This is a genomic window from Bacillus sp. IS1 (assembly GCF_032461585.1).
Lineage (GTDB): Bacteria > Bacillota > Bacilli > Bacillales > Bacillaceae > Bacillus > Bacillus velezensis.
The window spans coordinates 115,343-173,013 of the sequence record NZ_JAWCWR010000004.1 but is presented as its reverse complement, the minus strand read 5'-3'; the positions used below and the strand labels follow the sequence as shown (position 1 = coordinate 173,013).

At 47.8% G+C, this 57,671-nt stretch carries 42 protein-coding genes and 1 pseudogene (1 of these 43 cut by a window edge); 10 read left to right on the top strand and 33 right to left on the bottom strand.

Annotation, left to right across the window (positions count from 1 at the left end; all coding sequences use genetic code 11):
• Window positions 1–9 precede the first annotated feature (9 nt).
• The 3 genes from RUW00_RS16145 to RUW00_RS16135 form a co-directional block, all read right to left on the bottom strand.
• Window positions 10–663 (bottom strand): class A sortase, encoded by a 654-nt coding sequence (locus RUW00_RS16145; protein WP_029974074.1) that lies wholly within the window; start codon window positions 661–663, stop codon window positions 10–12.
• 107 nt (window positions 664–770) lie between these two features.
• Window positions 771–6,398 (bottom strand): SpaA isopeptide-forming pilin-related protein, encoded by a 5,628-nt coding sequence (locus RUW00_RS16140; protein WP_315956673.1) that lies wholly within the window; start codon window positions 6,396–6,398, stop codon window positions 771–773.
• A gap of 180 nt (window positions 6,399–6,578) precedes the next feature.
• On the bottom strand, window positions 6,579–7,655 hold the full coding sequence (locus RUW00_RS16135; protein ID WP_280144934.1) for a response regulator: 1,077 nt from the start codon (window positions 7,653–7,655) through the stop codon (window positions 6,579–6,581).
• Between the two features lie 232 nt (window positions 7,656–7,887).
• Here RUW00_RS16135 and RUW00_RS16130 point away from each other — a divergent pair.
• A pseudogene (locus RUW00_RS16130) lies at window positions 7,888–9,771 on the top strand (sensor histidine kinase); the annotation flags it as partial.
• A gap of 72 nt (window positions 9,772–9,843) precedes the next feature.
• Entirely contained in the window at window positions 9,844–10,923 is a 1,080-nt protein-coding gene (locus RUW00_RS16125) for a sensor histidine kinase (RefSeq protein ID WP_224443237.1), read from the top strand.
• Between the two features lie 151 nt (window positions 10,924–11,074).
• Here the strand turns inward: RUW00_RS16125 and RUW00_RS16120 are convergent, their stop codons facing one another.
• The 6 genes from RUW00_RS16120 to RUW00_RS16090 all read right to left on the bottom strand — a co-directional run bounded on the left by RUW00_RS16120 (window position 11,075) and on the right by RUW00_RS16090 (window position 22,722).
• On the bottom strand, window positions 11,075–12,967 hold the full coding sequence (locus RUW00_RS16120) for an exosporium glycoprotein BclB-related protein (protein WP_061861952.1): 1,893 nt from the start codon (window positions 12,965–12,967) through the stop codon (window positions 11,075–11,077).
• A 185-nt stretch (window positions 12,968–13,152) separates the two neighbouring features.
• Window positions 13,153–18,465, bottom strand: coding sequence for an NTTRR-F1 domain (locus RUW00_RS23125; RefSeq protein WP_418657772.1), 5,313 nt, complete (start codon window positions 18,463–18,465; stop codon window positions 13,153–13,155).
• A 114-nt stretch (window positions 18,466–18,579) separates the two neighbouring features.
• Window positions 18,580–19,278, bottom strand: coding sequence for a hypothetical protein (locus RUW00_RS16105; protein WP_280144933.1), 699 nt, complete (start codon window positions 19,276–19,278; stop codon window positions 18,580–18,582).
• Between the two features lie 106 nt (window positions 19,279–19,384).
• The gene (locus tag RUW00_RS16100; RefSeq protein WP_280144932.1) at window positions 19,385–20,821 is read right to left on the bottom strand and encodes an anion permease; all 1,437 of its coding nucleotides are present in this window, start codon (window positions 20,819–20,821) and stop codon (window positions 19,385–19,387) included.
• Window positions 20,822–20,945: 124 nt separating this feature from the next.
• A complete protein-coding gene (locus tag RUW00_RS16095; RefSeq protein ID WP_280144931.1) occupies window positions 20,946–22,211 on the bottom strand; it encodes a pectate lyase in 1,266 nt (421 codons plus the stop codon).
• A gap of 163 nt (window positions 22,212–22,374) precedes the next feature.
• Entirely contained in the window at window positions 22,375–22,722 is a 348-nt protein-coding gene (locus RUW00_RS16090; RefSeq protein ID WP_003155650.1) for a YflT domain-containing protein, read from the bottom strand.
• A 192-nt stretch (window positions 22,723–22,914) separates the two neighbouring features.
• On the opposite strand from RUW00_RS16090, the gene RUW00_RS16085 reads away from it, so the two are divergent.
• Together RUW00_RS16085 and RUW00_RS16080 are read left to right on the top strand one after the other, a co-directional pair.
• Complete coding sequence (locus RUW00_RS16085) at window positions 22,915–23,265, top strand: DUF3212 family protein (RefSeq protein WP_007610002.1); 351 nt, start codon at window positions 22,915–22,917, stop codon at window positions 23,263–23,265.
• A gap of 127 nt (window positions 23,266–23,392) precedes the next feature.
• Window positions 23,393–24,412 (top strand): NADP-dependent oxidoreductase, encoded by a 1,020-nt coding sequence (locus RUW00_RS16080; RefSeq protein ID WP_280144930.1) that lies wholly within the window; start codon window positions 23,393–23,395, stop codon window positions 24,410–24,412.
• A gap of 52 nt (window positions 24,413–24,464) precedes the next feature.
• On the opposite strand, the gene RUW00_RS16075 is transcribed toward RUW00_RS16080, so the two are convergent.
• Complete coding sequence (locus RUW00_RS16075; RefSeq protein WP_280144929.1) at window positions 24,465–24,911, bottom strand: GNAT family N-acetyltransferase; 447 nt, start codon at window positions 24,909–24,911, stop codon at window positions 24,465–24,467.
• A gap of 73 nt (window positions 24,912–24,984) precedes the next feature.
• The gene (locus RUW00_RS16070; protein WP_021495144.1) at window positions 24,985–26,115 is read right to left on the bottom strand and encodes a DEAD/DEAH box helicase; all 1,131 of its coding nucleotides are present in this window, start codon (window positions 26,113–26,115) and stop codon (window positions 24,985–24,987) included.
• 171 nt (window positions 26,116–26,286) lie between these two features.
• Between RUW00_RS16070 and RUW00_RS16065 the strand changes: the two genes are divergently transcribed.
• Window positions 26,287–27,843 carry an ABC-F family ATP-binding cassette domain-containing protein gene (locus tag RUW00_RS16065; protein WP_012117051.1) on the top strand — a complete coding sequence of 519 codons (1,557 nt, stop codon included), beginning with the start codon at window positions 26,287–26,289 and terminating at the stop codon, window positions 27,841–27,843.
• A 43-nt stretch (window positions 27,844–27,886) separates the two neighbouring features.
• On the opposite strand, the gene RUW00_RS16060 is transcribed toward RUW00_RS16065, so the two are convergent.
• The 3 genes from RUW00_RS16060 to RUW00_RS16050 all read right to left on the bottom strand — a co-directional run bounded on the left by RUW00_RS16060 (window position 27,887) and on the right by RUW00_RS16050 (window position 31,638).
• The gene (locus RUW00_RS16060) at window positions 27,887–29,071 is read right to left on the bottom strand and encodes an MFS transporter (protein ID WP_007408959.1); all 1,185 of its coding nucleotides are present in this window, start codon (window positions 29,069–29,071) and stop codon (window positions 27,887–27,889) included.
• A 63-nt stretch (window positions 29,072–29,134) separates the two neighbouring features.
• Window positions 29,135–29,557, bottom strand: coding sequence for a MerR family transcriptional regulator (locus RUW00_RS16055; RefSeq protein WP_012117050.1), 423 nt, complete (start codon window positions 29,555–29,557; stop codon window positions 29,135–29,137).
• A 191-nt stretch (window positions 29,558–29,748) separates the two neighbouring features.
• Window positions 29,749–31,638: an ABC-F family ATP-binding cassette domain-containing protein gene (locus tag RUW00_RS16050; RefSeq protein WP_014417160.1), complete on the bottom strand. Its 1,890-nt coding sequence runs from the start codon at window positions 31,636–31,638 to the stop codon at window positions 29,749–29,751.
• 158 nt (window positions 31,639–31,796) lie between these two features.
• Between RUW00_RS16050 and RUW00_RS16045 the strand changes: the two genes are divergently transcribed.
• Window positions 31,797–32,864, top strand: a complete 1,068-nt coding sequence (locus tag RUW00_RS16045; protein ID WP_007609987.1) for a glycosyltransferase — start codon at window positions 31,797–31,799, stop codon at window positions 32,862–32,864.
• A 47-nt stretch (window positions 32,865–32,911) separates the two neighbouring features.
• Here RUW00_RS16045 and RUW00_RS16040 read toward each other — a convergent pair whose 3' ends face one another.
• The 3 genes from RUW00_RS16040 to yfmT form a co-directional block, all read right to left on the bottom strand.
• Window positions 32,912–33,811 carry an SDR family oxidoreductase gene (locus RUW00_RS16040; protein ID WP_280144928.1) on the bottom strand — a complete coding sequence of 300 codons (900 nt, stop codon included), beginning with the start codon at window positions 33,809–33,811 and terminating at the stop codon, window positions 32,912–32,914.
• A 128-nt stretch (window positions 33,812–33,939) separates the two neighbouring features.
• Window positions 33,940–34,344, bottom strand: coding sequence for a methyl-accepting chemotaxis protein (locus tag RUW00_RS23045; protein WP_370530951.1), 405 nt, complete (start codon window positions 34,342–34,344; stop codon window positions 33,940–33,942).
• A gap of 465 nt (window positions 34,345–34,809) precedes the next feature.
• Window positions 34,810–36,267 carry a benzaldehyde dehydrogenase gene (gene yfmT, locus RUW00_RS16030; RefSeq protein ID WP_007408954.1) on the bottom strand — a complete coding sequence of 486 codons (1,458 nt, stop codon included), beginning with the start codon at window positions 36,265–36,267 and terminating at the stop codon, window positions 34,810–34,812.
• 244 nt (window positions 36,268–36,511) lie between these two features.
• On the opposite strand from yfmT, the gene bcaP reads away from it, so the two are divergent.
• Entirely contained in the window at window positions 36,512–37,897 is a 1,386-nt protein-coding gene (gene bcaP, locus RUW00_RS16025) for a branched-chain amino acid transporter BcaP (protein WP_021495147.1), read from the top strand.
• Window positions 37,898–38,014: 117 nt separating this feature from the next.
• On the top strand, window positions 38,015–39,244 hold the full coding sequence (locus tag RUW00_RS16020) for an MFS transporter (RefSeq protein ID WP_014417154.1): 1,230 nt from the start codon (window positions 38,015–38,017) through the stop codon (window positions 39,242–39,244).
• Between the two features lie 29 nt (window positions 39,245–39,273).
• On the opposite strand, the gene RUW00_RS16015 is transcribed toward RUW00_RS16020, so the two are convergent.
• The 11 genes from RUW00_RS16015 to RUW00_RS15965 form a co-directional block, all read right to left on the bottom strand.
• On the bottom strand, window positions 39,274–40,212 hold the full coding sequence (locus RUW00_RS16015) for a putative nucleotide-diphospho-sugar transferase (RefSeq protein ID WP_014417153.1): 939 nt from the start codon (window positions 40,210–40,212) through the stop codon (window positions 39,274–39,276).
• A 15-nt stretch (window positions 40,213–40,227) separates the two neighbouring features.
• Entirely contained in the window at window positions 40,228–41,388 is a 1,161-nt protein-coding gene (locus RUW00_RS16010) for a glycosyltransferase family 2 protein (RefSeq protein WP_014417152.1), read from the bottom strand.
• A 28-nt stretch (window positions 41,389–41,416) separates the two neighbouring features.
• Window positions 41,417–42,328: a putative nucleotide-diphospho-sugar transferase gene (locus RUW00_RS16005; protein ID WP_014417151.1), complete on the bottom strand. Its 912-nt coding sequence runs from the start codon at window positions 42,326–42,328 to the stop codon at window positions 41,417–41,419.
• A 24-nt stretch (window positions 42,329–42,352) separates the two neighbouring features.
• Complete coding sequence (locus tag RUW00_RS16000) at window positions 42,353–43,321, bottom strand: GDP-mannose 4,6-dehydratase (RefSeq protein ID WP_012117042.1); 969 nt, start codon at window positions 43,319–43,321, stop codon at window positions 42,353–42,355.
• 6 nt (window positions 43,322–43,327) lie between these two features.
• Window positions 43,328–44,092, bottom strand: coding sequence for a glucose-1-phosphate cytidylyltransferase (rfbF, locus tag RUW00_RS15995; RefSeq protein WP_014417150.1), 765 nt, complete (start codon window positions 44,090–44,092; stop codon window positions 43,328–43,330).
• A gap of 215 nt (window positions 44,093–44,307) precedes the next feature.
• On the bottom strand, window positions 44,308–46,236 hold the full coding sequence (gene ltaS / locus RUW00_RS15990) for a lipoteichoic acid synthase (protein WP_014417149.1): 1,929 nt from the start codon (window positions 46,234–46,236) through the stop codon (window positions 44,308–44,310).
• A 757-nt stretch (window positions 46,237–46,993) separates the two neighbouring features.
• The gene (locus RUW00_RS15985) at window positions 46,994–47,734 is read right to left on the bottom strand and encodes an ABC transporter permease (RefSeq protein WP_025649922.1); all 741 of its coding nucleotides are present in this window, start codon (window positions 47,732–47,734) and stop codon (window positions 46,994–46,996) included.
• Window positions 47,735–47,748: 14 nt separating this feature from the next.
• Entirely contained in the window at window positions 47,749–48,639 is an 891-nt protein-coding gene (locus tag RUW00_RS15980; protein WP_061581492.1) for an ABC transporter ATP-binding protein, read from the bottom strand.
• A complete protein-coding gene (locus tag RUW00_RS15975) occupies window positions 48,640–48,951 on the bottom strand; it encodes a winged helix-turn-helix domain-containing protein (RefSeq protein ID WP_014417146.1) in 312 nt (103 codons plus the stop codon). It abuts the gene before it with no gap.
• The gene (locus tag RUW00_RS15970) at window positions 48,944–49,537 is read right to left on the bottom strand and encodes a hypothetical protein (RefSeq protein ID WP_014417145.1); all 594 of its coding nucleotides are present in this window, start codon (window positions 49,535–49,537) and stop codon (window positions 48,944–48,946) included. Before RUW00_RS15970 ends, RUW00_RS15975 begins: the two co-directional genes overlap by 8 nt.
• A gap of 477 nt (window positions 49,538–50,014) precedes the next feature.
• A complete protein-coding gene (locus tag RUW00_RS15965) occupies window positions 50,015–53,197 on the bottom strand; it encodes a bifunctional cytochrome P450/NADPH--P450 reductase (RefSeq protein WP_280144927.1) in 3,183 nt (1,060 codons plus the stop codon).
• Between the two features lie 164 nt (window positions 53,198–53,361).
• On the opposite strand from RUW00_RS15965, the gene RUW00_RS15960 reads away from it, so the two are divergent.
• Window positions 53,362–54,432, top strand: a complete 1,071-nt coding sequence (locus RUW00_RS15960; RefSeq protein ID WP_209387983.1) for a DUF3900 domain-containing protein — start codon at window positions 53,362–53,364, stop codon at window positions 54,430–54,432.
• A 36-nt stretch (window positions 54,433–54,468) separates the two neighbouring features.
• Here RUW00_RS15960 and RUW00_RS15955 read toward each other — a convergent pair whose 3' ends face one another.
• Window positions 54,469–55,590, bottom strand: coding sequence for an FAD-dependent oxidoreductase (locus RUW00_RS15955; RefSeq protein WP_280144926.1), 1,122 nt, complete (start codon window positions 55,588–55,590; stop codon window positions 54,469–54,471).
• Window positions 55,591–55,740: 150 nt separating this feature from the next.
• Here RUW00_RS15955 and RUW00_RS15950 point away from each other — a divergent pair, with 150 nt between their 5' ends.
• The gene (locus RUW00_RS15950; RefSeq protein ID WP_280144925.1) at window positions 55,741–56,253 is read left to right on the top strand and encodes a MarR family winged helix-turn-helix transcriptional regulator; all 513 of its coding nucleotides are present in this window, start codon (window positions 55,741–55,743) and stop codon (window positions 56,251–56,253) included.
• A 37-nt stretch (window positions 56,254–56,290) separates the two neighbouring features.
• On the opposite strand, the gene RUW00_RS15945 is transcribed toward RUW00_RS15950, so the two are convergent.
• The 4 genes from RUW00_RS15945 to RUW00_RS15930 form a co-directional block, all read right to left on the bottom strand.
• Complete coding sequence (locus tag RUW00_RS15945) at window positions 56,291–56,935, bottom strand: Bax inhibitor-1/YccA family protein (RefSeq protein WP_012117028.1); 645 nt, start codon at window positions 56,933–56,935, stop codon at window positions 56,291–56,293.
• A gap of 90 nt (window positions 56,936–57,025) precedes the next feature.
• The gene (ribR, locus tag RUW00_RS15940; RefSeq protein ID WP_007408940.1) at window positions 57,026–57,328 is read right to left on the bottom strand and encodes an FMN riboswitch-binding regulator RibR; all 303 of its coding nucleotides are present in this window, start codon (window positions 57,326–57,328) and stop codon (window positions 57,026–57,028) included.
• A gap of 29 nt (window positions 57,329–57,357) precedes the next feature.
• Window positions 57,358–57,531 carry a YezD family protein gene (locus RUW00_RS15935; protein WP_003155693.1) on the bottom strand — a complete coding sequence of 58 codons (174 nt, stop codon included), beginning with the start codon at window positions 57,529–57,531 and terminating at the stop codon, window positions 57,358–57,360.
• A gap of 118 nt (window positions 57,532–57,649) precedes the next feature.
• Window positions 57,650–57,671: the final stretch of a sulfate/molybdate ABC transporter ATP-binding protein gene (locus RUW00_RS15930; protein WP_280144924.1), read on the bottom strand. Its footprint extends 1,049 nt past the window's final position; 22 of the gene's 1,071 nt are visible here — the last part of the coding sequence; its start codon lies off the right edge, out of view — the gene reads right to left on this strand; it ends in the stop codon at window positions 57,650–57,652.

The following is a 57,671-nucleotide window of genomic DNA, read 5'->3' as shown; positions in this document are numbered from 1 at the left end:
AGTGTTTCTCTATGATGGCCGAGATACATTTGAATGACCGGAAATATCAATCAATTTTCCTTTGACGGCCAGGCGCCCTTCGGTTCTTACCGCTTTGTCGCATGTGATTAATGTAATCTCTTTATCTTTTGTCTCCTGAATTGTGTTTGCTTCTATTTCTGAAATCATGGTTTTTGATGTTACAGAATAAATATAGTCTTTTCTAAAGTCGGTCATCACGATTTGCGCGCCTTTTTTTATGTGTAAAAGAGGGCCGAACAATAGGTTCTTCTGCTTCAGATGGTGGCCTGCCAACGGGTAGTTTCCCTCGCCCATTTTCTGATCCGGACGCATAGTTGCCGCGCCGATCAGCAGGTTTTCATTGGTTGTGCCTTTTAAAATCGGAAGGTCTAAATCGATGCTGCTGATGGTTATCCGTCCGATTATCGGTTTCGGTTTGCGATTAAAACTTGACTGAACTGTTTCACTGAAACCGGGCGGATGAATGGATTCAAAATCATAGTCCGCTTTTTTCATGTTATTTTTCCGCGCTTGTTCTGCGGTCAATTCCGTTTCAATTTGGCTTTTACTGAGGTACGCGATCAAACAGCCTTTCATGAGAGGAGAGGAAATGAGAAGCAGCCCGGACAAAATAAGAACGGCAATGATCATTTTTTTAACCATGAAGAAAATTCCTTTCTTGTACGTCATGCGGTGAGTATTTGGTGAGAAATGATTCTCTTTTTAAAAAAGCACCTGATCGATTCTTACATGATCAGGTGCGATAACGTCTATCTATTCCTTGCTTTCTTCTTTCTTGATACGACAGCCGCGGCTCCGCCGGCTAATAGCAGCAGAATACCGGCCGTGACCGGCATCATACCGTCCGTATCACCGGTTTTCGGCAGGTTTTTTCCTGTATCCGAGTGATTGGTTTTACCATTGGTATCAGGGTGATGCCCGCCTTGATTCGTTTGATGATTCGGTGTGTCTTTCCCAGGTGCGGGATTTTTTAATTTCTTATTAGAAACGACGACCTCAACGGCTTTTGACTGTCCTTTTTCAATGGTGAATTCAATTGGTTTTTCGTTCAGCTGATAACCGTCAGGCGCTTTTGTTTCGATAAATTGATACTGCCCGGGCGCTAATCCTTTCACCGTAAACCGGCCCTTTTGATCCGTCTTCCATACCGCCGGCCGTTCTTTGCTGCCGCCAGTGTTTACCGGATGTCCGGAAGAATCCGTGATCTTGAATTCAGCACCTTCCAGCACCTTATTTTTATCGTCATGATCCACTTTTGTCAGTGTGACATCACCAGGCGTCAGTGTATTCTCCGCACTGATTTCGACTGGTTTTATGTCGGTATTTGTGATCTTGAATGATATTGGCGTTTGATCCAAACTGTAAAGTTCAGGCGCTTTTGTTTCGATAAATTGATATTCACCCGCTTTCAGTCCCCGTACAATAATTTGTCCGTGCTCATCTGTCGTCAGACCCTCTGTCAGTACTTTGCCGTTTGCATCTGTCAGATTAAACTTCGCACCTTGCAGGACTTTCCGTTTGTCACCTTGATCCAATTTTGTGAGAACAACGCTGTTCTTGATGTTAACTGCAGTCAGGGCAGCCTGATTCGGTTTTCCGCTGTTCTCAGCCTTAATCGTAAACGGCACAGGGGTTGTTGACAGCAGATAACCATCCGGCGCTATTGTTTCAACAAATTGATAGTTTCCGGGCGCCAAACCGCCGGCGTCAATTTTGCCGCCTTCTTTTGTCATCAGATCGTCTCTTACGGTTTTTCCATCACTGTCAATGATTTTAAATACTGCACCGTCTAAAACGTTTCCGTCTTGATCCTTCTTGATCAGCTGGACAGAGCCTTTATAGTTGACAAAGGTGCCGGCCTCAGACGGCTTCGGCTTTCCTTCCGCTGTTTCTGAGATGGTAAACTCTTTTTTCTCCGTATTTAACACATAACCGTCGGGCGCTTTTGTTTCGATGAAGGCGTAATGACCCGGTGCAAGGCCGGATGTTTCTACTTTTCCGTCTTTATTGGAAACCAGATCTTCTTTAACCGTTTTTCCATCACTGCCGACGATTTTGAAGACTGCACCTTCAAGTTTCTTGCCTTCCGCATCTTCCTTCGTCAGCTGGACAGAGCCTTTATAGTTAACGGCCGTTCCTGCGTCAGTTGACTCCGGCTTTCCTTCCGCTGTTTCTGAGATGGTAAACTCCACTTTCTCCGTATTTACCACATAACCGTCAGGCGCTTTCGTTTCAATGAAGGCGTAATGACCGGGTGCAAGGCCGGATGTTTTTATTTTTCCGTCCTTATCTGAAACCAGATCTTCCTGAACCGTTTTACCATCACGGTCGACGATTTTGAAAACTGCGCCTTCTAGGTTCCGGCCTTCCGCATCTTTCTTCGTTAAAGCGGCTTTTCCTTTATAATTCACCATTGATCCCAATTCAACATCAGGTACTTGATTCTTTTCGTTCTTTGCGATTGAGAAGTGAATGGCTTTTGTGTTTACGATAAACCCTGACGGGGCTTTCGTCTCCATCAGCCGATAGTATCCGGCGGGCAAACCGTTGATCTCAACTTTCCCATTTTTATCGCTTTCAATATTATTTTTTATCAGAGTATAGGTGCCGTCGCTTGATTTTTTCTCAAGCTTAAATACAGCACCGGCCAAAGGATTATTGTTTTCGTCTTTTTTGATAAGCGTCACCTTATTTTTTTGATTTATGACTTTATAGAGTGCTCCTGCTGCGGAGGATTTGCCGTCAATCGTAACGGAGACCCCGTTTACATAAGCGTCGCTGATGGTGTAGCCGTCCGGAGCTTTTATTTCTTTCAGTACATAGGTTCCGTAACGGATATTCCCAAACGCAAGTTTACCGGCATCGTCTGTTGTGCCCGTACGAAGCAGCTGCTTGCCGTCTTTAGACCATAATTGAAAGTCGGCTCCTGAAAGAGATGTTCCGTCTGATCCTGTTTTAGATATCGTCAGGCTTCCCTTCTCTCCTGATCCTGAGCCGCCGCCGCTTGAAATGGCGACAAACACTGAGCTGTTGTTCTCTTGGGTCTGCTCCTCAACATTTGTCCCTGATATCGACACTTTGTTGCTGACCTGACCGCTGCTGCCGGAAATATTAATGAGAGAACGATATTGTATGACATACGCGCGGTCGATTTGTTTATAGCTGCCTGTAAAGGTGAGGACAAATGATTGTTCACCGGTGGCATTGTCAGTTTTTATATCTAGTTTATAGTCCTTATCTTTTTCAAGCTTCACATCACCCGGAATAAGATTTCCGCTGCTGTCTTTCATAACGCCGTTCTCATTATATTTTGCTTGATATACTTTAAAAGAATCTTCATCTATTATTTGATTCTCATCCGGGGTGTCTTTGACTTTTACGTCATCCAGTGTCGATTGGCTGGCATTGACATTAATGTTCCAATCGATATTGTTTCCGTTCTGCTTGCCGCCTTTAGAAATCAGGTTTCCTCCGTTTGCGATGGAAACTGAACCCGTCAGCGTTCGGTCTGCATGGTCATTATTAAAGTACTCTGCTTTGTTTGTGTATTGATTCTGTTTGATGGCCTGGCCTTTTAATGACGTTTTAAATTCAATCAGGTATGGTAAGGCGTCATCAGTTTTGAGACGTACGATTAACGTATTTTTGTTGCCGTCTGACGGCTCTTCTATTTCATATTTTGAAGAATCCAGCGCCTCTCCTTCAGTGATGGAACCGTTTTTGCTGATGGTATACGTTTTAACAGCAACCGACCCATGCAAAAATTGCTGACCATCTGTGATCGTATCTTTTATATAAGGATTTTTTGAAGGTTCGCCATTGTAATTGATGCCGACTTTCCATGTGATTTCTTTTGAAACGGCATTGTATGAGCCGTTTTTGAATCCGTTATGGGACGTCTGATTGTTCGGTGTGAAACCGCTTGATTCCTTATTTGTGCGTTTGCCGCCGTTTTTATCCGTCCATGTCGACTCCGCCGTATTCTTAATGGGTTCGTTTGAAAAGTCAGCGTTGAATTTTGTCGTATACGTGATCTTAAACTGACTGTTTGTTTCTGCGTAGTCCCCGATCAATGCTATTGTAAAGCCTTGATTTCCGGGTTTTTTTGTTAATGTATAGTCTGTTCCTTCTTTCAGCGTTTTGTTATCAGTCGTGTCTTGCATGTGAAATGAATCGTCAATGAGCGCCAGGCCTCCGCTGGTGAATTGATCATCCAGCGTCCAGTCTTTCATTGTGTAACCGTTTTTGTTAACTGTGATTGTCCAATCAACCGTCTTCTTCTCATAGTCTGCATTTGAATAATTTTTGATCAGGTTCTGCTGAATGGCGGTTCCCGGAGTTTCCTTTGATTCCCCTGTATCTGTCACTGCTGTGTTGGTGTATTTGACAGGACTGTCAATAATGACCCCATCGTTGACTTGAGATTGATAAATGATCTTATATGCTCCTGTGACAGTTTGCTTGAATTTTATGCCAAAACCGTTCCCGTTATCAGTCAGCGTATAATCTTCACCCTCTTTTAATGGGGCGCCCTCTTGTTCGCTTCCGTTCTGGCTGAATGTAATCGGAAGGACTTTCAATGAACCGGGAACAAGATGCAGATCGTCTGATCCGAACGTATCCTTGATGCCGGCTTTGGATTGATCAATCTTTTTCTCACCGTAGTTGTACATAACAGCCCAGCTGAACGTTTGGGATTCTCCTTTATAACCTGTCGAAGATTTTTCTATCATTTTTCCGTAACCCGCTGTTACGGAAGCTTCCGCAGAAATCGGCTCCGCATTGTCTCCGCTGAATGCCGCCTTGTTTGTCAGCGTGATCTTTCCGCCTTTACCCGGCTTTGCCTCATCTTTAATTTCCGTGTCATATATGAGCCGGCAGGCTGAATCGATCGTCCCGGCGAAGGTGACATTACCGTTTTCGCCAACGGTATAACCTGAAGTTATCTCATTTCCCTGACTCACCGAGCCGTCAATATTCACATCAAGTTCATACACTTTCACAGAGCGGAAAGTCAATTCGTCCGGAAGGCTTTCAGTCAATTTCGCATGTTTAACTTCTTCTTCTTTTTTATTAAGATCAACCGTCCACGTTACCTTTCCGGGATTAATACCTTTATCCAATGACCCTGATTTCTCAATGGTTTTATTGACATTCGGTTTAAAATAAACCGTTACGTCCGGCGTATCAGAGTTAACCGGAAACTTAATCTTTTGTGTGGTTGATCCTTTTATTTCTTTCTGATTGAATTGGGTGTTTACATACAATGACCCCTTGACGTTAGAATCTTCTTTTACCTCGCCGTTAAACGTCATGATGACATGGCCGCTCGTATTAATGGAAAAAGTTCCGTACGTACTATCGCCGTTGGTCAATGGCTGGTTCGTCATGTCATTATGCATGATAAATTCTTTAGGCAGATCAAATTCATATCGATCACCGTCGTTTATTGTTTTTCCCAGCTCATTCGGAATCGCCCATTGAATGGTGATATTTGCCGGAGAGTTCGTATTCGCACGGTTGTTTTTGTCATATGGTTTTCCTTTTTCATCCGTCAATTTCACATCAGTTAAAATATTTTGCGTAATCCGGCTTCCGCCTGATTGAAGGCTTTTAGCGGCAGATTTGCTTGTAATCACCATTTTTGATTGACTGCGTTTAGCAGAAGGTTTTGATTTCGTTGTCTGTTCTGCTTTCTCCCCGCCGCCTGCAGATGCTGACTTTTTCTCTGTCTTTTCCTGAGGTTCAGCAGGTGTTGAAGAGGTGTTTTTTTCTGTATCGGAATCCGTTGTTCCGTCTTTCTTCACAGGGATTAACACCTGCTGGGTCTTGCCGGCATCCAGTTGAAAAAGAGCTTTTGCCATTTTCGTCTCATCTGTTATGTCGGGAGTAAACTTCGCCGACAGTGTAATGACGCCTTTGGCATTCCCGGCATCCGCTTCAGCATCGTTCACTTTCACTTCCAGCGTGCTGCTTTTTGCTTCAGCTTTATATATACCGATCACCCGATCAGCTGATGTCAGCTCACCTTCGGCATCGTTATCTAATGTAAAACTTTCCGGAATCTTTATGGTGATATTCCGGTCACTTGCATCTTCCTTGTGTTTTAGTGACCATTCGTATGTCAGTGTCACTTTATCTCCCGGTGCTAAAGCGGGCTCACTGGCTTTTGATCCGTCAACGGTCTGCTGTCTGCCGTCTTTGACTGTAACTGAATCAAAGAACCCGCTCTCGCTTTGTTGTGATCCGGAAGCGGCTGCGATCGGAGTAAAGCTGACAACTTGGCTGAAGATGAAAAACAGCGTGAAGCATGAAATCAATGCCGCCCTCAGCCTTTTGCTTTTTTTCTGGCTGAACGAAAAGTTCCTCACTCCCAATGTCTTATTCCTCCCCTTTTATATAGACTTACGTTCGAACAAGCCGGTAAGCATGGGATTCTCCTTATCCGAACCAAACTACATTGTATGAAATCGGCCTATACAAATTCTGTACATGTGATCATTTCAGAAATAGCGCACAAAAAAAGACCGGCATCAGCCGGTCCGGTCATTCAATCGTCAATTGATTTTATCCTTCAATTGTTTATAGCGTTCGTATTCCTTTATCGCCTCTTCTACCTTTCCCAGTTTATTAAATAACTGCAGTTTGTATTGTATAATTTTATCGTCACCGGGCTCTATTTTCTCGACCTGCAGGCAAACGTCCATCGCTTGATGATCGTTCTTCTCTTGGATGAGAAGACCAATCAGTTCGTACGCTTTGCTGAGCCACAGATGGGCCAGACGCGCTTTTTCCGGCTCTGCCCACAGATAGCCATTCTCCATGAGATAATGGTTCTCATATGACATGACAATGTCCATATACCGGGTTAGTGCAGCTGCGCTGAGCGGAGGAGCCTCTTTTAATGTTTTTTCCCATTCCACTGTATCAACCTTTACTCCGGAAAGCCGGAGAATGTATCCTATATCGGTATTTTCTATTGATTGGCTGAAGGGCAGCTGACCGATTAATTTCCGTATCTGATATATTGTCGAGTAGAGCTGGGTGCTTGCTTTTGATACATCATAAGCAGGCCAAAACATTTCCATCAGCATGTCTTTACTGACCGTGCGCCCTTGATTAAGAAGTAAAAATGCATACAGTTCACGGGCTTTGGATGTTCTCCACTTGACTGTTATGTATGTTTTGACACCATTTACCGATTGATAAAAGTCCAGGTTGCCAAAACATTGTATAACATAATCCGTCCCGGTATTCTCGTCTGCCGTCCTGAGTTTTTTATTCATTCGGATTCGCTCAACAGTTGTCAGCAGCCGGGCATGGTCAACCGGTTTTAAAAGATAATCGACAGCATTTAATTCAAACGCTTTGATCGCGAATTCATTATAAGCGGTGATAAAAATAACTTGGATATTTTCATTGAGCTCCTGAATCGATTCAGCAAGCTCAATACCGTTTATCCCGGGCATTTCAATGTCAAGAAACACCGCATCAGCTTCTGAAAGCTCCGAATGCTCCAGAACTTCCGCCGGATCTTGAAACGTTATAATAGATTGAAAGGCGTTTGTCCGCTCAAGCATACGCTTAAAATGAAGCAATGCCAGTTCCTCATCATCCACAATTAACGCTTTCAAACCGCATCCCACCCGTCAATATAGATATCTGAAAATAATTTCAATTATACCATGTCCAACGCCCTATATAGTTGGATTCTTTTTCTTTCTCTTGTTGTATTATAAAGTTTGTGATTACAATATTTGTACATTGAATAGGATAATAGAATGACCCTGAATGGGATAAAGGAGTAATGATGTGAAAGAAAAATTCATTTCGATTTCGATTATTTGCGGCTATGCTGCCTTCTTTATGATTTTTATGGCCATGGATCATTTTTCAGGATCATCCCTCCCTCAAGCGGAACAGGGAGTGATCAATCTGGAAAAGTGGGATTTTCAAAAGGATGGAAATGTCCAGCTGAACGGGAAATGGATTCTATATCCAAATCAGATGCTGTCACCGCAGGCGCTTCATTCAGCAAAAGGGAAAAATCCCGTACTCGTTGATGTCCCTGTCAATGTGAAGCTGTTCGGAAAAACGGCCGATGTGGATTACGGGACGTACAAACTGACAATCCGATCAAATGAAGACAATCAGGTTTTGGGGATCAGCACATCTTTTATCTACAGTTCAAACCGCCTTTACCTTAATGGAAAAGTAATCGGACAGAGCGGCATTCCTTCAGAAAAAGCTGATTTTAAGGCGCAGAACAAACCGTACAGCAGCTTTTTCACGCTTCGCAAGGGTGACAATGAACTTGTCCTGCATTTTTCGAATTTCGGAAAAGTTCCCGGCTGGGGGATCGCAAAACCGATAACGTTTGGGACTCAAGAACAAATTATACGCGAGAATCAAATTTCCTTTTTCAATGATTCCATTATGATTACGGCTTTTTTCATTACCGGTTTATATTTTCTCGGCTTTTTTCTCCAACGGACAAAGGATAAACATTTATTGTTCTTTTCCGTGATGTGTCTGCTTTTTTCAGCCATTATTCTTATGATCGGGAAAGAAAGAATTATCTTTCTCCTCTTTCCGTCTATTTCATTTTCATTGCTGAATTCCTTGCGTATCATCTCAACCGTGCTTGTCAGCATAGCGGTTTTTCTTTATCTCTTTTATGCATACAGAGAAATTGTTTCAAAAACGACGATCACCATTTTAACCGCTTTATCCGGGATCATCTTGATCACTGATTTTATGTCCGGAAGTTTCATTGACCACCTCTCATACATTTTACATTCTGTGCTTGCCGTTACGACTCTGTTTTATATTACATATATTTTTACGATTGCCGCCATAAGAAAAATAAAAGGAAGCACGTACCTTACACTCGCATCCGTCTCGATGAGCGCTTTTGTGATTCTTACAACCATTTCAGCTTACAGCGGCAAAACGGCTTTTTCTTTTAATTCGATCTATTCATTGCCGACAGTCATCGCTTTATTGGCGGTGGTTCTTCTGATGGCGCAGCAATTCGCCGGAGCTTTCCGGGACAATGAAGTCCTCTCACGGAAATTAGTCAAAATCGACCAACTGAAAGATGAATTTATCGCCAAAACTTCACACGAATTCAAGACGCCGCTGAACAGCATTATTAATATATGCCAAACCCTTGTAGCCGGCAGAAAAAAGAAGACGATAGAGGAAGAGAAAGAAAATATGCAGCTGATCATCCGTATGGGCTACAGACTTTCTGATCTCGTAAATGATATTCTTGATTTGGAAAAAATGAAGCAGGGTATGCTGCAGATTCGTCCGGTTCCCGTCGATGTGCATGCCGTCATATGCAGTGAGATGAACTTCTACCGGCTTTTATCCAAACATAAAAAACTTGCCATTCTTAATCATGTGCCGGACGATCTCCCTTTGGTGCTTGCAGATGAAAACCGATTCCGGCAAATCTTAACCAATCTTGTTGAAAACGCAATCAAGTACACATCCGAGGGGAACATTATTCTTTCTGCTGAAAGCCTGAATGACAAAATGATTCAAATCAAGGTGGCCGATACCGGCAGCGGCATTCCTGAGGCTGATCTTGAAACCATTTTTGATTCTTTTCAGCAAGCGGAAGGGACGGAAGAAGATGGAACGGGTTTAGGTTTAAGTATTGTGAAACAGCTCGTCAAGCTCCAAAACGGGGACATCTGGGCGGAGTCAGCGGCGGCGCAAGGATCAGCCTTTCATTTTACGTTACCCGCCGCTAAAATTGATTCTTTACCGGAAGCAAAGACCGAACTTCCTAAATCACAGCCCGGACAGAGAATGCCGGATATTTCGCTGGTCACGCCTTATCACTCAGAAAAAATCGAGGCTCCGACGATTCTGATCGTGGACGATAACATCGAGAGTTTGAAAATTTTAACTGATATGCTGGAAGGTGTTCCTTATAACGTAATCGCAGTAAAAAGCGGAAAAGAGGCGCTTCAAGCTGTCTCTTCCTCGAAGCTTGACTTGGTCATATTAGACTTGATGATGCCCGACATGACGGGTTTTGAAGTCTGCACAATCATCCGCGAAAGATTCAGCATGGTCGATCTGCCGGTTCTTATCGTTACGGCAGCCATTATCAGCCATGACAAATACAAGGCGTTTCATGCCGGAGCAAACGACATTTTACAAAAGCCTTATCATTACTCTGAATTCACCGCGCGTATTAAAAATTTAATTTTGATGAAGCATACGGCTCACCAAGCCACAAATTTGGAAATGGCTTTTCTTCAGTCGCAAATTAAGCCTCATTTTCTTTACAATGTATTAAATACGATCATCGCGCTCAGCCATTTGGATATTGAAAAAGCCCGGGAAACGACTGCTGCATTTACAAACTATTTAAGGATGAGTTTTGATTTTCAAAACACTTCGGACATCAGCTCATTCAGAAACGAACTTTCTATCATTTCGTCATATCTTTCTATAGAAAAAACACGCTTCGGCAAACGGCTTGATATCCTTTTTGATATTGAACAGGACATTGACTTCCCCCTTCCGCCTTTAATGATACAGCCATTGGTGGAAAACGCCGTTCATCACGGGATCAGTAAGAAAAGAGGCGGCGGACGGATAAAGCTGACAGCGAAAAAACAAGGCGAAAACACGTATTTAATCAAAGTGGAGGATAATGGAACCGGCATCATGCCGGACATACAGGAAGATATTTTGTCTTCTGATGTTAATCGCCGTGTCGGCTTGAAAAATATCAATCGGCGGCTGAAGCATTTTTGCGGAAGTGAATTGACGATCACCAGCACCCCGGATGAGGGCACCGCTGTTTCGATGATGATCCACACTCCCGGCACAACGGATGATTCGAACTCACTAAAAACGTCTTCATTAAGATACTGATTAACTTCAGAAGGCTTGTAAATACTTCTGCCGGCTGTCGGGAAATTCCCGTCAGCCTTTATTTACCCAAAAAGTAAAAACAAAAAAGCTTGAAGAAAAAGTGATATCTTCTCCAAGCTTAGATGATCCGCACCAGTCTGGCCGTTTTCACTTAAGAAATCGTAACTCCCGCGCTTGCATATCCCGCCACTGTATTAATAAGCGAAAGGCCGGTCGCAGTGGCGGAGAATACCATTAACAGCCGGGTTTGAGGAGTTACCGCAATGTTCAGCCCTGTCGTGATTCCGTTGCTGATGCTGCCGATTGACAATATGCCGGTGAGGGGAGGAGCTAAAGTGACGGATGCTCCGGGGATCGGCGTGAACGTATTGTTCGGCACTGTGGAACTGTATAATTGTGCGGTTATCGTAACAGTCGAGCCGACAAGCGACAATGCTGCGGTTGTACTGAAATAGGCGGCAATTGATGTAATGGTTCCGCTTCTCGGAGCAGAAAAAGCAAAGTTCAGCAGAGTCCCTCCGGCCCCGGTAAGATCAATTGCACCTCCCCCTCCGACATTGACGCCCGTCACAGAATTGCCGAACCCGACAAGGCTCACCGTTCCGATTAATCCGCCGGCAATGGTCGTCACGGCAGTGGGAAGACCTGAAGCATAAGGAATGATCGCGCCTGCTCCGGTTGCTCCGGTTGCTCCAGTTGATCCCGTTATTCCGGTCGCTCCTGTTACTCCGGTTACTCCCGTTACTCCGGTTACTCCGGTGGCTCCCGTTACCCCGGTTGCTCCGGTTACCCCGGTTGCTCCTGTTATTCCTGTTGCTCCGGTTGCTCCCGTTATTCCGGTCGCTCCAGTATCTCCGGTTATCCCGGTTGCTCCAGTATCTCCGGTGGCGCCTGTTACTCCGGTGGCTCCCGTTACTCCAGTGGCTCCCGTTATTCCGGTCGCTCCAGTAGCTCCGGTTACCCCGGTTGCTCCCGTGGCACCGGTTACTCCAGTGGCTCCCGTTATCCCCGTGGCTCCCGTTACTCCGGTGACACCTGTTACTCCCGTTACTCCCGTTACTCCCGTTACTCCCGTTACTCCGGTTTCTCCAGTGGCTCCGGTGGCCCCTGTCACTCCGGTGGCCCCTGTTACTCCGGTTACCCCGGTTACTCCAGTTGATCCCGTTACTCCGGTTGCGCCTGTTACTCCGGTCGCCCCAGTATCCCCGGTTACTCCCGTTACTCCAGTTGCGCCTGTTACCCCAGTTGCCCCCGTTACCCCGATGGCACCGGTTAATCCAGTTGCTCCGGTTATCCCCGTGGCTCCCGTTACTCCGGTTGCGCCGGTGAGCCCGGTGGCTCCCGTTACTCCAGTATCCCCGGTTACACCGGTAGCACCTGTTACTCCGGTCGCTCCAGTATCCCCGGTTGCTCCGGTTACTCCGGTCGCTCCGGTTACTCCAGTGGCTCCCGTTACTCCCGTGGCTCCCGTTACTCCGGTTGCGCCTGTTACCCCAGTTGCCCCCGTTACCCCGGTGGCGCCTGTTATTCCAGTCGCGCCGGGATCTCCAGTCGCGCCGGGATCTCCAGTGACGCCGGTTGCTCCGGTTAGTCCAGTAGCTCCGGTGGCTCCCGTTACTCCCGTGGCGCCTGTTACCCCAGTTGCCCCCGTTACCCCGGTGGCGCCTGTTACCCCAGTCGCTCCGGTATTCCCGGTCGAGCCCGTTGCTCCGGTGAATCCCGTTGCTCCGGTAAACCCCGTTGCTCCAGTGAACCCCGTTGCTCCAGTCAGCCCTGTTGCTCCGGTCAGCCCCGTTGCTCCGGTGCACCCCGTTGCTCCGGTGAATCCTCTTACATGAAAATGATTTGGATGACAGCATGGACACCATCTTTCATGACAGCAAGAGTTTTCGCAACAGAATCCTTCACAGCAATGTGCTCGATTTTGATAACTGCGCCTTTGATTTCTTCTTTTATGTTGAAAATGACAGCAACAATCATTGCAATTCCGGCAGTCGTAATCCCAAGAGTCGTATCTGTTATACCAAGTATCTCCTTTTCTCATTACACCACCTCTATTTGCATAATATTTCCACGAAGAAAAAAGGTGTGGCAAAACCCCGCTTCTATTGGGCAAATTTTCAAATGGTCTTTAAGGCTGCATCATGCACAGCTTTTTTCACAGAAAAAAAGACCTAACTGTGCATAAGTCAGGTCTTTCATCTTTAAAATATCAGTCTGCTGTTATCATTAGGTTGTCGGGAAACTTATGCTGTTAAAATCGATATTGAGAGCAGTTGCTGCCGTTAAATTATTAGCAGTTGTTAAAATAATCCTTAGCTGGTACGTGTTTGTTCCTGAGGTCGGCGCAGTATCCACTGTTGTGTCCGCAATCGAAAAACTTTCCGTAGCTGCGGTAGTATTAGTTCGCGACAGAGTTCTTGTATGAATTTGTACTGTTCCCCTATATAATCTCACCTCAAAAACAAAGTTTGAATTGGCTGCAGATGTTATCGCGACACTGAGGGCATAATCAAGCTTTACATTCTGCAAAGCATTAACTGGGATTGCCAGCGTAGCAACGGGAACTTCTGTATTTAACGGCGGATAAACAGTGAGCGGCCCGTTGGTTCTTGTGAAGAGCAAGGCCGGTGTACTGCCTGTGGCGCCGGTTACTCCTGTTGCTCCAGTGGCTCCAGTGGCTCCGGTTACTCCTGTTGTGCCGGTTGTGCCGGTTACTCCCGTTGCCCCAGTGGCTCCGGTCGCTCCTGTTACTCCCGTTGCCCCAGTTACTCCTGTTGAACCGGTTTGGCCGGTTGAGCCTGCCGATCCCGTTGCTCCTGTTGACCCTGTTACTCCCGTTGCTCCAGTTACTCCTGTTGACCCTGTTACTCCCGTTGCCCCTGTTACTCCTGTTGACCCTGTTACTCCCGTTGCCCCTGTTACTCCTGTTGACCCTGTTACTCCCGTTACTCCAGTTGCCCCAGTTGGGCCGGTTGTTCCCGTTACTCCAGTTGATCCTGTTATTCCTGTTACGCCGGTTACTCCTGTTGAGCCTGTTACTCCAGTCGAGCCGGTTGTGCCTGTCGAGCCGGTTGTCCCCGTTACACCCGTCAAGCCGGTTGTGCCTGTCGCTCCTGTTGGGCCCGTTATTCCGGTTACTCCGGTCGAGCCGGTTGAGCCGGTTACTCCAGTCAAACCGGTTGAACCCGTGGTTCCGGTTGCTCCTGTTGATCCTGTTAAACCTGTTGGCCCTGTTGAGCCGGTTAGGCCGGTTGGTCCTGTCGCGCCTGTTTCTCCCGTTGGGCCAGTTTCTCCTGTTATTCCTGTTGACCCGCTTACTCCGATTGGACCAGTTACACCAGTCGAGCCGATTGTTCCCGTTACACCGGTTACACCAGTTGGACCCGTTGCTCCGGTTGAGCCCGTGACCCCAGTTGGGCCGGTTGAGCCGGTTACACCCGTTACCCCAGTCGCTCCTGTCGATCCTGTTGGGCCAGTTTCTCCGGTTGAGCCTGTCGATCCTGTAACACCGGTTGGGCCCGTGATTCCGGTTGAGCCTGTTATTCCTGTTGCTCCGGTTTCTCCAGTTATTCCCGTTGCGCCGGTTGTTCCTGTTACTCCAGTTGGACCAGTTACACCCGTTAGGCCTGTTGTACCTGTCGCTCCGGTTATTCCTGTTGGGCCAGTTTCTCCTGTTGAACCGGTTGACCCCGTTGAACCGGTTGTTCCAGTTGCTCCAGTTATTCCAGTTATTCCAGTGGCGCCCGTTGCTCCGGTTATTCCTGTTGACCCAGTTACACCGGTCGCTCCGGTTGCTCCTGTTGATCCTGTCGCTCCTGTTACTCCGGTTGGGCCGGTTTCTCCTGTTTCTCCTGTTGCCCCGGTTACTCCGGTTGCACCAGTTTCTCCTGTCGATCCCGTTGCTCCAGTTGATCCTGTTATTCCGGTTGAGCCTGTTGATCCGGTTGGACCGGTCTCTCCCGTTGGGCCGATTTCTCCAGTTACCCCCGTTGCCCCTGTTGCGCCGGTTTCTCCAGTAGCTCCGGTATCCCCGGTCGAGCCAGTTTCTCCGGTTGCGCCAGTAACTCCAGTTGCACCGGTTTCACCTGTTGAGCCAGTAATCCCTGTTGCACCGGTTTCTCCGGTTGAACCAGTTACACCAGTTGAGCCCGTGACCCCAGTCGGGCCAGTAACTCCTGTTGCTCCTGTTGCTCCTGTTGCACCGGTTTCTCCAGTTAATCCCGTCGCACCAGTTGATCCGGTTTCTCCTGTCGATCCGGTTTCTCCGGTTGCACCAGTTACCCCAGTCGCTCCTGTTACTCCCGTTGGACCGGTCGAGCCGGTTGGGCCGGTTGCTCCAGTTGAACCGGTCGCTCCGGTTGAGCCTGTTGTTCCTGTTGGCCCTGTTGCTCCGGTTGAGCCAGTCACTCCGGCTGGGCCAGTTTCTCCTGTTGAGCCAGTTGGCCCGATTTCTCCAGTTGAACCGGTCGCTCCTGTTACTCCCGTTGGACCGGTCGAACCGGTTGGGCCGGTTGCTCCAGTTGAACCGGTCGCTCCGGTTGAGCCAGTCACTCCGGCTGGGCCAGTTTCTCCGGCTGGGCCAGTTTCTCCGGTTGAGCCTGTTGGCCCGATTTCTCCAGTTGAACCGGTCGCTCCTGTTACTCCCGTTGGGCCTGTTACTCCAGTGGCTCCGGTTGGACCTGTTGCCCCAGTGGCTCCGGTCGAGCCAGTTTCTCCGGTTGTTCCTGTTGCTCCTGTTACTCCAGTTGAGCCAGTTGAGCCAGTTGAGCCAGTTGAGCCAGTCGCGCCGGTTGGGCCTGTTACTCCGTTTTCTCCTGTTGAGCCAGTAATCCCTGTTGCGCCGGTTTCTCCCGTTGAACCAGTTACACCAGTTGGGCCTGTTACTCCCGTTGAACCAGTTGAGCCCGTTACACCAGTTGGACCGGTTTCTCCTGTTGGTCCTGTTGGTCCTGTTGGTCCTGTTGGTCCTGTTGCTCCAGTCGAGCCGGTTGTTCCCGTTCCCCCGGTTACACCAGTCGCTCCTGTCGATCCCGTTTCTCCGGTTGTTCCTGTTATTCCGGTTGCACCGGTCTCTCCCGTTGGGCCGGTTTCTCCTATTGGCCCTGCTGCGCCGGTTATTCCTGTTGCCCCAGTTACACCAGTTGAGCCCGTTGCTCCTGTTGATCCCGTTACACCAGTTGGACCCGTTACTCCGGTTGGGCCGACATCTCCCGTTGGACCTGTTCCCCCGGTTGCACCTGTTTCTCCTGTTTCTCCTGTTTCTCCTGTTTCTCCTGTTGCACCAGTCACTCCGATTGGGCCCGTTACTCCGGTCGCTCCTGTTGGACCCGTTTCTCCTGTCGATCCGGTTGGGCCTGTTACACCAGTTGAGCCCGTGACCCCAGCCGGGCCAGTAACTCCTGTTGATCCTGTTGCCCCTGTTACTCCGGTCGCTCCAGTTAATCCCGTCGCTCCAGTTGATCCGGTTTCTCCTGTCGATCCGGTTGCTCCGGTTGCACCAGTTACCCCAGTCGCTCCTGTTACTCCCGTTGGACCGGTCGAGCCGGTTGGGCCGGTTGCTCCAGTTGAACCGGTCGCTCCGATTGAGCCTGTTGTTCCTGTTGGCCCTGTTGCTCCTGTTGCTCCTGTTGCTCCTGTTATCCCCGTGGCTCCGGTTATTCCTGTCGACCCGGTTACTCCGGTTGGGCCTGTTACTCCAGTAGCCCCGGTATCCCCGGTCGAACCAGTTTCTCCGGTTGAACCAGTTACACCAGTTGGGCCAGTCACACCAGTTGGGCCTGTTACTCCAGTTGAACCCGTTTCTCCGGTTGCGCCTGTTGGGCCGATCTCTCCCGTTGGCCCGGTTTCTCCTGTTGAACCAGTTGACCCTGTTGCTCCTGTTGGTCCAGTTACTCCCGTTGAACCAGTTGAGCCCATTACACCAGTTGGACCCGTTTCTCCGGTTGGGCCGACATCTCCCGTTGGGCCGGTTGCTCCAGTTGAACCCGTTTCTCCTGTTGATCCGGTTACACCAGTTGGACCAGTCGCTCCAGTTGACCCGGTTGACCCTGTTGCTCCTGTCGATCCGGTTGGGCCTGTTACACCAGTTGAGCCCGTGACCCCAGCCGGGCCAGTAACTCCTGTTGATCCGGTTTCTCCTGTCGATCCGGCTACTCCTGTTGAACCTGCCGCTCCGGTTGAGCCTGTTTCTCCCGTCGCCCCGGTTACCCCTGTTACTCCTGTCGATCCCGTGACCCCCGTCGGGCCAGTCACACCAGTTGCTCCGGTTAACCCCGTTACTCCGGTTGAACCTGCTACCCCAGTTGCTCCGGTTATGCCAGTGGCGCCCGTTGCGCCGGTTGATCCGGTTGAACCGGTCGCACCAGTTGATCCCGTCGCACCAGTTGAGCCGGTTTCTCCTGTCGATCCGGCTACTCCTGTTGAACCTGCCGCTCCGGTTGGGCCTGTTACACCAGTTGATCCTGTCAACCCGATTGAGCCGGTTACTCCAGTTGGTCCTGCTGATCCTGTTACTCCAGTTGATCCCGTTACACCAGTCGGGCCGGTAACTCCTGTTATTCCGGTTGAACCGGTTACACCAGTTGGACCCGTTTCTCCGGTTACACCAGTTGGACCCGTTTCTCCGGTTAAACCGATTGTGCCTGTCGATCCCGTTGCACCCGTTGAGCCGGTTTCTCCTGTTGCACCAGTCACTCCCGTTGAACCAGTTGGACCCGTTTCTCCAGTCGGGCCGGTTGCACCAGCTGAGCCAGTTGTCCCCGTCACACCAGTTGCTCCGGTTACTCCCGTTGGGCCTGTTGCGCCTGTTATTCCTGTTGACCCGATTACTCCGGTTGGACCTGTCACTCCGATTGATCCTGTTACTCCCGTTGCCCCTGTTACACCAGTTGGTCCTGTGGCGCCAGTTACTCCGGTCGCTCCTCTTGCTCCGGTCACTCCAGTTGAACCGATTGCTCCTGTCGACCCCGTCGCTCCTGTTGGCCCTCTTGCCCCGGTTGAACCAGTTGATCCCGTTACACCAGTTACTCCGGTCGCTCCTCTTGCTCCGGTCACTCCTGTGGGACCTGTAATTCCTGTAACGCCAGGTTCACCCCCGGTTTGCGCCAATGAAACATCGTCTATTAAAACCGTGCCGGAAGAAACTTTACTTAATACAATGACGGCAGAGGCCGCGCCAGAAGGCACACTGCTTGTTTTATAGATTTCAGACCATGTGTGAAAGAGCACGTTCGGCAAATTTCCGGGTGTAATATTTTCTTGAATGGAACTGATTTGTTCACCTGCTGCGCTGACATAGATGATCTGGAGAGTTACTTGGGGACTTGGCTCATTTCCGAGCGTTGCGAGTGATACGAATAGAGTCACTGACTTGGCTGAAATGGGAACGATTTGACTGAGGTAAGCATATGGCTGAGCTCCAATAAATTGCGCGGAATATCTCCCTGAATGTGCAAACAAACTGTTAATCTGGGTATTGGCCGAACTCCACCCTGCTAATGTACCGGTTTCAAAGCTCCCGTTTATAATCGGATTATTCATTCAATCTTTTTCCCTCTCCTTCCCGTTGTTGACCGTCTTACCTATTAAGACAGCATATTAATACGGGCTGTGTTTTGACAACCTAAATAAAAAAGGTGATTTCTACTCATCACCTTAGTCCGATCCTTGAATGGGGAATCCCGTCGCAATGAGGGAGCGGTTTGCCGCTGCGACTTGTGTTACGAGATTCGAAGAAAGGACGGATAAATAGAGCTGGTACGCGGCTGTTTCATCCGCCTTCATTTCGTCGATGTACGTAAAAGGAATTCCTATGATTTGTCCGCCTGAAGAAAAGAGGTTCCGCTCTTGTCTCTGTGTTTGTATCGATACGCCATTTCTTTGCAGATCGACAGCTAAGACCAATGAGAAATGAGACGCGAGCGGGTCTAATTCCACATTTACTTGTATGACGGCATCCGTTTTCACCAATTGATCTGTCGGCGCGGCTATCACTGTGCTTAACACGTTTATCGGTGTTCCTTCTAACGGAATCATCATCTGGTCTGCTGTATTTTGAAAAGCTACCGCAGGAACCGCTCCCGGCGGCCCCTCAGGCCCCGGTGGACCGGGCGGACCGGCCTCCCCTTGCGGACCGCGGGAGCCGGCGGGTCCTCTTTTGCCTTCGGGACCTCGCAGCCCGGGTACGCACAAGGCAGATCGATTTTCATCTGAAGATGGAAACCGTTTTTCCGTCCCTGTTTCCGGTCTTTCAAGTTCACATGGTAATTGTTCATACCGGCCTTTCATATGTCTGCTCATATATTTGTAAGGTTTCTGTTTCAATATCATGTATTGATCACGGCCGCTGCTCATATTATCACCCCGGCCATATTCTATTCGCACTGAAGTCATCATGTGCAGGCCCTTCCCATTCCCTACAGAAATAAAAAAAGGCAGACCTGAGTCTGCCTTTTTTCTTCTACCATAACCCTAATACTTTCCACCATAATCCGCCGATCACAAGCCATGTCACAATATGGACGATTGACAGGATAAAGCCGATGGACCACCATTTGCTTTGCGATATATAACCCGCTCCGAAAAAGACCGGAGCCGCTCCTGAGCCGTAATGCGTCGTAGAACCGAAAAGGTTGCTGAAAAACGCCAGGCTGAGCGCCGCCAACAGCGGCGGAGCGCCTGCCGCCACGATGACGGCGAGAAATGCCGCATACATGGCGCTGATATGCGCGGTTGCGCTCGCAAAGAAGTAATGCGTGTAATAATACACGACAATCAGAATCATAAATGCCACAATCCATGAAAAACCGGAAACAGAAGATTTCATCATATTGCTGAACCAAGACACCATACCGAGCTCATTCAGGAAATTCGCCAGCATCACAAGCGCCGCGAACCAAGTCAGCGTATCCCATGCACCTTGTTCTTTTTTGATGTCCTCCCATGTTAATACCTGTGACAAAAGCAAAACGGATAATCCGATCAGGGCCGTCGTCGTTGCGTCAATATTTAAGCTTCCTCCGAAAATCCACAGCGCAAGCACCAATAAAAAGACGATGACCATGGAGAGTTCGGATTTTTTAAACGGACCCATTTCTTTCAATTTTTCCGTTGCGATTTTAGCCGCATCCGGTGTTTCTTTAATTTCCGGCGGATACAGCTTATAAATGACGAGCGGCGTAATGATTAAGCTCGCCAATCCCGGTACAATGGCCGCGATTGCCCAGCTTGTCCATGTGATGTCCACCCCTGCGACATCGTGGGCCAGCTTGGCGATCAGCGGGTTCGCCGCCATTGCCGTCAAAAACATCGCAGACGTAATCAAGTTTCCTTGAAAACCGGTTTTTAATAAGAAAGCGCCGATTTTCCGCTCTGTTCCGTCTGCCGGCGTTGATCCGAAAGTTTCGGATAATGATCTGATAATAGGAAAAATAATGCCGCCCGCCCGTGCCGTATTGCTCGGAATGGCAGGTGATAAAATTAAATCACTGAAAAGCAGTGCATAAGAAAGGCCGAGTGTTTTCTTCCCGAACCGTTGTACGAATACGTAAGAAATCCTGGCGCCGAGCCCGGTTTTGATAAATCCCCGGGAAATAAAAAAGGCGATGACAATCAGCCAGATTGTCTTGTTTCCAAATCCGCTTAACGTATTTTCAATAGATAGCGTTCCCGTTAACGCGGTGACTGCCAATGCAAAAATTGCAATTGCGCCCATTGGCAAGGGCTTGGAGATAAAGCCGATAATTGTTGCGACAAAAATAGCGAACAAATGCCATGCTTTAGGTTCAAGTCCGGACGGCGCGGGAATAAACCAAATGATTAATCCCACAGCAACAGTAATAAGCAAAGGAATGATTTTTACTGCCTGCTGTTTTTTTGCGTCTTTTTCTGAAGCCATTACAGGTCTCCTCCTATTTTGTTGTCTTCCATCCCCTATCCCATTTTACTACTTAACTAAGTTAATAAACGTTTTTGTTAATTAAAAAACACAAAGGAATATTTTCCTTTGTGCTTCTTGTTTATTATTTTAATATGCCCGACCCGGCTTTAGATATAACATCTGATTTTACATTTGATGATGAGCCGATGGAACCGTGCAATGACGGTGTCCAGCCGACGGACTGACTTAATCCGTTGGCGGCTGACGAGTTAATGGAGGAGCCGTTTAAAAGAGTGCCGTCTTCATGAAGCGCTTTTCCGCCGCTGAAGACGCTGATGACTTTATCAGCAGCCAGTCCCGGCACTTCAAAAACATTATTCTGGGCATATATTTTCGACGCGTGGCCCGCGCCCCACGCATAGCTGAACGGGTATGCGGCGCTTTTAGAGCCTGCATAAAAATTATTATAAATATGAACCTGCCCGTACCGGACCCGCGGCGCGCGCTGGACGATGTTCTGGTAATAGTTATGGTGAAGGGTCACCTTCAGTTTTCCCTCATCCGACGTCTTGCTGTCGCTGTTTCCGATGACGGAGCCTTTGTCATGGTCATGATATTTATTATAGGACAATGTAATATAATTCGCCCCGTTGGCTATATCCGTCTGGCCGTCATGGTGCTGATATTTTCTCCCGTAATAGTAGGGAAAACCGCTGTCGGGATTCGATCCGTCATTAAAGGTGCAATGATCGATCCAGATGTGCGTCGCGCCGTTAATGGTGATATTGTCATATTCCGAGTTCCAGTTGCCGCTGCTGCCGTCCGTCGGGTCCCATTGCGGAAAATAGTCGTAAGCGTCTTGAAATTCAATGTTGCGGATGATGACATTGTCGACACCGTTCTTTATATTAAAACTTCCGCCTGTCACTTTGGCATTTGAACCCGAGCCGATGATCGTCGTATTTGAAGGGATGTCAATCACGACCCGTGCCTTCTGGTTTTTTTGCGATCGCTGTCTGGCGTCTTCCTGGGTGCCTGACGGCGCTTTTTTCCCCCATTTGTCCGGGTCGTACGCCTTCAGATAAGCGTTGAGATCATATGCCGGATCTTTATAATCATTAAAGCCGAGTGTTTTATTGCGGTCGTCCGTATTCATATTGATTGTGCCTTGTATGTAAATAATCTTCGGCGTGCTGTTGGCGCTTCCCCCTAATGCGGAAACGAGCTGCTGTCTGTTTGATACGGTATATACATTCGATGAAGAGGCTTTCGCGCCGCCGGTTGTCCCGCCGGAAGCGGCTCCCCAGCCGTCATTTGTTCCTAACGTCTGCCGTCCCAGATCAGCGGCATAGACGTCTGCAGGGATCATACATAAACAAACCGCCAGCATAAATAACATTTTTTTCATGAATTGTGCTCCTCCTGATTCTTTGTTCCAATTTATTACAATCGAATTGTATCAAATCAGTTGAGAAACAGCACCGAAAATGTACAGAATGTGCCTTTCGGTTTTATTGCGGAAACCGCAAAAAAATCCCAAGGGACCGAAAACCCCTTGGGATCTGTTCAGCTTACGCCCATGATTTCACTTTTTCATTATCCGTGACAAACAGAAGAACTTTTCCTTCATCTAAGCGCTTTTCAAATTGTGACGCTTCCTCTTCTGAAAAGCCGATTTCGTGAATTTTGTTGCGGAGCTCGTCGCCTTTTTTATTAAACATATTGCCGACCGCGTGTTTAATGCCCGTTTCTTTCGCTCCGATGGTATTGACATCAGTATTATCGGCCAGGCGGTCCGTTCTGTCGTCATCATGTGAAAGCACATATACATCCTCTTTTGCAACACCCAGCTGCTGAAGCTCTTTTACGTCCTGCATTAGTTTTTGATCATTTGTATATTCTCTTACTACCGGTTTCATTGATAAGTCCTCCCTTTTGTTTTTGTATATTTGATGTTTACCCGCTCAACCAAAGGTCAAACAATAGAAAGAGAGTTCCGTGAGTAAAACGGGCAGATTGTCGGTGGATATTTTCTGGCGGGACATGTTACAGTAGGGAAAGCTACTTTTATCAGAAAAATAAAAATCTTCATGAGCCGATTAAGCAGGGAGGTGGTTCCTATTCATTACTTTTCACCGGAACAGCGATTTAACGCTTGGGTTGTCAGTGATTTAGTGAAGCAGGTATTCCGCCGGCATACCCGCTGCCCGGATGGAATAAAAGAGCTTACGGCCTTTGCTGAAGATACTTTTCATATTAATATCGATTTCGTTTTCTCTATCATTATCAATATCGGTGATATCGAATCCGTTCTGCCGAAAGAAATTGAAAATAGGCTGGGTTCTTATCTGACCGCGCTTCAGCCCGTCGTTACCGCTGACATGCTTCATTCTTCAAAAACGAATGCCTATGAATATTTGGAACATGAGAAAAACACCGATGTGTACCGGTTATTCTATTAAATATGCATATAAGGAAAGAAGGGCCCTGGCCCTTCTTTTTTTATGACCGCTGACGGTTTGATTTTGTAATCGGGAAATGGTTCGTGTTACATTTGGAACAACCACTTATCTTGAAGGAGGATTCAGTATGCCGAATAATCAGCAGCAAATTCAATTGGCAAGACGCCCCAAAGGCGTTCCCGCTCATGACGATTTCCGCTTTGAAACGATTGCCGTACCCGAACCGAAAGACGGCGAAGTGCTTGTGAAAACGAGTTATGTGTCCGTTGATCCGTACATGCGCGGACGGATGCAGGATACAAAATCATATGTAAAGCCCTTCGCTTTAGATGAAGCCATAACAGGCGGAGTGATTGCCGAGGTTCTGACAGACGGCGATAAGCTGAAAAAAGGAGATGTTGTGATCGGAAATCTCGCGTGGCAGGAATATTCAGCTGTCAATGAGTCCGCCCTCCGCAAGTTGGATACGGATATCGCACCCGCCCAGGCGTATCTCGGCATTTTAGGGATGACCGGACTGACCGCTTACTTCGGGCTGCTCGATATCGGCCGTCCGAAAAAAGGCGAAACCGTCGTCGTTTCAGGCGCGGCGGGCGCCGTCGGCTCAACAGTCGGACAGATTGCCAAAATCAAAGGCGCGCGGGTTGTCGGCATCGCCGGATCTGATGAAAAAATCGCGTATTTGAAAGAGGAGCTTCAATTTGATGAAGCCATTAATTACAAAACGGCGGATGATATTCAAAAAGCGCTGGAACAGGCATGTCCTGACGGCGTCGATGTCTATTTTGACAATGTCGGCGGACCGATTTCAGATGCGGTGATAAACCTGCTGAATGAATTCGCCCGCATTCCGGTATGCGGAGCGATCTCATCGTACAATACCGAAAGTGAAGAAGAAGACATGGGCCCCCGCGTCCAGCCGAAGCTGATCAAAACAAAAGCGCTGATGCAGGGATTCATCGTCAGTGATTATGCTGACCGCTTTTCCGAAGGCGCGAAACAATTGGCCGAATGGCTCAAAGACGGAAAGCTCCACTATGAAGAAACGATTACGGAAGGATTCAACAATATTCCTGACGCGTTCCTCGGCCTGTTTAAAGGGGAAAACAAAGGCAAACAGATCATCAAAGTCAGTGATCTAAGTTAACATGAGGATGAAAAAAAGGAGGGCTTTGTCCCCTCCTTTTCTTTTTTTCGGATCAGCCGCGAAGAATCAAAGTAAGAAAGCCGTCTTCATCAGGCTCCGTATCTTCCAAAGTGAATCCCGCTGCTTGAAAGCAGGCTAAACTGATTTGATTGTCTTTTTCGATGCTTGCCGCCCATTCCCGCACGCCGGTAAACCCAGGATCAGTCAGCAGTTTTTGCAAGATCTGTTTTCCGTACCCTTGAAGCTGGTACAAAGGATTGACGATCAATCCGATATACGCCCGCTCCTCCACAAACTCTATAGAGACCATGCCTGCCGGAAGCTGCCCGTCATGTGCCATAATGACAGTATCGTTTTCATCTTTACTCAATCGTGCATACCACGCATCTAATGGCAGCATCGCATCCATTCTCCGTCTGATATTATCGTTCTTAAACCAGTGTTCAAGTATTTTCAGCTCACGTACCTTCAATATTTGAAATCTGTCTATTGAACCCATCTTCCCACTTCCCCGCCTGAACCTTTTTCTATTATTTTACAATAAAAAAGAAGGGCTTCCCGCCCTCCGTTTCTTATTTCTCAGATAATTTTCCGCCTGAATAAACGGCCTCTTTCAGCTCAATTCCGAGTGATTTGGCCATTTTTTTCAGTTTGGATTCTTCCATCGGCGTGACAAGGCTGAGTACGGTTCCTTCTTTACCGGCCCGCCCCGTCCGGCCGGATCTGTGGATATATCCGTCTTCATTCGGGATGTCCGCGTGAATGACGTACGGAAGATCATCGATATCGAGTCCGCGCGCCGCAATGTCAGTCGCCAGAAGAAGCGGAAATTCTCCCCGTTCAAACGCTGATAATATCTTTGCCCGCTCCATTTTTTTCGCTTCTCCGTGCAGGATGCCGAGGTCCACGTGATGATAGGCGAGTTTTTCCGCATAGACGCTTAAATTTCCGATATCTCTGACGAACACGAGCGCCTGCATGCCGTTCAGCCGTGACAGCTTTTGCAATAGCTTTACTTTATCCCGCTGATCGCAGACGAGATATTGATGCGTGACCCGTGCTTTTTCCGCCGTATTCCGCTCCACTTTCAAAACGGCCGGTTCGTGTGCGATGGTATTCAGCACCTGTTCTGTTTCCGGCTGCAGCGTAGCGGAAAAGCTTAAAAGCTGTCGGTCTTTCAGCGTCGTTTTAATAATTTTTTTCATCGTTTCGCGGTGTTCCTGTGTCACGAGCTGATCCGCTTCATCAAGAACGATCGTCTTGACTTCATGCATTTTCAGCTTTTTCGCCTGAATCAATTCGAGCACCCTGCCCGGTGTGCCCGCAATGATATGCGGTTTATTTTTGAGCTTTTCCACCTGCTTTTTCACGTTTGCTCCGCCGATCAAAGACAAAGCGCGAAGATCAGAGCCTTTTTTCCACTCCTGAATCACTTGGAAAATCTGCATCACCAGCTCGCGGGACGGCGCTAAAATGATCACTTGCGGATGTTTCTGTTCCGGGTTGATCCGCTCCAGAACCGGAAGCGTGTACGCCAATGTTTTTCCCGTTCCCGTCGGGGATTCGGCGATGACGTCTTTCCCTTCCATGATCACCTGAGCGGCTTTTTCCTGAATGACGGTCGGCTCCTGAAAACCTGAGGCCTCCCAGTTTTCGGCGATAAATGGTTGTGTATGCTGTAAAAATGGCCATGTTTGGGTCATGTCGTTCTCCTCAATTCTTAAAATCTACTCCATAGTATCTCAAATGCACGCGCCAAACGCAATTTTCTTTTTCCTTCCAAGCCTTTTAACAAACGGTCTCCTCCTTTATAATCATAAATGAGAAAGACACATGATAAAAAAAGCGTGTCTGATAACGATAGAGGTGTAATGATGAGTATTTTATCCGTAAAAGATTTAAGCCACGGCTTTGGTGACCGTGCGCTTTTTAACAATGTATCGTTCCGTCTTTTAAAAGGGGAACACGTCGGCTTAATCGGAGCAAACGGCGAAGGTAAATCAACGTTTATGAATATTATTACCGGAAAACTTGAGCCTGATGAAGGTAAGGTTGAATGGGCGAAAAACGTGCGTGTCGGCTACCTCGATCAGCATACCGTACTTGAAAAAGGAAAAACGATCCGCGACGTGCTGAAGGATGCGTTCCATTACTTATTTGCAATGGAAGAGGAAATGAATGAGATTTACAACAAAATGGGCGAAGCAGACCCTGATGAGCTTGAGCAGCTGCTTGAAGATGTCGGTGTCATTCAAGACGCCCTGACAAACAATGATTTCTACGTGATTGACAGCAAAGTTGAAGAAATCGCCCGCGGCCTCGGCCTGCAGGATGTCGGACTTGACCGCGACGTCACAGATTTAAGCGGCGGACAGCGGACGAAAGTGCTGCTCGCCAAACTGCTTTTGGAAAAACCGGAAATCCTTCTGTTGGACGAACCGACCAACTACCTTGATGAACAGCATATTGAATGGCTGAAACGCTATTTACAGGAATATGAAAATGCGTTCATCTTAATTTCTCACGACATTCCGTTTTTAAACAGCGTGATCAATTTGATTTATCATGTGGAAAATCAGGAGCTGACGCGTTATGTCGGCGACTACCATCAGTTTATGGAAGTATACGAAGTGAAAAAACAGCAGCTCGAAGCCGCCTATAAAAAACAGCAGCAGGAAGTGGCTGAGCTGAAAGATTTCGTCGCCCGCAACAAAGCGCGCGTCAGCACGAGAAATATGGCGATGTCCCGCCAGAAAAAGCTTGATAAGATGGATATGATCGAACTGGCGGCCGAAAAACCGAAACCGGAATTCCATTTCAAGCCTGCGAGAACGTCAGGCAAGCTCATTTTTGAAACGAAGGACTTAGTCATCGGCTACGATACTCCGCTGTCACGCCCGCTCAATCTCAGAATGGAGCGCGGACAGAAAGTCGCCCTGTACGGCGCAAACGGCATCGGGAAAACGACGCTGTTAAAAAGCCTGCTCGGTGAAATCCAGCCGCTGGAAGGCACGGTGGAACGGGGCGAGCATCAATACACGGGCTATTTCGAGCAGGAAGTGAAAGAAACCAATAACAATACGTGCATCGAAGAAGTGTGGAGCGAATTTCCTTCCTTTACCCAGTACGAAATCCGCGCCGCCCTCGCCAAATGCGGCCTGACGACCAAACACATTGAAAGCCGCGTCTCCGTTCTCAGCGGAGGAGAAAAAGCGAAGGTCAGATTGTGCAAGCTGATCAATTCAGAAACAAACCTGCTCGTGCTTGACGAACCGACAAACCACCTGGATGTCGATGCGAAAGAAGAGCTGAAACGCGCGCTGAAAGAATACAAAGGCTCCATTCTGCTGATTTCCCACGAACCCGAGTTCTACATGGATATCGCGACGGAAACATGGAATTGTGAATCTTGGACGACGAAAGTGCTGTAAACACAAAAAGGAACTCCCGCCTGTGCGGAAGTTCCTTTTTTTCTTAATGTCCGGCTTTTATTCCGGCGAGATGTTTGCGTCCCATGAGAAGGACAAGCATGCCGACAAAAACGACGATCCCGCCTACTGTATATGGTGTGCTTGCAGTGAAGTGTTCTGACAGCATTCCCGCAATCCACGGAGCGAGCGCACCGCCGATAAAACGGACTGAGCTGTAGGCTGAAGACGCGATTGAACGTTCAACCGGTGCAGAACCCATTACAGCGGTTGTCATGATCGTATTCACCATACCGAGAACAGCACCGGCGACAACAATACATGTAATGATCAACGTCTGATGGTCAGTCCAGATCCCCATGACGATGAGAATGACCGCAAAGGCGATAAAGAGAACGACGAGCGAACCCACTGTTCCCAGCGCTTTGTGCACGAGCGGCGCCGTAAAGACTGACGTAATTGCCAGCAATAACCCCCAGCCGAAGAAGACGTATCCAAGGCCGTGTTCATCTAAATCCAGCACGAACGGAGAATAAGCAAGCAAAATAAAAAATCCAAAGTTGTATAAGAATGCAGATACTGCCATTGTCAAAAGGCCTTTATATTTGAGCGCCTTCATCGCATCAAACACACCGACGCGTTTTGCCGGTTTCGGCAGCTTCGGCAGCATGAGTGAAATCGCGCAAAGCGCTATGAACATGAGGACAGACACTCCGAAGAACGGAGCGCGCCATGAAATGCTGCCAAGCTCTCCGCCTGCAAGCGGCCCGACGGAAATCCCCAAGCCGAGTGCAGCCTCATACAAAATAATGGCTTTGGCGCTGCCGCCGACAGATACCCCGACAATGACGGCAAGCGCGGTTGAAATAAAGAGAGCATTCCCAAGCCCCCAGCCGCCGCGATAGCCGACAAGCTGAGCAATTGAACTTGAGCTTCCGCCGAGAGCGGCAAACACGATGATAAAAATAAGTCCGAGAAGCAGCGTCCATTTTGCGCCGATCCGGCTTGAAATCGCGCCGGAGAAAAACATCATAAAACCGGTAACGAGCAAATAACTTGTAAATAGCAGAGATACTTCACTAGGTGAAGCATGTAATTGTGCGGCGATCGCCGGAAGAATCGGATCGACAAGACCGATTCCCATAAAGGAAATCACACAGGCAAACGCAACCGCCCAAACGGCTTTCGGCTGGCTGAATAAGCCTGTTTTCTGTTGTGATGATGTATCCATTTGACCAAACCTCCTGTTTCATCCATTAAAAGAAACGCTATATCCATAGCGTTTACAGCAAAATCATTCGATTGATTGAATGGCGCGGTCAGCTTTTTCTTTCATTCCGTTAAGGCGCGTTTTAAAATGCTGAAATGTGCTGATCTTCTCATCAATCATCTCAAGCTGGTGGTTCAAAGCCTGCTGAATCTCTTCCAGCTTTTCTTTCCGTTCCTTCGGATCCAGTGACAACAAGTACCCCTCTTTGTTTAATTCCAGCTGACGGCTCATCTCCATAAACTGCTGAAGCTCCTGAAGGGAAAAACCGAGCACTTCTTTTGTGCTGGTTACTTTTTCGAGCTCCTCCATATCATCTTCAGAGTAAAGCCGGACGCCGCCTTCTGTCCGTTTAGGAGCAGGAATCAAACCAATCTCCTCGTAAAAACGAATGGTTCGTTTTGTCAATCCGCTTCGCTTGGCAACTTGATCAATCTTCATCCATTCCAAGGTGAATCCCCCTCTTGTCGTATCTGTTTCTATTATACACCATTTGAACCTTAACGTAAACGTAAACTTTTTTACGCCTGATAAACTTTGCTTGGACAAAACGTTTGTCTTTAAAGCGCCGGGAGACATCTGTGCAAGATAAAAAAAGCCGGTATGACCCGCCATCTTCTCGGGGGCCGTACCGGCTTTTCTTAATTCTCAAGTTCTTCAATCATCAGTGACAATTCGGTCCAGCGCTCCATCGCCGCTTCAAGCTCTTCAGCCGTTTTTGCCTGTTCGGCCATCAGTTCTTGAATCTTTCCGAAATCACTTCCTGCTTCAGCGATTTCCGCTTCCAGACGCTGATGCTTTTCTTCAAGGCCGGCGATTTTGTCTTCGATGCCGTCCCATTCGATCTGATCCTTATATGAAAGCTTTTTGCGCTTTTTCTTCGGCTCTTCTTCCGCCTTTTTCTCTTCGGCCGGCTGTTTTACCGCCGTCTTCTTCGCTTTTGCGTGTTCCATGTATTCACTGTACGAACCTTGGAAACGGGAAATGACACCTTGTCCTTCAAATACGATCAGGCGGTCAATGACGCGGTCAAGGAAATAGCGGTCATGGGATACGGTGATGACGACGCCTGGGAACTGTTCGATATAATCTTCGAGCACGCTTAATGTTTCCGTGTCCAGATCATTGGTCGGCTCATCTAAAAACAGCACATTCGGTTCCTGCATCAGTACATTCAGCAAGTACAGACGGCGCTTTTCCCCGCCCGACAGCTTTCTGATATACGTCTGCTGCATCGGACGCGGGAACAGAAAACGCTCAAGCATTTGTTCCGCGGTGATGACATCGCCTTCCGCCGTTTTGACGATTTCAGCCGTCTCTTTTATATATTCAATGACTTTCATATCACCGTTCATTTCGCTGTGATCCTGGGTGTAGTAGCCGATCCGGACCGTCTGCCCGATGGTGATATTGCCGCTGTCAGGCTGAATTCTGCCGGCGAGGCTGTTTAAAAGTGTCGTTTTCCCGATTCCGTTCGGCCCGATGATGCCGATTCGTTCCCCCGGGATGACAAGCTCATTAAACTGGCTGATCAGCGCTTGGCCGTTATAGGTAATGGAGACGTTATCGGCTTCGATCACCTGTTTTCCGAGACGGTGGGAGCCGATCGCGAAATCGAGTGATCCGGAGACTGCCGGCCCTTTTTGCTCTTTGAGCGCCTCCGCTCTGTCCACTCTCGCTTTTTGTTTCGTCGAGCGCGCTTTCGCCCCTCTTCTGAGCCACGCCAATTCGCGGCGCAGGAGGTTTTGACGTTTTGTTTCTTTCTGCTCCGCCAGCGCTTCCCGTTCGGCCCGTTTTTCCAGGAATACTTCATAGTTTCCTTTATACGTATAAAGGCTGCCTCTCTCAAGCTCGTAAATTCTGTTCGTCACCCTGTTCAGAAAATATCTGTCGTGCGTGACAAGCATAACGGCGCCCGGATATTGCGATAAGTAGCCTTCCAGCCATTCAATCGTTTCATTGTCCAAGTGGTTTGTCGGTTCATCCAAAATGAGCAGGTCAGCCGGCTGGATGACGTTTTTCGCAATCGCGACGCGCTTTCTCTGGCCGCCGGACAGCTCGCTGACATCCTTCATCAGATCGGTGACGCCAAGTTTGGTTAAAACCGTTTTGGCTAACGTATTCGCCTCCCACGCATCATTCGCGTCCATTCGGGCCTGCGCATCAAGCAGCTGTTTCTGGCGCTGGTCATTTTCCGGTTCTTCATTCAGCGCCTGAAGCGCTTTTTCGTATTCTCTCATCGTTCTCATGACGGCTGATCCGCCGGAATAAATATGCTCAAGTACGGTTTGTCCGGCCGGAAGCTCAGGGTCCTGATGCAAAAACTCAATATGCACGTTTCCTGAGGCCGTAATCTCGCCTTCCTCCGTTGATTCAAGGCCGGCAATGGTTTTCAGAAGCGTAGACTTCCCCGTTCCGTTCGGGCCGATTAAACCGATTCTTTCATTCTCTTCAATATGAAAGGAGATATGGTCGAATAATGTCTTATCTCCGTATGTTTTATAAAGGTTTTCCGCTTTTATGATGCTCATGGTCCCTATCAATCCTCACGTAAGTTCATGTGTTCATTTTAAATCAGGCGCTGGAATAAAACTAGTAAAAGGACAGACAAATTTCTTGGAAGAGATCATTTTGTCCGAAGAATGTTTCCGCCTCTCCTTTTATACACTGGAGGGGAAGAGGTGATGACATGATCAGCGTCAGTTTGTGCGTTATCGTGAAAAATGAAGAGGAAGTGCTTGCGGGCTGTCTTGATTCCGTCAAAGACATTGCGGATGAAATTGTGATTGCTGATACGGGCTCGACCGACCGGACGAAAGAAATCGCGGCCCGTTATACGGATAAGATTTATGATTTTGAATGGATCGATCACTTTGCGGCCGCCCGTAATTTTGTGTTTTCGAAAGCGGAAATGGATTATATTCTGTGGCTGGACGCCGACGATATACTGACGGAAAAGGACCGTGAAAAGCTGATTGAACTGAAGGCGTCGCTTTCAAAAGAGGTGGACGCGGTATCCATGTATTATCACGTCGGCTTTGATGCTCGGGGAGAGGTCAGCTTCAGATACCGCCGCAACCGACTCGTCAAGCGTGAAAAAGGGTTCCGCTGGATCGGAGCCGTGCATGAGTATCTTGAAGTATACGGAAACATCATAGAAACCGATATTGCCGTCACACACCGGAAATCCGAGAAAAAGCACTCGCCTCCCTCAGACCGCAACTTGAAGATTTATGAGAAAATGGCGGAAAACAGTGAAACGATGACACCGCGCGATTTGTTTTACTTCGCGAATGAATTAAAGGATCACGGCCAGTATCAGCGCGCCATCACGTATTATCACCATTTTCTTTCCACAAAACAGTGCTGGATCGAAGACGAGATCAGAACGTGCCAATATCTATCCGATTGCTACAGGGCGGTCGGCCATGAAGAGGCAGCCATGACGTCTCTCTTAAAATCATTTCTGATCGATTGTCCGCGGCCGGAGTTCTGCTGCAGGCTCGGCGACTATTTTGCGGAGAAACGGCAATACCGGCAGGGCGTGTTTTGGTATGAGCTCGCCCTATCCGCCAAAAGCAGTGATGCAGGCTTTACCCAGCTCGAGTACTCCACCTGGTATCCCCATCTGCAGCTCTGCGTCTGCCACTGGCAGCTCGGCGACAGAGAAAAAGCGAAGATTCATAACGACAAAGCCGCCTCCTATCATCCATCACATCCGAGTGTCCTGTATAATCAAAACGTGCTCGGCACATAACATCGAAAAAAAGAGCTGCCCTCGTATGAAGGGCAGCTCCTTATTGATTACGCTGTCGGAATTCCTCCGCTTACACTGTAAATCTGGGATGTCACATAGCTCGATTCTTCTGAGGCCAAAAAGACATAAATCCCTGCTAGCTCCGCCGGCTGTCCGGCGCGCTTTAATGGAACGGCCGGTGTTTCCTTGCCGAATTTCGGAATGTTTTCACCGGGCTGTCCTCCCGAAATCTGCAGCGGCGTCCAGATCGGCCCCGGCGCTACCGAGTTGACTCTGATTCCTTTATTCGCCAGCTGCTTTCCTAAGCCGACGGTAAAACCGATAATGGCATGTTTCGTCGCGGCATAATCCAACAGCATCGGGCTTGGATTATACCCTTCTACGGATGTTGTCGTGATAATAGACGCGCCTTCCAGCAGATAAGGGAGCGCCGCTTTGACGAGCCAATACAGTGAGAATACGTTGACTTCAAATGTTTGATAGATTTGTTCTGTGGCAAGATCGCTGATATCATCCACTGCCTGCTGTTTGCCGGCGACAAGAGCGAGCGTGTCAAGACCGCCAAGCTCTTGATACGCTTTTTCCGCCAATTCTCCGCAAAACGTTTCATCGCTTAAATCTCCCGGCAGCAGAACGGCTTTTCTTCCCTCTTTTTCAATTAACGCTTTCACTTCTTCGGCATCCGGCTGTTCCTCAGGCAGATAGTTAATCGCCACATCCGCCCCTTCCCGGGCATAAGCAATCGCGGCGGCCCGGCCGATACCTGAATCGCCGCCGGTGACGAGGGCTTTTCTTCCCTTCAGCTTGCCGGCTCCTTTATAGCTTGTTTCACCGCAGTCCGGCAGAGGCTTCATCTCTTTTTGCAAACCGGGCGGTTCTTGATATTGTTTTGGAAATTCATCATGATCATATTTCGTCAGCGGGTTGTGCAGATTTGCATCAGACATACAAGACTCTCCTTTATCATTGTGATGTATTCGTATGTGTACCCCTTTAGCATGACGGATCAAACGTGTAAGTGCAGTTTTCGATTGATAAAGGGAAAACAAAAAAGGAGCCCGTAAGCTCCCTTTTTTTATGACTCTCCGAGTACGTTTTCAGCCATTTTCGCTAAATGCTGGGCGCTTCCCGAAATTTCCTGCATCGTGGCAGAAATTTGTTCAACCGCCGCCGCTTGGCCGTCCGTGTTCTGGTTGATGGATTCAATTGAGTCCTCCAGCCCTTTCAGCAGGCTGTGGATTTTTTTCGTAATCTGGTCAATTTGGCCGACGTTGTCTTTTGAATGAGTGGCAAGCTTGCGGATCTCATCCGCCACCACGGAAAAGCCCTTGCCGGATTCTCCTGCTCTCGCGGCTTCAATGGCCGCATTCAAACCGAGCAGATTGCTTTGATCCGAGATGCCCTTGACAGTGACGGAAATGTCGGCGATTTCTCCCGCGCTTTCACTGACTTGTTTCGCCTGAGCGGAAATCCCGTTCATCTGTGCTGAGAAACCGCTGATGGATTCTGAGATATCCGCGATGGCCGAAGCGGTCTGCTCCACGACGGCGGACAGGCTTTCAGCGACATCATGAAGCTTGGCTGATTTTTCAAGGCTCGTGCCGAGACCGACGCCGCCGATGACTTTTCCGTTTTCATCGTGAAGCGGAATCGCTCTGGCGATCAGCGGAAATCCGAACAGCTCTTTCGGCACCATGCTTGTCTTCTTCTGATTCATGCGGATCGCGTCTGTAATGATGTCCCCTTTTTGCAGCGGGTCCCCCGGCTTTACGTTAAGAGAAAACGTTTTAGCCGGAATATTCACGATTAATTTTTCTGTATCATAAATTCCGATGGTGATGTCATCTTGGATCAGGCTGTTTAAAAAAGGCGCAACTTTGACAAAAGCGTCAAGCAGGCTGTGCGTTTGCTGCTCCGTCTGTATACTCATTTCTTTCACTCCTTCTTAATATGGGAATTGCCGTTTTTCATGCTGAACCGAAATCCATTTCAGCGTGGTGAATTCTTCAAGGCTCCATTCGCCGTTCAGCCTGCCGAGACCTGATTGCTTCTCGCCGCCGAACGCGACGTTCGGTTCATCATTAATGGTCGTATCGTTGACGTGAATCATGCCGGTTTCGATCCGCTTAGCAAACTCAACGCCGCGCTCAACGTTTGCCGTATGCACGGCTCCGCTTAAACCGAACGGTGTCGCGTTTGCGATGCTTACCGCTTCATCCTCCGTTTCAAACGGCATGATGCAGACGGCCGGTCCGAACAGCTCCTCCTTCGCGATGCTCATCTCAGGTTTCACATCTTTTAAAATGACGGGCTCAGCGACCGTTCCGCTGAATCGGCCGGACAGCACCGGAACCGCTCCCTCTTCTATCGCTTTTTCGACAGACCGTCTCAGACCTTCCGCCTGTCTCTCATTGATTAAAGGACCGATAACCGTATCAGGGTCCATCGGATCGCCGACTTTCAGCGATGACACTTTCGCTTCGTAAAGCTCTGTAAATTTGTCATATACAGATGTGTGAACGAGCACGCGGTTCGCCGACATACAGATCTGGCCTTGATGCGTAAACCGGCTGAATACGGCCGCATTGACGGCGTATTCAAGATCAGCATCCTCAAGCACGATCAGCGCGCTGTTTCCGCCAAGCTCCAACAGCGGTTTTTTAAAGTGTTTGACCGCAAGCTGTCCGATATAGCTGCCCACTCCGGTTGAGCCTGTAAATGAGATAATCCGCGGCACGGGATGCTCAACAAAGCTGTCGCCGATCTCCCCGATATCCGTCACGATAACATTCAGCAGCCCGTCCGGTACGCCGGCCGCTTCAAAAATTTTCGCGATAAGCGTTCCGCCGCAGATCGGTGTTTCTTCATGAGGCTTCAGCACGACGCCGTTCCCCGCGCCGAGTGCCGGCGCAACAGATTTCATCGAAAGGAAAAACGGGAAATTAAACGGGCTGATCACTCCCACGACTCCGGCGGGTATTCTGTACAGCCTGTTTTCTTTTCCGTCAATCGTGGACGGGAGAATTTTCCCTTCCATCCGCACCGGAAATGTTGCGGCTTCTTTTATCATATTTTTGACAAGTCCGATTTCAAACTCAGCCTTCAGCCGTGTTCCGCCAAGCTCCTCCATGATTAAGTAAATAATCGCTTCTTCGTGCTCTTCGATGAAAGAAACGGCTTTTTCCAAAATGGCCCGCTTTTTAAAAGGGTTTACTTTGTCCCATTCTTGTTTCGCAAGAGCCGCGGCGCGATATGCCGCATCCACGTCATCAGACGTCGCTTTTTGGAATGAGGTGATGACTTTTTGAGTATAAGGATTTCTGTTTTCCAATACGTTCCGGCTGCTCCCATCCCTCCATCGGCCGCCGATAAACTGCTTATTTAGTTCTTCATATTGAAACATGTAAACATCTCCCTTTCACCGAAACTTGAAATTAGTTGATGAGTCCTCTTTTGTATCGGTCTTAAGGTGAGAAAATTGAACTATTTCACAATAAAATTCCCGTTCCTTCCGTGCATCGACGCTTTTTAGCTTTGTCCTTTTAAAGTGGAAAATTCTTTAATTGACTGCGAGAAATTTCGACAATATAATACAAACGACAGTGTATATAATGATGAGAATATTATGAATTTTCAGGAGGACCCATATGTCTTTACTATTTCGGAAAAAGCCGCTGGCCGACTTAAAGGCCCAGAGCAAACAGACCAGCCTGTCCCGCTCGTTAAGCGCTTTTGACTTGGTTTTGCTCGGAATCGGCTGTGTTGTCGGCACGGGGATTTTTGTGATTACCGGGACTGTGGCCGCGACAGGCGCAGGACCGGCTTTGATTCTGTCGTTTGTGCTCGCGGGCCTTGCCTGCGCGCTCGCCGCGTTTTGTTATGCGGAATTTTCTTCATCCATTCCGATTTCAGGCAGCGTATATACGTATTCATATGTCACTCTCGGGGAGTGTCTCGCGTTTTTAATCGGATGGGACTTAATGCTTGAATATGTCATCGCGCTCGCCGCCGTCGCAACCGGCTGGTCATCCTATTTCCAGTCGCTTCTTGCAGGCTTCGGGCTGCATCTTCCGGAGGCGCTGACCGCCGCACCCGGCAGCAAAACGGGTGCCGGGTTCAACCTGCCGGCCGTTATCATTATTTTGGTCATTACCGCGATTGTTTCAAGGGGTGTGAAAGAAAGCACCCGCTTTAACAATGTCATTGTATTGATGAAAATTGCGATCATTCTGCTGTTTATCATTGTCGGTTTCGGCTACGTGAAACCGGAAAACTGGTCGCCGTTTATGCCGTTCGGAATGAAAGGCGTCATCACGAGCGCCGCGACCGTTTTCTTCGCGTATCTCGGATTTGATGCCGTGTCAAACGCGTCGGAAGAAGTGAAAAACCCGCAGAAATCAATGCCGGTCGGAATCATCGGCGCGCTCGCCATCTGCACCATCCTTTACATTACGGTATCGCTCGTCCTGACGGGAATGCTTTCGTACACCAAGCTGAATGTCGGAGATCCGGTATCTTTCGCGCTTCAATTTGTCGGCCAGAACAAGATAGCAGGCATTATTTCTGTCGGCGCGATTATCGGGATTACAACGGTCATGCTCGCTCTGCTTTACGCTCAGGTGCGCCTTACATTTGCGATGAGCAGAGACGGCCTTTTGCCACGCATGTTTTCCAAGGTTCACCCGCGTTTTAAAACACCGTTTCAAAACACATGGGTGACGGGGATCGCTGCCGCCGGGATCGCGGGTTTTATTGATCTGGGAACCTTGGCGCATCTCGTCAACATGGGAACCTTGGCGGCCTTTACGGTCATTGCGATCGCCGTCATCGTTTTAAGAAAGAAACATCCGGAGATCAAATCTTCCTTCCGTGTTCCTTTCGTGCCTGTTGTGCCGATTATCAGCGCATGCTTATGCCTGTATCTCGCAAGCAGCCTGCCGGGCGTGACATGGCTCGCCTTTGTCATCTGGATCGCCGCCGGGATCGTCGTTTATATGATGTATTCGAGAAAACACAGTTTGTTAAATAAATAAAAAGGGAGGCTCTTTTTTCTGTTTGAGAAAGAAGAGCCTTTTTTGCACTTGATAATTCATTCACCTTATGAATAATATGGTGTATGCTTCGTTTACATAAAAAGGAGGAGAATCACTTTGGCAATTGCCGCCCCGCTTAAAGAAAAACCTGTCCATCGTCCCGAGACAACCATGTATTCTATTTTGTTCATTATCGGGATTTGTCATCTGCTGAACGATTCACTGCAAGCGGTGATTCCGGCGATGTTTCCGATTTTGGAACGTTCCATGAATCTTACATTTACGCAGCTCGGAATGATCGCCTTTACGCTGAATATGGTGTCTTCCGTGATGCAGCCCGTCATCGGCTGGTATACGGATAAACGCCCGATGCCGTATGCTTTGCCGCTCGGACTCACCGCAAGCATGCTCGGCATTTTAGGTCTCGCGTTCGCCCCGTCTTTTCTGACGATTTTATGCTGTGTCTTTTTTATCGGCCTTGGCTCCGCCGTCTTTCATCCTGAAGGATCGCGTGTCGCCTACATGGCCGCCGGCGAAAAGCGCGGCTTGGCGCAATCGATTTACCAAGTCGGAGGAAATACCGGCCAGGCGATGGCGCCCTTGATTACCGCGCTGATTCTCGTTCCGCTCGGTCAATTCGGCTCTGTCTGGTTCACGCTTGTCGCCGCAATCGCTGTGCTGTTTCTCATTTATATCGCCAAATGGTATAAAGGCCGCCTTATTCATTTGCGCGCCGTAAGTAAAAAATCACCGGCCGCCGCTGTGCAGACCGTGATTACAAAACCGATTATTCTCGCCCTTATCATGATTATCTTCTTAATTTTCGCGCGCTCCTGGTATGTGAGCGCGATCGGCAACTTTTATACGTTCTATGCGATGAATGCCTATCATGTCAGCATTCAGCAGGCACAGAGCTACATCTTCGTCTTTTTATTTTTCGGAGCAGTCGGAACGTTTCTCGGCGGGCCGCTTGCAGACCGTTTCGGAAAGCGGAACGTCATCATCGTTTCGATGATAGCATCGGCTCCATTGACGATTTTTCTTCCGTTTGCGGGGCCTGTCATCGCCTATGGCGTACTGGCGCTGATTGGTGTTGTTCTGATGTCCAGCTTCTCCGTGACGGTTGTCTACGCGCAGGAGCTTGTTCCAGGCAAAATCGGAACGATGTCAGGGCTTACGGTCGGGCTCGCCTTCGGAATGGGCGCGATCGGAGCCGTTGCGCTCGGAGCTCTTATTGATTCAGCGGGATTGACGCCGACCATGACAGCCGTCGCCTTTCTGCCCGTTTTAGGTCTGCTCGCCTTTGTCCTGCCGAGCGACAAAACATTAAAAGAATGGCATTCATAAAAACAATCCCTGCCGAAAAGGCAGGGATTTTATGTTTCAACCGTATAAAAATGGGTGTCAGGAACCGCATATTTCGGAATAAACCCGTCTCTGAAATCGGGAAATGCTTTTTGAATTTCATCAATCCATTTTTTCACGTTTTTGATGTACGGCACGTAAATCATATTGACTGTCGCCTCGTCATCAATGTGATAGTACCAGCACAGATTGAATTCGTTCTCCGTGACGAGCGTAAAGCCTGAAAAATGATAAAAAATCAGCGGGGTGTCATTGACATATACAGCCCCGTCGCGCAGGCTGACGTCATATTGCTCAATATTCCACAGCGCCGCATTCGCGCCGATCGACTCCGTGACATGAACGTGTTCAAACTGCGCGGGCCACTTTTCAACATACCTTTGGTCACCGTATGTCTTTTTTTCTTCATTCATCTCCACCGTACAATAGGAGATGCAATCCTGTCTCCACTGCCAGACCGCCCGATACGCTTCCCCGGTATTCCGCGCGCCGACAAACCCGGTGTTGTACTGCCCTGTCAGCTTGTAATAAGACGCAAACCGTTCTGAATTGCGGTGATCCGTCAGAAAAAGGGAAGCATCCGGCTTTTCCGCAAACAGCTCGCCCGCATCTGAGAAGAAAAAGAGATCGGTGTCCAAGTGGGCAAAATATTCAGCTTCATCATACTCCGTCATCACATGGAACAGAAATGCCGGCTTCAGCGTCCAGCAATATTCATGAAACGTCCGGCCGCCCTTTGCTTCAAGCAGCTCCGGGTCCTCCATTTCATGGAGCTGAACCGCCGTGACATGTTCCCACGGCACCTGCTGAAGCAATTCATACGCCTTCTGGTCGACACACAGCACATACAGATGAAAATCCCGGCAATGCTCATGGAGAGAATGAATCATCGGCATCAGTTTAAAGATATGCGTTCTGGAAACAATGGTTGAAAAATGATATTTACTCACCATATCACATCCAATTTATTTAAGATCCACATGCAGTAAATCAGCAGCCAGCGCTTTGAACGCCCTTGCAAAGTGCGTGACGCCCAGCTTTTTTTCCGCTTTTGCCAAAAGCTTTCCGACCTCCGGCAGATTGAAGCTGTTCGCCGTGATCCGCGGGCTTTTCGTCTTCCAGTCCGGGTCGAGGTTGCGGTCTTTAACCGCGTGCAGCAGTTCGAGAAAAATGTGCAGCAGGCTTTCATATTTCTCATAATCAAGCAGCACTTCGATGTCTGCCATCATGCTGTTGGTTAACTCCGCGTCAAACGGGCCGTTAAACGCGAGGTGCACGTCAAGCGAATGAATGTCATTGTACTTGTCGCACATGTACGCGATGTTCGCCCTGATGTCATCAACGGAAGCGCAGTTGCTCGGATGCTCCTGATGGACGCTCATGATATCGCGCCGCAGCTGAAATCTCATTCCCGACTGATGAAGCCTGATGCCGAGATCATAATCTTCAAAGCCGTATCTGACAATGCCTTCATCAAACAGGCCGAGATCTGCCACGTGCTGTCTCTTGACTGACGAATTGTTCGTAATGAAAAAACGCCACGGCAGACGGTAGCCGTTCAAATCATCTCCATATTTTTCCAAAATGCTTTTCAGCACACGGATAAAGTCGGTATCTAAATCAAAGCATTGGTCAAGAAAACTTCCGTCTCTGATGTCACCTTCTTCAAGGAGCGGCTCTTTATCGCCCGGCAGCTCTTCATACAGTTCGGCGAGTTTTTCCTTATGCTCTTTTTCAAAACGGTCATAATAAAAGCTGTAAATCCGCTTCCAGAACATACCGCATACGACAAGATCGTCCCGGTTCTCATGAGCCTTAATATGCTTCGCCACCAAATCCTTTTCGGCAAGCATGTCGCTGTCATGGAAGATCAAAATATCGCCTCTGGCATTGCGGACCGCCTGATTCCGGCCGTAAGCGATCCCTCTGTTTTCTTTAATTCTCACAAAAATCAGCGGGAAATTCGCGCTGAATGATTCAAGCATGGATAAGGTTCCGTCTTCCGAACCGTTGTCAGCCACAATCACTTCGAACGGCTCTGTGCATTCCTGTTCATTCAGGGACAGCAGGCTGTTATAAAGCCTCTCCTTGGAATTATATGCGGGAACAATGACGCTTGCCTTCACTTTTCGTTCACTTCCTGTATATGATCATTTATTTGTTATCATCCTCAGATGCAAAGCCGCTGAACTCCGGGCAGACGGCGCTGACCGTCCCGATCACCCGCTTCAGAATGTCCTGGTAAAGCTGATGGACAAACGGCAGGTCGGTCCGGTCCGTCTCATGAATCTGCCGAATGTCGCCGGCTGTGACGATCCGGTATCCGCTGAAATGATAGAAAATCAGCGGACTTCCGTCTTCGAGCACAAGACGCCCGTCCTTCCATGAAAACGTGTGGCGGCCGTAATTCCAATGGCCGATATTCACGCCGGGCGTGGTGATGTCACACACGTTCGGGAACAGGCCGGACATGTAATCCAAGTAGCCTTGATCTCCGAATTTTCCTTCGCCCGGCGCATTTTTGCATTCCTCAAGGCAGCGTTCTTTCCACCATCTGAGACAATCTGTGCCGGCACTGTCGGTTTTGAAGCTGAGAAAACCGGAATTATACCGGCCTAAAAGACGCTGCAGCATGTCGATTTCCTGTTTTTCAAATGAGGGAATGACGATATCGCCCCGTGACAGAAGCACCGAACAATCCGGCTGATTGTCAAAAATCGCGCGCGGATCAGCGAAGAAAAACAAATCGGCATCAATGTACGTGACACGCTCTAATTCCGGATGTCCGTCCAGCACGAATTCGAGAAATACCGGCTTCACCGTCCAGCAGTATTCGCTCTGATCCCTCGTCCGCTTCAGTTCAAGGAGCTCCTCATTTTCCAGTGCGGACACCTGAATCAAGGTGACATTATCCGGCCGCATTGCCTGAAGCACGTCATAGGTGTCTTGATCCATACACAAAGTAAAAATGGGGGCGTCCGCCTGAACCGCTTTCAATGAGCCGAACAAAGCGATGGCCTGATACAGCCTTCCTTTTGATAAAACTGTGCAATATGCGCTTGTCACGTCTTTCTCTCACCTCTGTTTCTGTTACTTTTGAAAAAAGGCTTTATACCATTCGATCGTTTTTTCCAATCCTTCATCAATGGTATGCGCGGGCGTCCAATTCAGAAGCTTCCTCGCCTTTTCCGCCGATAAATATTGGTGCTTGATTTCATGGCTTCCCTGGTTGAGCACTTTCGGCTTGAGGTCACTGTCCATGGCCTTAAGAATTTTTTCTACAAGCTCCAGCACCGTCAGCTGAATCTCATTGCTGAAGTTGAACGCTTCTCCCGCAAGATTGAGCTCCTCCATCTTTTCCGCCAGCAAAAGGTATGCCTCGACCGCATCCTCGATGTAAAAATAATCACGGATAAATGTGCCGTCGCTGCGGATTTCCGGCGCTTCACCGTTCAGCACGAGCTGAATCGTCTGCGGAATAATCCGGTTGAAGTTCAAATCTCCGCCGCCGTACAAGTTGCCGCAGCGCGTAATACAGACCGGAAGTCCGTACGTATTAAAATATGTGTGGCTTAACAAATCGGCACAGCTTTTTGATACGTCATACGGATGTTTGCCCTGAAGAGGCATGTTTTCATCGTACGGCAGTGTCGGCTGGTCGCCGTACGCTTTATCACTGGACGCGACGATCACCCGCTTGATGAGCGGATGCCTGCGGCACGCTTCAAGGATGTTCCATGTGCCGAGAATATTGGCTTCAAATGTGGAAATCGGATTGCGGTTTGCGACGCCGACGATCGCCTGAGCGGCTAAATGAAAGACCGTGTCAATTTCATATTCGCCCAGCGCCCGCTCAATCACATCCAGATCCTCAAGCGCGCCCTGCACGATATTCATTTGCTTCACTTGTTCTCCCTGATACAGGTTCGACTTGGGCACAGTGTCACGGACAAGTCCCGTCACATTGGCCCCCTGATCGATCAGTTCCTTCACCAAGCAGCTTCCTAAAAGACCTGTACATCCCGTCACAAACACATTTTTATTTTTCCAGAAACTCAAACTTGATCACCATACCTTCCATACATGTTGTCCCCGGTCCCACATCTTGTTGATTTCCAGCAGGTTTTTATACGTATCGATCGCCGTCCAGAAACCGTAATGCCGGTATACCGCCAATTCGCCGTCCTTCGCCAGCTCCTTCAGCGGTTCTTCTTCAAACATGACGTCCCTGTCTTTCGGCAGATAATCAAATACCTTCGGGCTGAGCACGAAAAATCCGCCGTTGATGATGCCTTCACTTGAGGTTTTTTCAGAAAAGCTTTTCGCCATACCGTCTTCAACCGTCAGCGTTCCGAATTGCGAGGTCTTTTCTATACCGGTGACGGTTGCCGCAGCCCCTTTTGATTGATGATAGCTGATCAGATGAAACAGGTTGATGTTGGCCAGTCCGTCCCCGTACGTCATAAGAAAGGTTTCATCACCGATGATGTCCTTCGCCTGTAAAAGCCGCCCCGCTGTCTGCGTGTGTTCCCCCGTGTCTAAAAAAGTGATTTTCCACGGCTCGGATTTTCCCAATATCCGCACTTCTCCGGTAGAGCTGTCCAGCGTCATGCTGTGATTCTTCCAGTCATAATCTAAGAAATATTCCTTAATCATCTCTCCTTTGAAACCAAGAAGCAGGATAAATTCGTTCACGCCATAGTATTGATAGAGTTTCATAATATGCCATAGAATCGGTTTGCCGCCTATCATGGCGAGCGGTTTGGGACGTTCATTGGTGATTTCGCTCATTCTCGTTCCTTTTCCGCCGCAGAGAATGACTGCTTTCATCTCTACCCCTCTTCTCTGTGAATATTGGATTCGAAACCGCCCGTATAAGAGAAACCAACCCGATAATTTGTCCGATTCTCTATCACCGGTTTCAAAATCTACTGTAAGATATGAGAGATTGGCGCCCTTTGTGACCAAAAGCTCTCTCTTTTTTCAGATTGGTGAAGATACACACAAAAAAAGAGCCTTACGGAAATTCCGTAAGGCTCTTTCTATTATTTATTATCCTGATTCAGCTTTTCTTTGCCGTAATGATATTTAGACGGATCAACCGGCGTAAAGTCGCTCAATTTGTGGAATCTGAGCAGGTCTTTGTACATCACGCTGTCAGACAGCTTCAGCTGCTCTGTGACTCTGGCTTTCAGGTTTTTCGTTTCCTGATTGCCTTTCAGTTCTTTTCCTGTCTTCGTATCGTATACGACATTGGAGATGGAAGTATATTTCGGCGTGACGTAATCTCCGTTACGGAACGCCACCGTATCATCATGGTCTTTCGAGAAGAGATCGGTGCCGAAATTAATATATTTCCTAGAATCGATGCCTTCCAAGTGAAGGATCGTCGGCACAACGTCCATTTCACCGCCGTACGTATGGTTCACCCCGCCTTTTTTGCCGGGGATGCGAATCATAAGCGGCACACGCTGATTCTGCGCGTTTTGATAAGGCGTAATTTCTTTGCCGAGAATTTCTTTCATCGCGCGGTTATGGTTTTCAGAGATTCCGTAGTGGTCTCCGTAAAGCATAATCACCGAGTTGTCATATAAACCGGATGACTTCAGATCTTTAAAGAACTGTTCAAGCGCCTCGTCGAGATAACGCGCCGTCTGGAAATAGTCATCCACAGTCGCGTCGCCCGTTTTCGCTTTTTCGATCGTTGCGTCTTTTTCATCAAGCGTAAACGGATAATGGTTCGTCAGCGTGAGCAAATGCGCATAGAACGGCTGTTTCAGCGATTGAAGCTTCGGAATGGATTCTTTGAAGAATGGTTTATCCTTCAGCCCCAAATTGACAAGGTTGTCATCAGACATATCGTATGTGCTGGCGTCAAAGAATTTATCGTAGCCGATATGTTTGTATATCTGGTCACGGTTCCAGAATGATTTGTAGTCACCGTGTAAAACGGCGCTTGTATAGCCCTCACTTTGGTTAAGGATGGCAGGAAGCGATTGATACGTGTTTTCCCCTTTTGTCACGAAGGCTGACCCTTCAGGCAGTCCGAACAGGCTGTTATCCATCATCAGCTCGGCGTCAGATGTTTTACCTTGGCCCGTTTGGTGGAAAAAGTTATCAAAGTACGTCATGTCCTCTCCGCCGCGGGCGAGTTTATTCAGGAACGGCGTGACTTCTTTTCCGTCAAGTTTGTAGTTGATCAAAAACGTTTGGAAACTTTCCAAGTGAATCTTAATAATGTTTTTGCCTTTGGCCTTGCCGAAATACTCGGCGTTCGGCTTCGCATAATGCGAGGATGTGTAGTTTTCAACGCTCGTCAGGTCATCGCTGCTGGCATATGCCCGCTGTGATTCCGTCTGCGCCGTCTGCACGCCGTCATAAATCGTGTAATTATAAAGGCCTAAGTATTTTACAATGTAATTGCGGTCAAACGTTCTTGTCAGCAGCTCCGGGCGGTCCTCTTCGGCAATCGCCAGGTTCACGAAGAACAAAACAATACCCGTCACGATAATTAATGACGTATACCGTTTTTTCAACTTGAATTCCTTCAGCTCACGTCTCCACACCAGAAGCGCGATTAAAATAATAATATCAACAAAGTATAAAATATCATGGCCGGACATAATGCTGAAGATGCCGTCTCCCATATTTCCGACATTACCGGACTGCTTTAAGTTAGGGAATGTCAAGAAATCATCGAAGAATCGATAGAATAGGATATTTGCATACAAAATAAACGTCATGATGAAATCAATAATCACCATGATAATCGCTGATTTGCGGCCTTTCGCAAACAATGCCAGTCCTAAAAAGAAAATGGCGCTTGAGAACGGATTGATCACAAGCAGAAACTGCTGCGTCGGACCCTTCACCCCAAGGTTGAATTCAGCATGATAGGCTAAATACGTTTTGGCCCAAAACAAAATAATAGCCAGTACAAAAAAACTAAGTCTGTAAGAAAATAATTTCTTCATGGCAACCTCTACTTTCCTAAACACTTTAAATCTGTATTCTTACTTTTTGCTTCAATTCCTGCTTTCCGAGCAAAACGAAAGCATCACACAGCCCCATAAACACACCATTTTAAAAAACGATATATTTATCATTCGTGTCATGCCCATTGAACATCTTATCCCGCCAGCCATTAGACGCAGGATATCCGTTCTTCGTTTCACATTTTTTCTGGCATTAAAAGGTACCGTATTCAGACCCGGTCTGAAAATAGGAGATACCAAATATAAGAATAACACAAACTTCTAAAAACGAAAAATGAATATCAAAGACAGCCGCCCAACAGGCGGGCTGAAGTTATTGTATGCAAAGGGGTTGAAAAACTTGAAGGTTTTTTTGGCTGATGTAAAAAAAGGACTGGAGTCATCCAGTCCTTTACCTGTCCCTAAAGATATACAAAAATGCTTTCTTCACGTTTACCTTTTGTTTTTTATAATCCAACCATGCAGCAGAGCTGGCATTTGTGACTGCTTAAACTGTTCTCCAACACCGGTCCTTAACGCGTCTTGCAAATTTCTGTTTCTCATTAGCGAAAAAAATTGTGAACTGGTTTCATCAAACCCGCCAATAAAGGAATTAGCTCCGTTTTTTTCTGTTCAATAACGAGTTTTTTTCATACTTTTTAAATAGAGCCTCGACATACAGTTTTAGTTTTTCACTTATCATTTCCCGCTCTCCTTTTAGTCCCAGCTGCGTTTTAATGACCCATTCTTCAACGGTCTAATTTCTCGCCATTTTAATGTAATGCCGGTATCCAATTAGAGAAACTATAAATCCCAGTATTGTATAGCTCAGTACAACAAGGGTTACCCATATTAGACTTTCTCCTCCCGATATCGTCGAGACCGATTGAATTAACCCTTGATGCGCCCAGTACTGCGGAAAAAGCATTCCAATGGTTTGAAGATAGCTTGGCAATTGATCATAAGGGGTCCATAAACCACATACAACAGCGGTACCTAATGCAATCACATTTGTCATGACCAAGCCGGTATTTTCAGTCTTTGCAAAGACTGAAATGGCAACTCCCCAGGATGTAACCAGTAAAGATATCAATACAACAACCCACATATACGCCGGAAAATTATTAATTTCAATATCATACAGAAATATTCCCAGAACGGAAAGGAGAAGAATTTGCATAAAAGTTATGACTAAAAAAGGGGTGCTTTTTCCTAAGAAGAAGTTATAAGGCTTTAAAGGGGTACTTGCCAGTCTTGATACAATTCCTTTTTCCCGATCCTTTACAAAACTTATAACGATGGAGATAATAATGAATGTTGAAAAGAATACACTCATACCGGTTACGGATTGTGAAGCTACCAAAGTTTTGTTTGTACTGTCTGTCGTAAATAGCTCAATCAGCAATATGATGGACACAATGGGTAATATAATGGTCCAAAAAAACAGAGACTTATCCTTTAACTGTTTTAGCGTTTCAATTTGAGCGAGCGGTAACATGATAAATTCCCCCTTTATTCTTCATCACGCAAATCAGTGCCGGTAAGTTTAAAGAATACATCTTCTAATTTTGGCTTATATAAAAACAACTGATGAGGCACAATATTGTTTTCCTTACTGATCCTAATTAAGCGCTCCATGGTTTCTAAAGGTTCTTGGGTTTTTATTATCAGCCCTGAATTAACGACTGAAAACTCAAAACCATGGCTCTTTATTAATTCATGAGACAATGAGGAGTTAAACATAATAGATGATTCTTCATGTCGTTTAAGCAGTTCATTTATTTCTCCTTCATCGATAATCTGCCCTCTGTCGATAAAAGCTACATAGTCACAAAGAGTTTCAATCTCTTCCATGTAATGACTCACATAAATAATGGTTTTACCGGCTTTTTTGAGTCGATTTACGATGTTAAAAATGTAGCGGCGTGATTGCGGATCCACGCCTACCGTCGGCTCATCTAGAATAATTAAGTCTGGATCGTGCATTAATGCACACCCGATATTTAAACGGCGCTTCATTCCTCCGGAAAAGTTCTCCACAACGTCGTTTGCCCTTTCTGACAACCCGATATCTTCTAACAGTTTTTTTGTTGTTTGCTTTAGTTTCAAGCCATTCAGCCCATGCACCTTTCCGAAAAACTCCATATTGGTCTTTGCAGTTAATTTTTCTTCAAGGCTGATATCCTGTGGAACATAACCCAGTCTGCCATTTTCATTGCCGACAAATTCAACCTTACCGTCATATTCCCGGATGATGCGCGAGATGATCTTAATTAAGGTAGATTTACCGGATCCGTTCGGTCCAACAAGTCCATAGCAGACTCCTTTCGGAATTGTTAAAGCCACATTGTCCAAAGCCAGAGTCGTGCCATAGCGCTTACTTATATGTTCAACTTGCAGCATTTACACCATTCCCCCGCTGTTATTCATCTTAAATATGGATTCAATTGTATTAATGTACTCCTTGTAGGCTGCTTTCCCTTCTTTCGTAATCTGAACAATAGTCTTCGGCTTTTTGGATACGAACTTCTTGGTTAGTTCTATATAAGCTGCATCTTCTAACTTTTTCAGATGCGAACCTAAATTACCATCTGTGATGTCTAATGACTTTTTCAGGAAAGTAAAATCACATTGATCATAAGTCATCAATAAACTCATAATTCCCAACCGTACTTTGGCATGTATTAAATCATTGATATTATTAACATTACTCATTTCCTTGCCCTTTTCTTTTCAAAATCATTCCTGTAAGTAATAGGCTGCCTCCGCCAATAAATGCAAAAACAATATTCATTGCATCAGGAAATAAGCAGAATGTAAGCATACCGAGTATGCTCAGCCAAAATCCCATAACAAAAATCTCTTTTGTTAACACGATGCCTAAGAATATGTACATAATAGACACCATTAAAACGATCAAAAACGATAGAAATTCTCCTGTTCGCGGCAATAACCCCATTAAAATCAGAAAAACAAAAATGCATATCACTAATATGAATCCAATCCATGCATATTTTAATTGATTCTTTAAGAAAGTGGGCATGGGATCAAATTGTTTCTGCTTAAGATATGTCTTCAAAGTCAGTATCCACCCTACTATTGCCAGTATAAACCAGACACAAGCGAGGACTACAGAAGGTACCTTACATAAAGAAACGGAATACGCAATAATCCATATACAGCCCCAAATAATGAAATATGGACTGGTTTGCCTTGAGTACTCAGTCTTGTAGTTCGTCAAGACCTTGATATGAGATAAGTTTTCGGCTATCTCTGATTCACGAAAATTCTGATTTGACATAAGGCAGGCTCCTCTTTTCGCAAAGTACTTTGTGGAACAGAGTATATTCTAATTCCATATATTTGTAAAGAGGTTTTATCCAAAATAGGCGCAACTATTTAGTCCTGGAAACAGCAGATGGGACTCTTGTGCCGGTATGCCTCCAATACAGCCGAGACGTCATTTTATATAAACATGCAAATAAAAAACAACAAAGCAAGTTTATCTCCAACCAAAATGAAATGATCAATTAATAGCATGCAATGGCTGTCTGAATTTCTGGCTTAACGGAGGAACATGCGGTAAAGCTTTTAAAGACACACTTCTGATGACAATTTCTGCAGATTTTAGAAATGACCAAAATAGAAGGTCCGGGAGTCAAGCAGGGAAGACATCTTGACCAGGTGGCGGACAAACCGAATGTATATCGATTGGAAAGCAATTCATTTTATTGAAGGAAAAAGGACTGGAGTCATCCAGTCCTTTTCATCAAATCGCTCAAATCCCCGCCCAAACATCTTTTGCGTAAATGCCTTTTGTCTGGAGGTCCAAAAGCCATTCTTGCGCTTGCCGTTCGTCTGTTTCGTGGACCGACTGATACGCTTTTTGCAGCGTTGCCTCTACATCGGGCGCCATTTTGCTGCCGTCGCCGCATACGTAGAGGTGCCCTCCCCGGCCGAGGATGGAAATTAAAGTGCCGGCGTCTTTCGCCATTAAGTGCTGCACATACGTTTTCGGTACGCCTTCTTTGCGGGAGAAAGCCGTATGAAGCGTCACGATTCCGTCTTTTTCATAAGCTTCAAGCTCGTCACGGTAAATAAAATCATGATCGTTTCTGCATCCGAAATACAGATGAGCCTCCCCCAGCTCTTTTCCTTCTTTTTTTAACGCCGCCCGGGCCTGCAGAAATCCGCGGAACGGGGCGACTCCTGTGCCGGGACCGACCATAATAATCGGTTTTTCCGGATCTTCCGGCAGCCGGAATCGTGTTTCCGGAGTGCGGACAAACATCACGATACCATCCTCAGGGCCGCGATCCGCTAAATAATTCGAAGCGACTCCGCGATACTCACCCAAACCGCTCCGGGCGGGGCCGCGAACGACGCCGACGGTAATTGAGGCCTGCCCGGGATGTTTCCGAGGCGAACTTGAAATCGAATAATACCGCGGCTTCAGCGGGCGCAAAAGCTCCAGAAATCGCTCAAACGGAAGTTCACACGCTTCATATTTTTCAAGGAGATCGAGCATCGAGACGCGCAATGTTAAGATTTTCTCCTGATAGACGCCCTCCTCAAGAAAATCTTCCAATTCCCGTTTGTGCGGCGGGCAGACCGTATAAGCGGCCATTTCCCGGATTTGAGCCCTTGATGCCGCTTCCTGCAATTCGACACAGCTGCTCAGAAGATCATGCAGCCTGACCGGCCGATCGAGCGGGAGATGAGCCGCGCTCTGTCCGCTGGCCGTCAGCAGCACTTGATCATTCCCATTCAGATTGAACCGGCGGAGAACACGGCTGACCTGCTCTTTGCTGTTTACCGGCAGCACGCCGAGATGATCCCCTTCATGATAGGCAGCCTCTTTCGGCAGAGTGATTTCGATATGCCTTGTGCTCCGGCCGCTTTCCGGCGCCTGAAGTTCCCTGTTTTCCGCAACGGATGCGTAAACCGCTTCATACGTCTGTGCCAAAGGGGACCCGCCAAGCCCGCTGACAAATTGAAGCCCCAGCGCACTCCGCTCTTTTTCGGCATTTTCATTCAGCTTGAGACCGAATGCCTTCATGGCGTCCGTCCACATGCTTTTTTTCCATTCATCAAGCTTTCCTTCAAAATCGCCGCTGACGTCCCCCTCGCCTCGGGAGGAAAAGCGTTCCGCCCCTTTTTCGGCAAGCTTCTCATCAATAAGCCTCGGCACGGCCTGATATGTCGCCGCCCAGTTATGATCACCGCAGCCGAAGACGGCATATCGGACGCCTTCCAGCTCCCCGGGTTTGACTTCTTCAAGCCATTGAACGAATTGTCCCGCGTTGCTCGGAGGCTTTCCGTTATAAGAGGACGTAATGATCAAGAGAGCCCCTTCTTTCGGCAGTTTTCCGATCCGGTCATTTAAAGGCGCCGTTTCAGTCCGGACGCCGTGCATCCCGGCAGTATCGGCAAGCTCCCGCGCCACGCCTTCTGCGGTTCCCGTATCTGAGCCGTACAAAATCAGAAGCGGTCGGTTATCAAGCCCGATAATGGATGCGCCTTTTGTTTCCCGTTTTTCTTTTTCGACGTCTCCCGCCGCTTTTTCAGCCGCCGGGAGGGCTGCCGCAACGGCTCCTTTGTTTCTCGGCCGCACCCGGATATGAAAGTCGCCGGGCTTGATCGTTAGCGTCTGTTTAATATCGAGCTCATAATCGGTGTGATCGATAAAGGTAAAATGCTGCAGAATCATCCCCAGAACAAGAGTTGCTTCATGCAGGGCGAACTGCATACCGATACATGCCCTCTGACCGTTTCCGAACGGCTTGTACGCATGGTGAGGCACTTGATCAGGATGTTCAAACCGCTCCGGATAAAATTCCTCCGCATTGTCTCCCCACGCGTCTTTATCACGGTGAAGCTGGGGAATTAAGACGGAAATTCTGTCTTTCGGCGTGATCGGATATTTCCCGCCGATCACCGTATCCTCTTTCGCATAAAGGCTGAACGCAGGCGCGGTCGGCCATAAGCGCAATGACTCCTGCAAAATCATTCGGATATAAGTAAGATCCAGCACTTGTTTATATGAAGGAACGGGATCGGTCAATACCCGATCGGCTTCCTCATAGGCTTTTTCCAAAACACGGGGATGTTTCAGCAGAATATAAATGGCAAAGGAAAGCAGGCCGCTGGTCGTTTCGTGGCCGGCAATTAAAAACGTGATGATTTGAAACCGGATATTTTCATCATCAAGTTTTTCGCCCGTTTCCGGGTCTTCCACATTCAGCATTCTGGCCAGCAGATCCTTTTCATCCCGGCCGCCTGACCGGCGCTCTGCGATAATACTGTCTACTAACGAAAACATCGCCTGAATGTCATGATGAAATTGGCGCTTCGTCCTGATCATGAGCTTATCCTGAACATCAAGGCGCTGCATTTGGTGCATCGCTTCATCAAGGGCGCGCACCATGCTGTTGATAAACGGATGAGGCGTTTCCCTGTAATAGCTGTTAAACCGATAGTTAAAGCCGCAAAGCCCGATCGTATCGAGCGTCAGGCGGGTCATATCAGCAGGCACATCAACGGCCTCATCCGGGTTCAGCCTAGCCCATTTTTGAATCAGCTGCACCGCGATATCAGTCATCATCGAATGATAATCTTTCATCGCGCGCTGGCTGAAGGTCGGCATCAGAATATTATGCGCCTTTCGCCAGTTAGGCTCATGCGTCCAGCTTGTAAACAGCCCGTCACCGGAAAACGCCCGGACTTTCTCTAAAGCCCCTTCAATGCTTTTATCGAACCGCTCTTCATCACAAACCTCTTTCACCAGTTCATGGCCGGACACGACGATAATGGCGCCCGCCGGCGTATGCAGCTGAAAAATAGGCCCCTGCTCGTTTGCCAGTTTGATAAGCGACATTGTAGGCTTGTCTTTATCAAGCAAAGGAAGATTGCCGAGCGGGCCGAATGTCTTCGGCTGCGGAATCGGACCTGTTTCCTTCATGAATAACACCCTTTCTAACACCTTGATGCGTTCCTTCCAACTACATTGCCCTTTTCACCGGCCGATTATCCGCCGTCACGGATCAATCATCGGATTGACGATCGATAACGGTTTTTTCTATACTGGAGAGGCTTGTTAAATACAGAAATAAGGTGAGTTCACATATGGATTTTGAAATCAAGTTTTTATCGTTTTATGTCATTCAAGTGGAAGGAAAAGACGAACAGGCAAACAAACAGTTCAAACATTTCCAGACCCTTGACACGGAAGAATTTGAAGAAAGCGAGCTGAAGGATTTTCTTGACGGGGAATTGAAGAAAATCGTCAAACGGAAAGCCGAACGGCATCCGCAATCCGAGCAGGTCCCCACAAAAATCGGCCATTTTATCACGGAGCCGGGCCATGAGCTTGATTCAAATCCGAATTACAACCTTTTCAACCGCGCCAGACTTGCGGATACGAAGGAAGCATTTATCGAAGCAAGCGAGCAGTTCGTCCGCACTTACCTTGACACGAGCGCCGTGCGCGGCGGTGTTTTTATCGTGGCATCGGCCGTTCCGCGCAAGTATTTTGAAGACAAATTCGTCTTTATGATGAAATGCGATTTCGAGCCGAAGGTCGCCCGCATCTCAGACGCCTCGTCTCTCATTAAAAAGGTCGAAATGGCCATCACGACAAAAAACATGAAAAGCATTCAATATCCGTATATGCCGGAAGAAGGCATGACGGAAGAGCATGAGCTGAAAATCCACCAGGCCTCGCACGCCCGTTATTTCGAAGATTTTCTCAAATTTGTCGAATACGGCGAATCGATGCCGGAAATCATGAAAAGCCAAGTCATGAACATGGTGCAGGAACACGTGTATGAAACTTTTGAAGAAAACAGCGAAGAGCTTCAGCAGTTTGAGCACGACATTGAAATTTGGGAAGCGAGTGAAAAGCGGGAAATTCAGGAGCGCCTCGACACCCATCAAGTCATCGAGGCATCCGCGCAGATCATTGAACACACGCCGGAAGCCGAGCTGAAAATGAAAGTCGGAGAAACAGAGATTAAAGGATTACTGGCTGATTTCGGCGAATCCATCCATCTCGCAAAAGTGAACGGGCGCTATGTCGCGCTCATTGAGGCGGAGACGATCTCGTTTGAAAAAGGCAGTTCGCCGGTGGAGTTTCACAGGCCTGAGGGGCTGCATGAGGTGATTGAGCGGATACGGAATAAATCTGAACAAGATTGACAAAAGTCCAGACGCCATGTTCTGGACTTTCTTTATTTAATAAGGCTCTTTGAGCAATCGATAGCATTCACTGATGATGTCTTGGACGCCGGGCGTTCCCTTTATCTCGCGGCGGACGATTTCAGATGAGAGATTCTGCACCTGTAATGCCCGCTCCGCCCGTCTTTCGAAGTATGCTTGACATGCAGTTTCATGGTTTTCGTGTTTTTGCAGTTCTTCACTAAGCACAATCGCGTCTTCAATCGCCATCGCTGCTCCCTGCGCCAATGTCGGCGCTCCTGCATGGACGGCATCCCCGCCCAGAACGACGCGGCCTCTGTGCCACGGTTCTTTAACCGCCATCTGCTCAATCTTATGAAACAAAACGGGATATTCCTTTGACATATTCTCTGTCACAAACTTCACTCCCGGAAATCCGTGCAGCAAGTCTTTCACCCGTTCAAAACGCGTGTCCTCGTCATCCCTGAAGTCAGCGTCATACGGCCGGATGATAAATACGTATCCTGTTTTTTCAGAGAGCGGCACGACCCCGACCTGCGTCTGCCCCTTTTTATACATCAGTGTTGAATCATGAAAAACCGGCTCGGGAAAAGAAATGTAAAATCTGTGCGCTCCCATGCCGAGATACTCTGTTTTCACTTCTCTTTGCAGCATTTGATTGCGGACAGCGGAGCGGATGCCGTCAAAGCCGGCGAGGATGTCAGCCGTCATCACGGTTCCGTCTGCACAATGCACCGTTATGTCATCTGCTGTTTCTTCGTAAGACACGACTTTTTTACCGAGCAGAATCGTGACCCCCGCCGCTTCAGCATGCTTTTTGAGGATATCGTTTAACGTTTGCCGCAATATATTATTCCGCCCCGGCAGTGAATCATCTAAAAACGCCTCACTCACTTTAAACTGCAGCGTTCCGTTTTCATCATGCTGCTTCAGCCATTCCGTTTGAAAGCCGTGTTGGCAGCATTCATCATACACACCGATTTCCCGCAGTACCCGCAGCGCATTTTGAGGCTGGAGAATGCCCGCTCCGCTTTTTCGCATGCCGGACGCCGCCTCGCAAAGGGTCACTTCAAAACCCGCTCTGCCGAGAGAAATCGCTGCGGACAGACCGCCGATCCCTCCGCCCGCTATGATGATCTTTTTCACTTCATGGTTCATCCCGATACCGCCTTCTCTATTTATTTATCATTCATTAACTATTAGCCACCTTACTATATAGGCTGAAAAACTGTCAATCTTTATAGGTTGCCTTTTGAATCCGGCAAGCTTATACTTTGAATCACTAAAATGGTACGGAGGCTTACAAAAATGGAGTTGAGACATTTGCCGGATTACTCGCAGATTGCCGGACGCGCTGAGATTTACGCCGATATGGATGCTGAATCATTGAAAACATTTTTGACGTTATTTGATATGTCTAAAAAAATGAATCAGGTCATGGAGCATTATTTCTCAAGTCACGGATTGTCCGAAGGGAAATTCAAAATTTTAATGTTTCTGTTTGACGCACCCGGCCACAGCCTGAGCCCGACGGAACTGGCGAAAAAATCCAATGTCACCAAAGCGACCATCACCGGGTTGATCGACGGACTCGCACGGGACGGCTTTGTAAACCGCAGCCGGCATACCGGCGACAGACGAAAAATCAGCATCGAACTCACAAAAGAAGGAAAAGAAAAGCTGATGCTGTTTCTTCCCGGCCACTTCTCCAATATTTCAGGAGTCATGGAAAGCTTCACCGCTGAACAAAAAGCGGAATTGTCAAAAATGCTTGAAGTATTATTTGATAAGCTTCTGCTGTTTTCCGGCGGCAGAACATAAAAAGGCGCCCTCTCAGCAGGGCGCCTTTTTCGCGCGGTTAATCATCACTGTTTAAAATCCCGAAAAACCGAAGCAGGTTGATAAACAGGTTAATAAAGTCGATATAAAGCGTCAATGCCATCAAAGGAATCAGGTCAGCCGTGATGTCCCGGTGCTTGATCTGGTTCAGATCGTATAAGATATACATTGAAAACACAATCGTTCCGATGACGGAATACGCCATCATGGCGGCGGAATTCAGTGGGCTGAAAATATTAAAGATCCCCACTGCAAGAAGCGCGATAACAGCGACAAGCAAGAAGGACCATAAAAACGACAAGTCCTTTTTCGTCTTAGCGCCAATCGTGCCGAGCACCGCAAAAATCACAAACGAAGAACCGAATGCCTCCAATACGACATAGGCCCCCGCTGCGGACGCATAATGGCTGATAATCGGAAACAGCGTCATTCCGGAAATGAAAGCGAATGAAAACACAAACACATATCCGACGGCTTTTTTTCGGCGCAGCCAAAACGCGGCGATGATCATGACGACCTCTAAGATCGACAGCGGCAGCATCAATGCCGGCGGAATGAACTGGCCCGTATACAGGCCGATTGTCGCAACTAACAGTGTAAACACAAATACCGTTATAATGCGCTGCATAATAGATTGTTTGCTCTCATAAGCAGCAGTTTGCATGTCAAAAGTCCTCCCAAAAAATGATCGTGATAGGTCTATTATAAATAAAATGGGAGAAATTTGTATGATTTTAAGAAGATTTTAAGGATGTCAGGCCTGACGTTTTGCTGCGCACTCCTGCATATCCATGAAATCATGCAGTTTTTTCGTCAATCCGCCGTGCCCGAATCGGATATTCCCCTTCTGCCCCGGCGTTTTCGCGAAATCGAGGAATGCCAGCACATAAAGACGCCTGACGGGAATGGGAATGACGCCCGCATCATAAAACCAGCCGTCAATTGTATTGAGCACGCCTTTGTTAATGCCGTATTGCTTCGTGCACCAATGCAGAAAGCGCACTTCGGGCAGGTGCAGATACCGGCTCTCCCGGAAAGGAACAGTTGAATGCTTCATATGTACCGCCTCCTGTCATTGGCTGTTTTTTAAGATTGTTTTACTTCTTTGCTCTTCAGGGAAAATCGATATTTCTCCACCTTATCAATTTGTGTCACTTGGGAATTATGAACCGTAATCTGAACTGTCCCGAAATCGAGCGTTTCCAGCGCGCTGATAATCTTTTCGATCACATGCGGATCTACGTTTCCTTTGGACGTCATCATGCTCCCCCTTTATGTCTGGCCGTTCGTCTTTTGACAATGAGCGTTTTAATTCATACTATTCTGATAAGAAATATATAATTATACTATTATGTTTTCATTCAGAAATCAATAACATTTACACAATTTTTGGATATGTT

Bases quoted from the DNA above. Each gene is read 5' to 3' on its own strand.
- RUW00_RS16145 (WP_029974074.1), bottom strand. From the start codon at position 663: ATGGTTAAAAAAATGATCATTGCCGTTCTTATTTTGTCCGGGCTGCTT.
- RUW00_RS16125 (WP_224443237.1), top strand. From the start codon at position 9,844: ATGCCGGATATTTCGCTGGTCACGCCTTATCACTCAGAAAAAATCGAG.
- RUW00_RS16120 (WP_061861952.1), bottom strand. From the start codon at position 12,967: ATGAGAAAAGGAGATACTTGGTATAACAGATACGACTCTTGGGATTAC.
- RUW00_RS23125 (WP_418657772.1), bottom strand. From the start codon at position 18,465: ATGAATAATCCGATTATAAACGGGAGCTTTGAAACCGGTACATTAGCA.
- RUW00_RS16105 (WP_280144933.1), bottom strand. From the start codon at position 19,278: ATGAGCAGCGGCCGTGATCAATACATGATATTGAAACAGAAACCTTAC.
- RUW00_RS16100 (WP_280144932.1), bottom strand. From the start codon at position 20,821: ATGGCTTCAGAAAAAGACGCAAAAAAACAGCAGGCAGTAAAAATCATT.
- RUW00_RS16095 (WP_280144931.1), bottom strand. From the start codon at position 22,211: ATGAAAAAAATGTTATTTATGCTGGCGGTTTGTTTATGTATGATCCCT.
- RUW00_RS16090 (WP_003155650.1), bottom strand. From the start codon at position 22,722: ATGAAACCGGTAGTAAGAGAATATACAAATGATCAAAAACTAATGCAG.
- RUW00_RS16080 (WP_280144930.1), top strand. From the start codon at position 23,393: ATGCCGAATAATCAGCAGCAAATTCAATTGGCAAGACGCCCCAAAGGC.
- RUW00_RS16075 (WP_280144929.1), bottom strand. From the start codon at position 24,911: ATGGGTTCAATAGACAGATTTCAAATATTGAAGGTACGTGAGCTGAAA.
- RUW00_RS16070 (WP_021495144.1), bottom strand. From the start codon at position 26,115: ATGACCCAAACATGGCCATTTTTACAGCATACACAACCATTTATCGCC.
- RUW00_RS16065 (WP_012117051.1), top strand. From the start codon at position 26,287: ATGAGTATTTTATCCGTAAAAGATTTAAGCCACGGCTTTGGTGACCGT.
- RUW00_RS16060 (WP_007408959.1), bottom strand. From the start codon at position 29,071: ATGGATACATCATCACAACAGAAAACAGGCTTATTCAGCCAGCCGAAA.
- RUW00_RS16050 (WP_014417160.1), bottom strand. From the start codon at position 31,638: ATGAGCATCATAAAAGCGGAAAACCTTTATAAAACATACGGAGATAAG.
- RUW00_RS16045 (WP_007609987.1), top strand. From the start codon at position 31,797: ATGATCAGCGTCAGTTTGTGCGTTATCGTGAAAAATGAAGAGGAAGTG.
- RUW00_RS16040 (WP_280144928.1), bottom strand. From the start codon at position 33,811: ATGTCTGATGCAAATCTGCACAACCCGCTGACGAAATATGATCATGAT.
- RUW00_RS23045 (WP_370530951.1), bottom strand. From the start codon at position 34,344: ATGAACGGGATTTCCGCTCAGGCGAAACAAGTCAGTGAAAGCGCGGGA.
- yfmT (WP_007408954.1), bottom strand. From the start codon at position 36,267: ATGTTTCAATATGAAGAACTAAATAAGCAGTTTATCGGCGGCCGATGG.
- bcaP (WP_021495147.1), top strand. From the start codon at position 36,512: ATGTCTTTACTATTTCGGAAAAAGCCGCTGGCCGACTTAAAGGCCCAG.
- rfbF (WP_014417150.1), bottom strand. From the start codon at position 44,092: ATGAAAGCAGTCATTCTCTGCGGCGGAAAAGGAACGAGAATGAGCGAA.
- ltaS (WP_014417149.1), bottom strand. From the start codon at position 46,236: ATGAAGAAATTATTTTCTTACAGACTTAGTTTTTTTGTACTGGCTATT.
- RUW00_RS15985 (WP_025649922.1), bottom strand. From the start codon at position 47,734: ATGTTACCGCTCGCTCAAATTGAAACGCTAAAACAGTTAAAGGATAAG.
- RUW00_RS15980 (WP_061581492.1), bottom strand. From the start codon at position 48,639: ATGCTGCAAGTTGAACATATAAGTAAGCGCTATGGCACGACTCTGGCT.
- RUW00_RS15975 (WP_014417146.1), bottom strand. From the start codon at position 48,951: ATGAGTAATGTTAATAATATCAATGATTTAATACATGCCAAAGTACGG.
- RUW00_RS15970 (WP_014417145.1), bottom strand. From the start codon at position 49,537: ATGTCAAATCAGAATTTTCGTGAATCAGAGATAGCCGAAAACTTATCT.
- RUW00_RS15965 (WP_280144927.1), bottom strand. From the start codon at position 53,197: ATGAAGGAAACAGGTCCGATTCCGCAGCCGAAGACATTCGGCCCGCTC.
- RUW00_RS15960 (WP_209387983.1), top strand. From the start codon at position 53,362: ATGGATTTTGAAATCAAGTTTTTATCGTTTTATGTCATTCAAGTGGAA.
- RUW00_RS15955 (WP_280144926.1), bottom strand. From the start codon at position 55,590: ATGAACCATGAAGTGAAAAAGATCATCATAGCGGGCGGAGGGATCGGC.
- RUW00_RS15950 (WP_280144925.1), top strand. From the start codon at position 55,741: ATGGAGTTGAGACATTTGCCGGATTACTCGCAGATTGCCGGACGCGCT.
- RUW00_RS15945 (WP_012117028.1), bottom strand. From the start codon at position 56,935: ATGCAAACTGCTGCTTATGAGAGCAAACAATCTATTATGCAGCGCATT.
- ribR (WP_007408940.1), bottom strand. From the start codon at position 57,328: ATGAAGCATTCAACTGTTCCTTTCCGGGAGAGCCGGTATCTGCACCTG.
- RUW00_RS15935 (WP_003155693.1), bottom strand. From the start codon at position 57,531: ATGACGTCCAAAGGAAACGTAGATCCGCATGTGATCGAAAAGATTATC.